A 57,063-nucleotide genomic window follows, 5' to 3' on the forward strand; every position below is an offset into this window, starting at 1 on the left:
AAACAAAACTCGCGGTGCAGCCGTGGGAATGTCAGAGCCCGGACCGCGAGCAGGCCGGGCCTGCCCGCGAATTCGAGCAAACGGAAACTTCCATGCGCAGCAAAGTCCTGAAGTCCTGCCTTGCCCTTGCCATCGCTCTGGCTGCATCCATGGGAACGGTCGAATTCGCCCATGCGCAGGCCGCCAAGGGGCCGAGCGGGCTGCCATTGCCGCGTTTCGTCACACTGAAATCCAAGCGCGTCAACCTGCGCATCGGCCCGGGAACGGATTATGCCGTTTCGTGGATGTACCTGAAATCCGGCCTGCCGGTGGAGATCATCCAGGAATACGACAATTGGCGCCGCATCCGTGATGCCGACGGCACCGAAGGCTGGGTGAACCAGTCGCTGCTGTCAGGCCAGCGCGCGGCGATCGCCGCCCCGTGGATGAAGACGAAGGCCAAGGGCGTTTTCGTCAATCTGCGCCGCGAGGCGCAACCCTCCGCATCGATCGTTGCCAAGCTGGAACCCGGGGTGATGCTGACGATCGGCGAGTGCAACGGCGACTGGTGCCGTGCCGAGACCGACGGCGCCTCCGGTTGGGTGGCGCAGTCGGAAATCTGGGGTGCCTATCCCGGCGAAGCCTTTAAATAAGCCCCGCCTGCCCGGCAGCTTCGGACAGCGAGGTCATCGGGCGCGGACCGATCTGCTGGATGACGATGCCGGCGGCGAGGCAGCCGAGCTTGCCGCAATCCTCGAGAGAGCGGCCCTGCGTGTAGCCGTAGAGGAAGCCGGAGGCGAAGAGATCGCCGGCACCCGTCGTATCCACGACCTCCCTGATCCTGATCGCATCGACGTAATAACGCTCGCGGCCCTTCAGGATGACGGCACCATCCTCGCTCATCGTCACCGCGGCGATCTTGCAATCGGCGGCCATCCTGTTCAGCGCCTCTTCGAAATCGTCGGTTTCGTAGAGCGACAGCGCTTCCTGGCGATTGGCGAAGACGATATCGATCTTGCCGGAGCGCATCAGATCGAGGAATTCACCGCGATAACGGCCGACGCAGAAACTGTCGGACAGCGTCATCGACACTTCTCGGCCGTTTTCATGGGCGATGCGGGCACAATCGAGGATCGCTTCCTTGGCGCGCGGCGGATCCCAGAGGTAACCTTCGAAATAGGTGACCTTGGCGTCTGCCACGACATCGGCCTCGACGTCCTCGGGCCCGAGTTCGACGCAGGCGCCGAGATAGGTGTTCATCGACCGCTCGCCGTCCTCGGTGACGAAGATCATCGAACGCGCCGTTGGCGGAAAGGTGCCCTTGGGCTTCGTCTGGTAGTGAACGCCCTGGGCGCGAATGTCGTGGGTGAAGATGTCGCCGAGCTGATCGGCAGCGACATTGCCGAAATAGGCAGCCTTGCCGCCGAGGTTCGCAACGCCGGCCGCCGTATTGCCGGCGCTGCCGCCGGAGGCTTCGAGCGCCGGCCCCATGCGCGAATACAAGAGTTCGGCCCGTTCGGCATCGATGAGGTTCATCGCCGCCTTGGTGATCTGGTTGTCAATGAGGAACTGGTCGTCGCAACGGGCAATAATGTCCACGATTGCGTTGCCGACTGTCAGAACATCGAATCTTGTCATGAAATGGGGAGTCCCGGATTTGTGATAGCCGGGGTTTGGTCTTAGCGAAATTTCCGCGGTTTGGAAGGATAAATGGTGGATGGCGCGGCTATTTCTTCGCAAAACTGCCGCCCATTCGTCATGCCCCTGTCATTTTCCAAATCTAGAAATGGTCGCAAGAAGACCGGCATGAGCAGCTTTCAGTTGCGGTCGGACGCACGAGGGATGATCCCCTCGATCTTACCGGCGCGATGCTGACCACGGATGAACTGGCAGTTTTGCGATCGGATATCCGGCAAGGCCGGAGCGGAAAAGCGGGCTGTGCCCGCTTTTTTTGTTTCTCGGATGCCGCCGGATCGGCGGCGATTGCCTTTTCAATCCAAGCCGTTTGCTGCTACTGCATAAGGAATTCAAAGTGCTGCTGCGTCCTTACGCGTCTCACGAGAGGCGCGGCGCCGTAGCGGTCTATCCTCCCCACAAAGCAGCCTCCCTCATGTCAGCCATCATTCTCGACGTTCTTCCCATCTTCATCCTGATCCTCATTGGCTGGCTGATCGTCCGCAGCGGCTTGATGGCATCGAATGTCGGCGAAGCGCTCAGCGAATTCGTCTTCAAGATCGCCGTGCCGCTCTTACTCTTCCGCACGATCGCCGAGGCGGATTTCCATGGCGCCTCGCCTTTCCGGCTGTGGATCGTCTATTTCTCAGGCGTTGCCATCACCTGGGCGACCGCACATATCGCCGCCACACGCCTCTTCGGTCGTGACGAACGGATCGGCGTGCTGGCCGGCGTTTCCTCGGCTTTCGCCAATAATATCTTCATCGGCCTGCCGCTCGTCGAGCGCACCGTCGGCGATGAAGGGTTGGTGGCGCTGTCGATCCTGCTTGCCGTGCATCTGCCGGTGATGATGGTCGCCGGCACGGTGCTGATGGAGCATGCCGAGCGCAAGATCGCCGGGAAAAGCGATCGCAGCATGGTGCTGGTGCTTCGCCAGATCGCCGTCAATCTCGTGCGCAATCCGCTGGTGATCGGGCTTGCGGGCGGCATGGCCATGCATCTTTCCGGTCTCACCATGCCGGTAACGCTGGAAACTGTCGTCAAGCAGATCGCCGGCATTGCCGGTCCCGCGGCGCTGATCTCGCTCGGCATGGCACTGGAGAAATACGGCATCTCAGGCAATCTCGGCATTGCCAGCGTCACATCGAGCCTGAAGCTGCTGCTGCTGCCCGGCTGCGTCTGGGCGGCGAGCCATCTCCTCGGCCTCAGCCCCGAATGGACGGCGGCAATCGTGCTGACCTCCTCGGTGCCCACAGGCGTCAACGCCTGGCTGATCGCCAATCGATTCGGCGTCGGCCATAGCATTGCCGCCTCGACGATCACCGTCACGACGGCGCTCGGCGCCATCACGGTCTCGCTCTGGGCCTATTTCCTGGGTGCCTGAAAAACACTCCGCACAGCAAAAGCCCGGCTTCGCGGGCCGGGCTCTGTATGAAATGCGATTATACCGTCCGCGTCACTGCGTCGCGGTCTTCGGGTCCGGCAGCGGCACCGGCGAATCGGCCAGCGTGTGCAGGTAGAGAATGACGTTGGCGCGGTCCTGATCCTTCGCCAGACCGGCAAAGCCCATGGCGGTGCCGGGAACGTCCTTCTTCGGCGCCAGCAGGAACTTGTTGAGGAATTCGAAAGTCCACTTTTCGCTGCTGCCCTTGGAGAAATCCTTCATGGCAGCGGAATAGGCAAAGCCCTCATGCGAGGCGATCGGGCGATCTACGACACCAAAGAGGTTGGGACCGACCTTGTTCGGTCCCCCTTTGGTGCCGTCATGACAGGCCTGACACTTCTTGAAGACCGTTTCACCGGCCTTGGCATCGGCAGAAGCGAGCAATTGCGCGATCGGAACGGCAGCAGCGGCAGGCGCAGCTTCGCCACCGGCGGCGGGCGCCTCTTCGGCAACGATCGCGAAACCTTCCTTTTCCGGCGCTTCGGAATGGAAGATCCCTTCGGACGCGATGGAGACCGACATCAGAACGAAAATCGTTCCGAGCAGCGCCCCCACGGCCGTATTGACGTATGAATTCATCTGCAATGCTCCCCTTGCAGCCGGCAGACCATAACCGGACCATCTTGAAATCGCGCGGAACCTATGTCTTTTGGCTGATCGTTGCAACTGTCTAAATGGTCTTGTGCGTGAGACTTTTTGACACTTTTCAGCCCGGAATAGAAGGCCCGACCAATGAGTGATTCAAATTTAGACGGCGTGCTCGTATTGATCCCGGCGCGCATGGCCTCCACCCGGCTTCCGGGCAAGCCGCTCGCCGATATTTGCGGGCTGCCGATGATCGTTCAGGTGGCGCTGCGCGCCAAAGAAGCAGCCATCGGCCGCGTCGTCGTCGCCGTCGACGACACCCGGGTGTTCGATGCGGTTTCTGCCGCCGGCTTCGAAGTCGTCATGACCAGCAGCGATCATCAATCGGGTTCCGATCGGATCTTCGAGGCGCTGCAGAAAGTCGATCCAGCCGGCAAGGCGAAATTCATCGTCAACGTCCAGGGCGATCTGCCGACGATCGATCCGGAAACCGTTCGCGCGGCTTTGCGCCCTCTCGAGAACGAAGCGGTCGATATCGGCACGCTGACGACCGAAATCGACAATGAAGCGGATAAAACCGCGCCGCACATCGTCAAGGTCGTCGGTTCGCCGGTTTCCGACACGCGCCTGCGCGGGCTCTATTTCACGCGGGCGACCGCACCTTACGGCAAGGGTCCGCTCTATCACCATATCGGCCTTTACGCCTATCGGCGCGCAGCACTCGAGCGGTTCGTATCGCTCGGGCCTTCGACACTCGAAAGGCGCGAATCGCTGGAGCAGTTGCGGGCGCTGGAGGCCGGAATGCGCATCGACGCCGAGATCGTTGACACGGTTCCGCTCGGTGTCGATACTCCCGCCGACCTCGAAATAGCGCGGCGCATTCTCTCCGCAAAGTCGAACTGACGGGACCATCATGAACATCAAGACCAACAGGATCGCCTTCCAGGGCGAATTCGGCGCCAATTCCGACATGGCCAGCCGGGACATGTTTCCGACCATGGAGCCGCTGCCCTGCCAGACTTTCGAGGACGCGTTCACGGCGGTCGACAATGGCGACGCCGATATCGGCATGATCCCGATCGAGAATACGATCGCCGGGCGCGTCGCCGACATCCACCATTTGCTGCCCGAATCGCGCCTGCACATCATCGGCGAGTATTTCATGCCGATCCGCTTCCAGCTGATGGTGCTGCCTGGGGTCACCAAGGACGAGATCCGCACGGTGCACAGCCATATCCACGCGCTCGGCCAGTGCCGCAAGATTGTCCGCGCCAACGGCTGGAAGCCCGTCATCGCCGGCGATACAGCCGGCGCGGCAAAGCTCGTGAAGGAAACCGGCGATCGTTCGATGGCGGCGCTCGCGCCGCGTCTTGCCGCCGATCTCTACGGGCTGGAGATCATCGCCGAAAATGTCGAGGATACCGAAAACAACGTCACCCGCTTCGTCGTGCTGTCGCGGGACGAGGAATGGGCGCAACGGAATTCGGCTGAGGAAAAGGTCGTCACCACCTTCGTCTTCAACGTCCGCAACATTCCGGCCGCGCTCTACAAGGCGCTCGGCGGGTTCGCCACCAACAATATCAACATGACGAAGCTGGAAAGCTATCAGCTCGGCGGACGATTCGTGGCGACACAGTTCTACGCCGATATCGAAGGCCATCCGAACGATCCGAACGTGCGCCGGGCATTGGAAGAGCTGCGGTTCTTCTCCGAGAAGGTGCGCATCCTCGGTGTCTACAAGGGACATCCGATGCGCGGCCTGCTTTAACAAGCCCCGCATCAGTCATATTATCTATCCGGCTCACAGACGCGCAGCCGATGCCCATCCGGATCGAGTACGACGAAGGTCGGGCCGAAATCCAGTTCGGTCAGCTCCTGGGCGATCGGCAGGCCGCGGCCGCGCCAATCGTCATAATGCCGGGCGACGGCATTTTCCCCCGTCACCATGAAGGCCACTTCGCCGCGGTTGCCGATGGCGGAGGGCTGCGGCTCGACCTTGCTGCGCCGCCAGAGGCCGAGGGTGAAGCCGCCGTCGAGCGGAAAGGCAACGAAATTCGGCGCCTCGACGGCTGGTTCGCGGTTCAGGAGGTTGCGATAGAAGCCGGCGCTTTCGCCCGGGTCCTTGACGTAGAGGATAATCAGATTGGGGCTGGTCATTTTGGTTCTCCCGTTTATGTGAAATGGTGAGGGCGAGGCCCCGCTGCTGCCACTGAATGGCAGCAGGACGTGGGAGGCTCGGCGACTGCGGCGCCTCGTTTCCGTCGGGCCGAAGATCAATGGTAATGAAGTAACTTAGAGCGGAAAACGATCCTCGCGGCGCGGGCCGCGCCCGTCCATGAAGCCGAGGTCACGCTTCAAGGAATCCGGTGTCGATTCAAGATCGAGTTTCGGACGGCCTCCCCTGGGATTCCGAAGAAAGCCCATGACCAGTCGCAGCAAGCCGGAGCGCGCCGATTGGCGGGCGTCGGCAAAAGTTTCGGCTGAAATCACATCGGCAAAGGTCTCAGTGGTAAAACGGTCGTTGGCGAAATGGATGGCGGGAGGCGTTGCCATGATCAGTACTCCTTCCCTAGCGCATCGACACGATGCGCGGAACCTTGGATGCTACAGCGACCTTTGCGCGTCCAAAGACGCGCGGCGCTGTAGTGGATTGGTCCTGATCATAACCCCGACTGCTGACAGTTTATGGCAGCAGCGTTTCAGTTCTCGAGCGGCACGTCCTGCTCGCGCCATTCCTTCAGAAGAACCGTGCGGCGGCGCGGATAACGCACCTCATGCAGCGTCATGTCGATGATGCGGTCGGTGCGGAAATGGCGGAAGTCCTGGCGCAACTCGCACCAGGCCATGAGGACGCGGACATGCTCGAAATAGCCGAGTGCGAAAGGCCAGACCCGGCGGCGCGAGATCCGGCCCTGCTCGTCGCCATAATGCAGTTCGAGAATACGCTCCAGGCGGATCGCCCGGCGGATGGCCGAAACGTCGGCCTTGTCCTCGTCCCGGCGTTTCGGGCCGACGAAAAGGGCGGCCGAATCGATCATTTCCCGCATATCGGCCGGCAGCACGGCGGCAATCTTGGCCAGCGCATCGGCGCCGGCGCCGGCCAGGCGCGGCTCGGCGGCGCGCGCGACCCACCGCGAACCGAGGACCAGCGCCTCCAGCTCCTCTTCGGAAAACATCATCGGCGGCAGCATGAAGCCCGGCTTCAGCACATAACCGATGCCGGCTTCGCCTTCGATCATCGCTCCCTGGGCCTGCAGGCTGGCAATGTCGCGATAGAGCGTGCGCAGGCTGACGCCGGTTTCCTCGGCAAGCACGATGCCGGTCACCGGCCGCCGGTAACGCCGAAGCGTCTGGAGCAGCGTCAGCAGCCGTTCCGAGCGCGCCACCGGCATGGTGCTAGCGCTTCCACTCCACCCAGTCGCGCATCAGGCGGTGGGCAATCGCCCCTTTCGGCGGCGAGGCCTTGCCTGTCGCGCTCGGGCGTTCCAGCATTTCGATGGTTTCCTCGCGGGTGAACCAGCGGCAATCTTCCAGCTCCGTCTCGTCGCGGGTGATTTCGGTGGATTTGGCCTCGGCGTAACAGCCGATCATCAGCGAATGCGGCATCGGCCAGGGCTGCGAGGCGTGGTAGCGGATGCGGCCGGTGCGGATGCCCGATTCCTCCAGCGTTTCGCGGCGCACGGCGTTCTCGATGGTCTCGCCGGGTTCGAGGAAGCCGGCCAGACAGGAATACATGCCAGGCGCAAAATGCGGACTGCGGCCGAGCAGGCAGAGGTCGCGGCTTTCGTCGATCGTCAGCATGATGACGACGGGGTCAGTACGGGGGAAGATCATGTGCTCGCAGGCGGCGCAGACCCGCTTGTAGCCGCCGATGTGGATCTCCATCGCCGAGCCGCAGCGGCCGCAGAAGCGGTTGTCGCCATTCCAGCGGATGAGGCTTGCGGCCTGGGCGAATTCACCGAGCAGCACCTCGTCGATCAGCATTTCGCGAAACAAAGTGCGGCCGTCGGCAGGCTTGTAATGACTGGCGAGATCGTCGACGTCGATGCCGACGGGAACGGCAAGCCGCGGCTCGCCTGATTTGCGGTAGCCGAGAAGCACGGTCTCGTCCCAATCCGGCTGCAATTCCTGCAGCTCGTAGCGGGCAAAGAGCGGATCGAGCACCTGGCCGTCATGCTTCAGCACCAGCCTGTCTCTGGCGAAGGCGAAGATATGCGTGCCGTCCCTCGCCAGCGCCTTTTCGACGGAGTGTTCGTCGCGATGCTCGGAATCGCGATTGAGGTCATTGGCGGCAAAAGCCGTGAGATTGCTGGGTTCGGGATGCGGCACATCCGAATCGAAAAGCGAATGACTCATGATGAAAGGGCTTCCCGCAGCTTCGCTATGAATTCGTCTCTCTTTCCGTCCTCGTAGGGTTCCGCGCGCCCGAATCCCCAGACGGGACCCGGCCAATTGGCGTCGCCTTCGAAGCGGGCAATGATATGAACATGAAGCTGGCGGACGATATTGCCAAGAGCCCCGACATTGATTTTTGCAGCACCAGTAATCTCTTTGAGCGCTTTGGCGACGAGGTCCGTCTCGAAGGCGAGCAGCACCTGGTCGAGCGGCGTCAGCTCGAAGATCTCGGTGATGTCGGCCCGGCGCGGCACCAGAATGAGCCAGGGCCAGCGGGCATCCCTCGACAATCTGAGATCACAGAGGCCGGTGACCATGACGCTGGTGCTGTCGTTTTCCAGCCGGGGGTCGAGCACGAAACCGTCCAAAGGGCATTCCTCCCATGTTTTCCAACGACTAGCAGTTTTTTCGCATGTTGGCTTGCTTTTGATGACGATATTGCCGATATGTGCATCCGGGAGGTTGGTGGTGGACGAGCCACTCGCCAACCGGGTCAGGTCCGGAAGGAAGCAGCCCTAACGAGCCCGGCACGGGTCATCGTGCCAGCCTCCCACCTTCTCTCCACGAAGTGCCCGACGATCCGGGCGACAAGCAGGGCGATGAGCGACACCGAGCGACAATCAAAAGATGCCGCCTCGACGGGCACCGGATACCGGGTGCTGGCTCGCAAATACCGCCCCAAGGATTTTACGGACCTGATGGTCGGCCAGGAGCCGATGGTCCGCACCCTGACCAACGCCTTCGAAACCGGCCGCATCGCCCAGGCCTATATGCTGACCGGCGTGCGCGGCGTCGGCAAGACGACGACGGCGCGCATCCTGGCGCGGGCGCTGAATTACAAGACATCCGATATCGACAAGCCGACGATCGACCTTCGCACCCCCGGCGAACATTGCCAGGCGATCATGGAAGGCCGCCATGTCGACGTGATCGAGATGGACGCCGCCTCCCATACCGGCATCGACGATATAAGAGAGATCATCGAGCAGGTGCGCTACCGGCCGGTTTCGGCGCGCTACAAGGTCTATATCATCGACGAAGTGCACATGCTGTCGACGCAGGCCTTCAACGGCCTGTTGAAGACGCTGGAAGAACCGCCGGAGCATGTGAAGTTCATCTTCGCCACCACCGAAATCCGTAAGGTGCCGATCACCGTGCTGTCGCGCTGCCAGCGCTTCGACCTGCGCCGCATCAGCACGTCGGATCTCGTCGGGCTGTTTTCGACGATCGCCGCCAAGGAAGGCATCGAGGCGGAACCGGATGCGCTGGCGATGATCGCACGTGCCGCCGAAGGCTCGGCGCGCGACGGCCTGTCGCTGCTCGACCAGGCGATCGCCCATGGCGCGGGCGCCGTCCAGGCCGAAGCCGTGCGCGGGATGCTCGGCCTTGCCGACCGCGCCCGGATCGTTGATCTCTTCCAGCATGTCGTCAAGGGTGACGTCGCCGCAGCCCTCGGTGAATTCCAGAGCCAGTACGAGGCCGGCGCCAATCCGGTGGTGGTGCTGACCGATCTTGCCGATTTCACCCATCTGGTAACGCGGCTGAAATACGTGCCGGATGCGGCGAACGACCCCTCGCTCAGCGAAGTCGAGCGCACCAAGGCGGCGGAATTCGCCAAGGGCGTCGCGGTCACGACGCTGTCGCGCATCTGGCAGATGCTGCTGAAAGGCATTCCGGAAACGGAAGGCTCGTCGCGGACGGCGGGTGCGGCCGAAATGGTGCTGATCCGGCTCGCGCATGCGGCGCATCTGCCGGCGCCCGAGGATGCGGCGCGGCGGCTTGCCGAATTTTCCGGCGACAATGCCGGCTCGCGGCCCTCCTCCCCGCCTTCCGGCAATGGCGGCGGCAGCGGTACGCGCGTTCCCTATCAAAGCAGTGTCGCGGCACGCGCGCCGGAAATCGCACCCGGCAAACCGCAGGCGTCGGCGCCGGTGGCGATGCTGCGCGCCGTGCCGAGCAGCCAGCCGGAGACGACGCCTGTCGGGCGGATCGAGACGAAACCGGCCGAGGCACCGAAGCCGCTCGTCCCGGTCAATTCGGTCAGTGATATCGTCGATCTCGCCGCCGAGAAGCGGGACGTCAAGCTGAAGGCACTGGTGCGCAACTTCGTGCGGCCTGTCCGCATCGAACCCGGCCGGCTGGATGTGAACCTCACCGAGGGCGCACCGGGCACGCTGCTGAACGAGCTTGCCGTCAAACTGAAGGAATGGACGGGCATCCACTGGATCGTCAGCACCAGCCGCGAAGAAGGCGGCCCGACGTTGGTGGAGGCGGAAGCCAAAGCGCAGCAACAGCGCGTCAGCGATGCCCGCCAGGACCCCGATGTCGCGGCGATCCTGGCGCAGTTTCCGGGCGCCAAGATCATCGACGTGCGCGTCAGGGCGCCGACGCCGGAGGAGGAAGCGGAAGAGGCAACACCGCCTGCCGCCGCCGAATCGGAAGACGGTGATATCCTGCCCGGCGACGACATAGAATTCTGATTTCAAGAAGGAGCGAGACGATGCGCGACATCATGGGCATGATGGGCAAAGTCAAGGAAATGCAGGCCAAGATGGAGCAGATGCAGGCGGAGATCGCCGAGCTTGCCGCCGAGGGCAAAGCGGGCGGCGGCCTCGTCACCGTCGTCATCTCCGGCAAGGGCGAACTGAAGAGCCTGAAGATCGACCCGTCGCTATTCAAGGAAGACGATGTCGAGATCCTCGAGGACCTGATCGTCGCCGCCCACAAGGACGCCAAGGACAAGGCCGAGGCGCTCGCTGCCGAAAAGACCAAGGCACTGACCGCCGGTCTGCCGATCCCACCCGGGTTCAAACTGCCGTTCTGAGAACTGGGCGCTCTCTTCATTTCACCGCTGCTCGGCTGCGATGATCGCGCTCGCGATCCAAGGGTAAAAAAGCGCTCCTAGAACTGCGCTTCCAGCATCGATCGCAGCTTGTAATGAATGGGAGCGGCGAGATAACGCACTCGGTCTGGCTCCGAAAGCCGCCGACCGAAAGTCTCCATCAGTTCCGGCATCTTGACCTTCTCTCCGGCAAAGGGTCGGTGTTCCACCGGCATTCCGGCCTTAGCCACGCCACCCCTGATCACGCGGCAGTAAATGCCGGGACGGGCGGCGGCGGTATAGCGCTTGACGAATTTCGGGTCGGCCATCCTGGCGGCGAAGGTGGCGCAGGGAATGCGGCAGGCGCTGACCTCGAGGACGAGATCACCTGATAGGAACCGGTCGCCGACGGAAACGTCGCGATTGTCGAGGTCCGAGATCACCATGTTTTCGCCGAAGGTGCCGGACTCGTACGGGCGGCCGAGTTGCTGCGCCCACCAGTCGAGCGTCAGCGATCCCTCGATATAGACGGCCTGGTCGACGCCGCCATGGTGTTTGCGGTTGCAGATGGCATCGCCGACCAGCCCTTCGGCATCGATCATCACCGCGCCGTTGACGGCATGTTTGAAGATGCCGGTCTTGTAGCTCTTGCCCGGCAGCCTTTCCGGATTGCCGGTGCACAGCGCCAGGATTTTCATGGGACGGCCGATCCTTCCGCGATTCCGTTTCCGCTCCATATCAGTTAAGAACGGCGCATGGCAAAACGAGTCACCGGCCCCGAAATCGAAAAACTCATCCAGCTTCTGGCGAAGGTGCCGGGCCTCGGGCCGCGCTCGGCGCGCCGGGCGGCACTGCACCTGATCAAGAAGAAGGACCAGTTGCTGGGGCCCCTGTCGAATGCGATGGGCGAGGCCTATGACAAGGTGAAGATCTGCTCGCGCTGCGGCAATGTCGATACCGTCGACCCCTGCACGGTCTGCACCGACACGCAGCGCGATCAATCCATCATCATCGTCGTCGAGGACGTATCCGACCTCTGGGCGCTGGAGCGGGCAGGCGCGATGAACGCCGCCTATCACGTGCTCGGCGGCACGCTGTCGCCGCTCGACGGGATCGGCCCAGACGATCTCAATATTCGCGGACTGATCGACCGGATCGGCGAAGGCGGCATCCGGGAGCTGATCATCGCGGTGAACGCCACCGTCGAGGGACAGACGACCGCGCATTACATCACCGACCAATTGCAGGGGCTTAACGTGAAGATCACCCGGCTGGCGCACGGCGTGCCGGTCGGCGGCGAACTCGACTATCTCGACGAGGGCACGCTGGCGGCGGCCCTTCGGGCAAGGACGGTGATATGAGAGGGTTTTATATGCTGCGGACACTCGCACTCGCGATAACGGCCGCTCTCCTCCCCCTCCCCGCCCTCGCAGCCCCTTCGAAAGCCGATGTCGAGGCGCAGTTCGAGACCTGGGTGCAGAAGGATCTCTGGCCGGAGGCGAAAGCGAACGGTATTTCCGAGAAGACCTTCAAGGCGGCCTTCTCCGGCATTGAGCTGAACTGGAACCTGCCCGATCTCGCCCCGCCTGGTTTCCCGCCGCCGAAGGAGCAGAAGCAGACGCAGGCGGAGTTTTCCTCGCCCGCTCCCTATTTCAACGAGGACCATCTGAAGAGGCTTGCCGCAACCGGCCGCGGCTTTGCCGCGCAATATGGCTCAACGCTGAAGCGGATCGAGAAGACCTATGGCGTGCCGGGCTCGATCGTGCTGGCCATCTGGGGCCGGGAGACCGGCTTCGGCGCGGCGAAGATCCCGAATTCGGCGGTCGAGGTGCTGGCGACCAAGGCCTTCATGTCGACGCGCAAGGAGATGTTCCGCTCCGAGCTGATGGCGGCGCTGCATATTCTCGACGGCGGCGACGTGACGCCCGCCGAGTTCAAAGGTTCGTGGGCCGGCGCGCTCGGCCAGCCGCAATTCATGCCGACGAGCTATCTGAAATATGCGGTCGATTTCGACGGCGACGGTCACCGCAACATCTGGACCTCGGTGCCGGATACGCTTGCCTCGATCGCCAACTATCTGGTCAAGAAGGGCTGGCAGCGCGACCGCGACTGGGGCTTCGAGGTCTCGATCCCGGAGGCGGTCTCCTGCGCCCAGGAGGGACCGGATCTGGCGAAACCGCTGTCGCATTGGGCTTCGCTCGGCATCGAGCGCATCTCCGGCAAGGGCTTTCCCGCGGGCGAGATGAAAGCGCAAAGCATGATGCTGGTGCCGGCCGGCCGGGACGGGCCTGAGTTCATCGTCACGCCGAATTTCTACGTCATCAAGGAATACAACAATTCCGATCTCTACGCGCTCTATATCGGCAATCTCGCCGACCGGATCGCCTCCAATGCCGGCGCCTTTGCAGGCCGATGGGGCGATGTCGGCAAGATGCTGCGCTCAGATGTCGCCGCCATGCAGAAGGCGCTGGAGCGGCAGGGCTACGATGTCGGCGGCTCCGACGGTCTGCCTGGTTACAAAACCCGGCGTTCGATCGGCCAGTGGCAGGCGAAGAACGGCATGACGCCGACCTGCTTTCCCGAAGCGACGATGAAGGGCAAGCTCAAGTAGCCGTTTCAGAGACTGCGCTTCAACCCTTCATGGCTCGCGACGAAGCCGAGCTTCTCGTAGAAACGGATCGAATCCGCCCGCGTCTTGTCCGATGTCAGCTGAACCAAGCCGCAGCCGCGCGCGGCGCATTGGCCGATCGCCCATTCGATGAAGGCGGAGCCGAGGCCCGAACCGCGAATATCGCTTGCGACACGCACGCTTTCGATCTGGCCGCGCCACATGCCCATCCTCGACAGGCCGGGAAGAAAACTCAGCTGCAGACAGCCGACGACCTTATCGGAAGCGTCGATGGCAACGGCCAGCAACTGATTGGCATCCGCCTCGATCGCGGCAAAGGCCGAGAGATAAGCCGCGTCGACGGGATCGGAGACGACCTCCCTGGTAGCGCCGAGATCGTCATCGGCGAGAAGCCGGACGATGGCGGCGAGATCGGACTGACGGGCGAGCCTGAATTGATACATGGCTGCTCTCAATGATGCAGATCGATCGGCGCCTTGTGGAAGACGTCGTCGCCGGGCGGAATGGCCTGACGTTCGATCATGCGGTGGACATGCGGCAGAGTTTCGCCGCGGTGGAGGGCGCGAAGCCTGTCGATGTTTTCGGCGTCGGCATGCGTGCGCCGCTGGTTGTGTCTTAGATATTCGACCCAGGTCGGCGTGTGGTAGGTTTCCGTCCAGAGGCCGGGATTTTCAAGATCGCGCATCAGCGCCCAGTGGCGGGCGCCGTCGCGGATGCGGATACGGCGGCGTTCGCCCATCAGCTGCATGAACTCGGCAAGGTCGTCATCTCCGATCTCGTAATCGATCTGGATGACGATCGGGCCGCTGCGCGGGGTGATGTCGAGACTGAGCGCCGGCTCGGTGAAGCGGTTCAGCGGATCGAGATTGAGCGAGGCGAAGGCCGGCATGGAAAACCGCAGGCCGGTCACGATGCCGAGCAGCATGACGACCGACGACATCAGCAGCGCATCGGCGACGCCGTAGCGATCGGCGGCCACACCCCAGAGCCAGCTGCCGCCGGCGATGCCGCCGAAGGTGACGGTCTGGTAGAGCGACAGCGCGCGACCGACCACCCAGCGCGGCGTCGACAGCTGGACGATGGTGTTGAAGAGCGAGAGCGCGGAGACCCAGCAGGCGCCGGAGACGAGCAGCCCGGCCGAGGTGAGAACGGCGCTCGGGCTGAAGGCGGCGATGACGGCGCTGAGCGCGAAGCCTGTAAAGGCCAGGCGGATGATCATCTCGCTCGACAGCATCTGGCGCAGCCGCGCATTCAGCACCGCGCCGCCTATCGCGCCGATGCCGAAGGCGCCGAGCATGAAACCATAGGTCAGCGGGCCCCCGCCGACGAGATCGAGGGCCACAACCGGCAGCAGCGCCAGGATCGAACTGGCGCCGATGCCGAAGAGCAGCCCCCGGAGAAGCACCTTTTCGAGATTGGGCGACATCGAGACATAACGCAGGCCGGCGAAGATGGCGCTGCCGAGCGCCTCGCGCGGCAGGGTCGAGACCGGCATGCTCGGGCGCCAGCGCAGCAGGGCGTAGATCAAAGCGAGGTAGCTCACGGTGTTCACCGCGAAGGCCGCGGCCGCGCCGGCTGCCGCGACGATGACGCCACCGATCGCCGGGCCGACGCTGCGGGTGATGTTGAAACCCATGCTGTTCAGCGTGACGGCGCCCGGCAGATCGGCGCGCGGCACCATGTCGCCGACCGAGGCCTGCCAGGAGGGATTGTTGAGCGCGGTGCCGCAGCCGATCAGGAAGGTGAAGAACAGCAGCAGCCAGGGCGTGATCCAGCCGAGAAGGGCGGAGATCGTCAGCAGGGCGGAGACCGTCAGCATCATGCACTGCGCCGTCAGCATCACCCGGCGGCGATCATAATTGTCGGCGAGCGCGCCCGAGATCAGCGAAAACAGCATGATCGGTAGCGCCGTCGAGGTCTGCACCAGCGCGACCATGTCCTCCGAGGCGGTGATCGTCGTCATCATCCAGGCGGCACCCACCGCCTGGATCAGGCCGCCGAAATTCGACGACAGGCTGGCAAACCAGATGGTGCGGTAGGTATCGTGCCGCAACGGCGCCAATGTCGACGAAGTGTAGGCCACGATTTCTCCGCTTTTGTTGTTGCGCCCCACGGCAATATATGCGCAAGACCGGCGCTGGCCATAGGTCTCATCACCTCGCCGGAAGCGAAATGGACGAATCGGTCGCAGACCTTGCAATTTCGGAAAAACCGGACTATATGGCTCTCAAATTCTTGATCGCTTGATGAAGAGTGGGCCGCAAGGACCCGCTCTTTTTTATTAGCGCGATCCCTAAACAGCATGAAATTGCGAGGAGCGCACCGCTTGTCGGACATGACAAACGCAGACAACGAACTTGAGCCGCGGCTGATTACCGAAACCGGGCTTGACCAGCGTCTTGCCGATATCATCGAACCCGTCCTCGTCGGCCTGGGCTTTCGGCTGATCCGCGTCCGTATGCTGAACCAGAACGGCGCGACGATGCAGGTCATGGCCGAGCGCAACGACGGGACGATGACGGTTCAGGACTGCGAAGAAATCTCGATGGCGATTTCTCCGGTCCTCGATGTGGAAGATCCGATCGATAAAGAGTATCATCTAGAGGTGTCTTCGCCCGGCATCGACCGTCCGATGGTTCGGAAATCCGATTTCGTACGCTGGCAGGGCCACCTTGTGAAATGCGAGACGTCGATCCTGATCGACAATCGCAAGCGCTTCCGCGGCAAGATCGTCGAAGCAGGCGTCGATGGTTTCACGCTGGAGCGTGACCAGGTCGCTTACGGGGAAGAGCAAAAGGTCACCATTCCCTTCACCGCGCTTAGCGATGCGAAGCTCATTCTGACCGACGACCTGATCCGCGAAGCGTTGCGCGCCGACAAGCTGGCAAAAGCCCAGGCCGCCAACCAGAACGAAGCGGACGACCAGGAATAACCGATCAACAGACCGCTCCAGGGACGGGAACCCGGGGTTAAGACGGAGAAACAAGACAATGGCAGTCAGTGCGAACCGGCTCGAACTTCTGCAGATCGCAGATGCAGTGGCGCGCGAAAAGGTCATCGACCGCGAGATCGTGCTGGCCGCAATGGCCGATGCCATCCAGAAGGCGGCACGCTCCCGTTACGGCACCGAGTCCAACATCCGGGCCGATATCAATCCGAAGACCGGCGAAATCCGTCTGCAGCGCCTGCTCGAAGTCGTCGACAAGGCCGAGGATTATTCGACGCAGATCCCGCTGGAGCTTGCCCGCGACCGCAACCCGGACGCCGCACTCGGCGATTTCATCGCCGACCCGTTGCCGCCGATGGATTTCGGCCGCATCGCCGCACAGTCCGCCAAGCAGGTGATCGTGCAGAAGGTGCGTGAAGCCGAGCGCGACCGCCAGTTCGACGAATTCAAGGACCGCGTCGGCGAAATCGTCAACGGCACCGTCAAGCGCGTCGAATACGGCAATGTCATCGTCGATCTCGGCCGTGGCGAAGGCATCATCCGCCGCGACGAAATGATCCCGCGCGAAAACGTCCGCTATGGCGATCGCGTCCGTGCCTATGTCTATGATGTCCGTCGCGAACAGCGCGGCCCGCAGATCTTCCTGTCGCGCACGCATCCGCAGTTCATGGTGAAGCTGTTCACCATGGAAGTGCCCGAGATCTACGACGGCATCATCCAGGTCAAGTCGGTCGCCCGCGATCCCGGCTCGCGCGCCAAGATCGCCGTGATCTCGAACGACAGTTCGATCGATCCGGTCGGCGCCTGCGTCGGTATGCGCGGTTCGCGCGTTCAGGCCGTCGTCGGCGAACTCCAGGGCGAGAAGATCGACATCATTCCCTGGAGCCAGGACCCGGCGACCTTCGTCGTCAACGCCCTGCAGCCGGCCGAAGTCGCCAAGGTCGTTCTCGACGAGGACGCCGAGCGCATCGAAGTCGTCGTTCCCGACGAGCAGCTGTCGCTTGCGATCGGCCGCCGCGGCCAGAACGTCCGCCTCGCCTCGCAGCTGACCGGCTGGGACATCGACATCATGACGGAGGCCGAGGAATCGGAACGCCGCCAGAAGGAATTCAACGAGCGCACCAACCTGTTCATGGATTCGCTCGACGTCGACGAAATGGTCGGCCAGGTTCTGGCCTCCGAAGGTTTTGCCGCGGTTGAAGAACTGGCCTATGTCGATCTCGACGAGATCTCCTCGATCGACGGTTTCGACGAAGAGACGGCGCAGGAAATCCAGCAGCGCGCCCGCGAATTCCTCGAGCGTCTCGAAGCCGAGATGGACGAGAAGCGCAAGGCGCTCGGCGTTCAGGACGAGCTGCGCGAAATCGACGGCATCACCGCCCAGATGATGGTGGCGCTCGGCGAAGACGGCATCAAGACCATCGAGGACTTTGCCGGTTGCGCCGCTGACGATCTCGTCGGCTGGACGGAACGCAAGAACGGCGAAACGAAGAAGTTCGAAGGCCTGTTCTCGAAGTTCGACGTCTCGCGCGTCGAAGCCGAGCAGATGATCGTCCAGGCCCGCCTGTCGGCCGGCTGGATCACCGAAGAGGATCTGGCGAAGGGGACCGAAGAAGAGGTCGCCGAAGCCGAAGCCGAACAAGAAGCATGATGACCGCGCATGAGCCGGACGCTCTCCCTGACGAGGACGACGATCTTGCAGGTTATGACGTGAACGGACGCATGTGCATCGTGACGCGCGAAAGCGGATCGCCGGAAGAGCTGATCCGCTTCGTTGCCGCTCCCGATGGAACCGTTGTCGCCGACCTGAAGCGGGAGCTTCCGGGACGCGGATGCTGGGTGAAGATCGACCGGTCGCTGGTCGACAGGGCAGTGGCGAAGAAACTCTTCGCCCGCGCTCTGAAAATGGATGTGAAGGCGGCAGACGATCTCGGCGCAAGCGTCGACCGCCTGCTCGCGGCGCAATTGATGCAGATGATGAACATGGCGCGGAAAGCCGGCCAGTTCGTCAGCGGCTCCTCGAAAGTGGATGCCGCGGTCAGAAGCGGGGCAGCCCTTGCGGTGTTCCACGCGACTGACGCAGCGGACGACGGCGTCCGGAAAATCGACCAGGCCCGCAAGGCCTGGCACCTCGGAATGGAGACCGAGGAGGAGATACCTTCCTTCCGTCTCTTCTCGGAGAGCGAAATGGAAGGCCTGATGGGCCAGAATGCTTTTATCCATGCCGCAGTGCTTGCAGGGCAGGCGGGTGAGGGTGTAGTGAAGCGCGCAAAGATGCTCGAACAGTACCGTATTGGCGGTCAGTCCCGGGCAGCGGGCGGCGCTGGCCGGCAAAAACAATGAGGCGGTCACCGGCATCGGCCGGTCGCATTCTCATTGATCGACAAGTATTGAACGACAGGGTCTGATCTAGTCATCGCTCCCTGTCCGAAGGAACGGGAACGAATGACCGATAGTAACGACGACAAGACAATCAGCGTGACGGGCAAAAAGACGCTTACCCTGAAACCATCGGGGATGAGCCAGGGCACCGTTCGCCAGGATATGGGTCGGGGCCGCACCAAGGCGGTCGTCGTCGAGACCCGTAAGCGGCGCCCGATGCGCCCGGAAGACGAAAAGCCGATCACACCTGTGGCTCCGGTGGCTCCCGTGCGTGCTGCTGAACCGGCGCCCGCACCCGTGCAGGCGCGTCCGCAGCAGGCCGCACCGGCACCGCGGATCCAGCAGGGCAACAACAACAGCCAGACGAACCAGCGTCCGCAGCAGTCCCACCAGACGCCGCGCCAGAACGATCGCCCGCGTCCGGTGGTGCTGAACCATCTGTCGCCTGAGGAAATGGACGCCCGCCGCCGGGCGCTTGCCGACGCCCAGGCGCGTGATGCCCAGGATGCGATCCGCCGCGCCGAGGAAGAAAAGCGCCGTGCCGCCGAAGAGGTTATCCGCAAGGCAGCCGAAGCTGAAGAAGCTGCCCGCAGGGCCGCTGAAGAGGCTCTCCGCCAGGCTGAGGCGCCCGTCGCCGTTGCTGAACCGGCAGTAGCAGCACCGGCTCCGGCCGAAGCACGCGCCGACACCCCGCGGCCGCAGCAGCCGGCATCGTCGGCACCTGCCGCGCGCCGGCCCGATGCGGCTGCAGCACCTGGTGCTGCCCGTCCGGCAGCAGGCGCTGCTGCCCCCGGCGCCGCTCGCGGCCGCCGCGACGAAAAGGAAGAGGACGATCGTGGCGGCGCAGCGCGCGGCGGCCCGGTCCGTGGCCGCGTCGTTCGCCCGGAACCGGCAAAGCCGGTCACGACACGCCCGAAGACGGATGAAGAGCGCCGTCGCGGCAAGCTGACGATCTCCACCGCCAACGTCGACGGCGAGGACAATGCCCGCGGCCGTTCGCTCTCGGCGATGCGCCGCCGGCAGGAGAAGTTCCGCCGCGGTCAGATGCAGGAAACCCGCGAGAAGATCTCCCGTGAGGTGATTCTGCCGGAGACCATCACCATTCAGGAACTGTCGCAGCGCATGTCCGAACGCGCCGTCGACGTCATCAAGTACCTGATGAAGGAAGGCCAGATGATGAAGCCGGGCGACGTCATCGACGCCGACCTCGCCGAACTCATTGCCGGCGAATTCGGCCATACGGTCAGGCGCGTGTCTGAATCCGACGTCGAACTCGGCATCTTCAACGTCGCCGACGAGGACGTCGAACTGGTTTCGCGCCCGCCTGTCGTCACCATCATGGGCCATGTCGACCACGGCAAGACCTCGCTGCTCGACGCCATCCGCCATGCCAACGTGGTCTCCGGCGAAGCCGGTGGCATTACGCAGCATATCGGCGCCTATCAGGTGGAGCAGAGCGGTCAGAAGATCACCTTCATCGACACCCCCGGCCACGCCGCCTTCACGGCGATGCGTGCCCGCGGTGCCCAGGCGACCGACATCGCGATCCTGGTCGTCGCGGCCGACGACAGCGTGATGCCGCAGACGATCGAATCGATCAACCACGCCAAGGCGGCCGGTGTTCCGATCATCGTTGCGATCAACAAGGTCGACAAGCACGAGGCCGATCCGCAGAAGGTCCGCAACCAGCTGCTGCAGCACGAAGTCTTCGTGGAATCCATGGGCGGTGAAGTGCTCGACGTCGAAGTTTCGGCCAAAACCGGCAAGAACCTCGACAAGCTGCTCGAGGCGATCCTGCTGCAGGCGGAAATTCTCGATCTCAAGGCCAACCCGAACCGGACTGCCGAAGGTACCGTCATCGAAGCCCAGCTCGATCGTGGCCGTGGTTCGGTCGCGACCGTGCTCGTCCAGAAGGGCACGCTGCGTCCGGGCCAGATCATCGTCGCCGGCGACGTCTGGGGCCGCGTGCGCGCCCTGGTCACCGACAAGGGCGACCATGTGAAGGAAGCCGGCCCCGCGACCCCGGTCGAGGTTCTCGGTCTTTCCGGCACGCCGCAGGCGGGCGACAAGTTCGCCGTCGTCGAAAGCGAAAGCCGCGCCCGCGAGATCTCCGAATATCGTCAGCGTCTGGCCCGCGACAAGGCGGCTGCCCGTCAGTCGGGACAGCGCGGTTCGCTGGAACAGATGATGATGCAGCGCCAGAGCGCCGGCATCAAGGAGTTCCCGCTTGTTATCAAGGGTGACGTGCAGGGCTCGATCGAAGCAATTGCCGGCGCACTTGAGAAGCTCGGCACCGACGAGGTCCGCGCCCGCATCGTTCATTCCGGCGCCGGCGGCATCACCGAGTCGGATATCTCGCTCGCCGAAGCTTCGAACGCGGCCATCATCGGCTTCAACGTTCGTGCAAATACGCAGGCACGCCAGTTCGCTGAGCGCGAAGGCATCGAAATCCGCTACTACAACATCATCTACGACCTGGTAGATGACGTGAAGGCGGCGATGTCGGGCCTGCTCTCTCCTGAACGGCGCGAAACCTTCATCGGCAATGCCGAAATCCTCGAGGTGTTCAACATCACCAAGGTCGGCAAGGTCGCAGGCTGCCGTGTCGTCGAAGGCAAGGTCGAACGTGGTGCGGGCGTCCGCCTCATCCGCAACGACGTCGTCGTTCACGAAGGCAAGCTCAAGACCCTCAAGCGCTTCAAGGACGAAGTCTCCGAAGTGCCGATGGGCCAGGAATGCGGCATGGCCTTCGAAAACTACGAGGATATGCGCGCAGGCGACGTCATCGAGTGCTTCCGCGTCGAGCATATCACGCGCACGCTCTAAGCCGCCGCGCGCCTTAAGCGCAGCATCAGCTTTCCGAAAGCCATTCGCCAGCCCGGCGGATGGCTTTCGGGTATCCGCCGACTTGACCTTTTCAGTCAAAAGAGTCATGGACGCTCTCCTTTGACGGGTTCGATTCCCAGCCGCATCGGCAAATAGAGATAACAATGACCAGAGCAACTTCTTCCGCGCCTTCGCAGCGCATGCTGCGCGTTGGCGAACAGGTCCGCGCCGCGATCACCCAGGTATTGCAGCGCGGCGAAGTGCGCGACGACGTCATCGAAGCGACCGTGATCTCGATCTCGGAAGTGCGCATGTCGCCCGACCTCAAGATCGCCACCGCCTATGTGACGCCACTCGGCGTTTCCGACCACAGCATCGTCATCGAGGCATTGAACCGTCATACCAAGTATATCCGCGGCAGGCTGGGGCAGCAGCTTCGGCAGATGAAATACATGCCGGAGGTGCGCTTCCGCGACGATACCAGCTTCGACAACTACAAAAAAATCGACGAGCTGCTGCGCTCGCCCGAGGTGAGCCGCGATCTCGACGGCGATAATGACGAACAATAAACAGAAGAGACGCATGTCCAAACCACGCAAACCCAAGGGCCGGCCGATCTCCGGCTGGCTGATCCTCGACAAGCCGGTGGATTTCGGCTCGACCGAAGCCGTTTCCAAGATCAAGTGGCTCTACAAGGCGCAGAAGGCCGGACATGCCGGCACGCTCGATCCGCTCGCCTCCGGCATGCTGCCGATCGCGCTCGGCGATGCGACGAAGACCGTTCCCTATGTGATGGACGGCCGCAAGATCTATGAATTCACGGTCAGCTGGGGCGAAGAGCGGGCGACCGACGATCTCGAGGGCGAAGTGACCGCAAGTTCGGACAAACGCCCGAGCGAACAGCAGATCCGCGATATCCTGCCTGGCTATATCGGCACCATCAGCCAGGTGCCGCCGCAGTTTTCGGCGATCAAGATATCGGGTGAACGCGCCTATGATCTGGCGCGCGAAGGCGAAACCGTCGAAATCCCCTCGCGCGAAGTCGATATCTTCCGGCTGACATTGCTCGCCTGCCCGGACGCCAACAGCGCGCATTTCGAAGTCGAATGCGGCAAGGGCACCTATGTCAGGGCGCTCGCCCGCGATTTCGGCCGGGAACTCGGCTGCTACGGCCACGTATCCGGGCTGCGGCGCACCTTCGTCGCGCCCTTCCCGGAAGAGGCCATGGTGCCGCTTGCCACCCTCGTGGCGCTTGAGGCGATCGAAGATATGGACGAGCGGCTCGCCGCCCTCGACGCGCTGCTGATCGACACCTGCGAGGCGCTATCGGCCCTGCCCCATCTCGTCATCAACGACGACCAGGCGCACCGGCTGAAAATGGGCAATCCGATCCTCGTGCGCGGCCGCGATGCGCCGGTTGCCGAAAGCGAAGCCTATGCGACGGCCCGCGGCAGGCTGATCGCGATCGGCGAGATCGGCCAGGGCGAGTTTCGCCCGAAGCGGGTTTTTGGCTGACGCTGTACAGCTGACGATTGTCAGGCGTTAGCGATGCGATATCTTCCTTTCGGGCCATAACGGCCCGAGGGGCGCTGGCCGCCCGAGGGGCCATGGTGGCCCGACAAGGGGGATGATTATGCGCGCAACCGCTATCGGCATACTGACGTTCTTTTCGATGTTCCTGGCCGTTACCGGCGCTCAATCGGCCGAGCGATGGGCCGAGCTCCCGGCCTTTCCTGACATGCCTTTGCCGAAGACCAGCGGCATGGCCGATGTGAACGACATCAAGATGTATTATGCCGAATATGGCGAAGGCGAGCCGATGCTCTTCATCCATGGCGGGCTTGGCAATGCCGAGGTCTGGGGTCACCAGGTCGCCGAATTCGCCAAAGACCACCTGGTCATTGTTGCCGACAGCCGCGGGCATGGGCGCTCGACGCGCAGCCGACAGCCTTTCGGCTACGATCTGATGACATCGGATTATGCCGCGCTTCTCGACCATTTGAAGATCGGCAAGGTGACGCTGGTGGGATGGTCGGACGGCGGCATTATCGGCATCGACATGGCGATGAGATATCCGGAAAAGCTGACCCGCGTCATTGCCCAGGCCGCCAACGTCACGACCGATGGCGTCAAGCCTGACGTCCTGAGCAACAAGACCTTCAACGACTATATCAACGTCGCCGGCGAACAGTACCGGAAGCTGTCGCCGACGCCGAACGAGTACGACGCCTTCGTCACCCAGATCTCCGAGATGTGGGCGACGCAGCCGGCCTGGACGGCGGCGGATCTTGCAAAGATCACGGTGCCTGTCACGCTCGCCATCGGCGATCACGATGAAGCCGTGAAGCTCGACCATACTCAGATGATGGCGACAGAGATTCCGGGCGCAAAGCTCGTCATCCTGAAAGACGCCAGCCATTTCGCCATGCTGCAGGATCCGGAGGGCTACAATGCGATGATCCGGGAGGCCATGGCGGGCCGCTGAAAACCGCTGCGGCAGCTCCCCTCTTTCCATCGCTGCTTATTTGGTTTATAGGCAGCGCCAGCGTCAGGTTCGCCTGCTCGCATTCACGGCCAAAGCTGGACGGCATCCCGGCTTTTGGCGACCTTTATCTCCTCTCTTAGAAAGGATCACTCGATGTCGATCACTGCTGAGCGCAAGTCTGCGCTGATCAAGGAATACGCAACCGCCGAAGGCGACACCGGTTCTCCTGAGGTTCAGGTCGCGATCCTGACCGAACGCATCAACAACCTGACCGAACACTTCAAGGACCACAAGAAGGATAACCATTCCCGCCGTGGCCTGTTGACGATGGTTTCGAGCCGCCGCTCGCTTCTTGATTATCTCAAGAAGAAGGATGAAGGCCGCTATTCCAAGCTGATTTCCAGCCTGGGTATCCGCCGCTAAGATTGTCCGGCGGGCGCTTTCGAGCGCCCGCCGGATCCTGTTTCGGGATATGGTTCCCGATGAAATGTTCCAGCCGCGCCCTATCTCCAAGCGGTGGAACGACCGGCGGACCCGGATGGGCCGGTTCTGCCAAACCAACCGTTGACCTGTCATGGGGCAGGATTGCCGGATGCTTTCGGCCAAGGCTTCTTCAAGGCTTTGGCCTGGTTTTCCCAGGAACCCTCGGATTTCCCGAGGAAACCGCGGATGAAAAGCCTCCCGTTGTCTTGCCCGTGATACGTCACATTGTTTGCGGTCGACTGTGCGCTGCGCTTTGATATCGGCGATGGCGCGTGCTCCCGCATTGAAGGACAAGTCATGTTTGATACACACACAGTCGAAATCGAGTGGGCCGGCCGCCCGCTGAAGCTCGAAACCGGCAAGATCGCCCGTCAGGCCGACGGCGCCGTTCTCGCCACCTATGGTGAAACCGTCGTTCTCGCCACCGTCGTTTCGGCCAAGGCACCGAAGCCCGGCCAGGACTTCTTTCCGCTCACCGTCAACTACCAGGAAAAGACCTATGCGGCCGGCAAAATCCCTGGCGGCTATTTCAAGCGCGAAGGCCGCCCGTCTGAAAAGGAAACGCTGGTTTCCCGCCTGATCGACCGCCCGATCCGCCCGCTGTTCCCGGAAGGCTACAAGAACGACACGCAGGTCGTCGTCACCGTCGTTCAGCACGACCTTGAAAACGATCCCGACGTATTGTCGATGGTTGCTGCGTCGGCAGCGCTGACGCTCTCCGGCGTTCCCTTCATGGGCCCGGTCGGCGGTGCGCGCGTCGGCTACATCAACGGCGAATACGTTCTCAACCCGCATCTCGACGAGATGGACGAATCGAGCCTCGATCTCGTCGTCGCCGGCACCTACGACGCCGTGCTGATGGTTGAATCCGAAGCCAAGGAACTCAACGAAGAAGTCATGCTCGGCGCCGTCATGTTCGGCCACAAGGGCTTCCAGCCGGTTCTCGACGCGATCATCAAGCTCGCCGAAGTGGCCGCCAAGGAGCCGCGCGACTTCCAGCCGGAAGACTATTCCGCTCTCGAAACCGAGATGCTCGGCCTTGCCGAAGGCGAACTTCGCCAGGCCTACAAGATCACCCAGAAGGCTGATCGCTACGCTGCCGTCGACGCCGTAAAGGCGAAGGTGAAGGCACACTTCCTCCCCGAGGAAGGCGAAGCCCGCTACACGGCCGAGGAAGTCGGCGCGATCTTCAAGCACCTGCAGGCGAAAATCGTCCGCTGGAACATCCTCGACACCAAGAGCCGCATCGACGGCCGCGACCTCGAAACCGTTCGTCCGATCGTTTCGGAAGTCGGCCTTCTGCCGCGCACCCATGGTTCGGCGCTGTTCACCCGCGGTGAAACCCAGGCGATCGTCGTTGCCACGCTCGGCACCGGCGAAGACGAACAGTATGTCGACAGCCTGACGGGCATGTACAAGGAGCGCTTCCTGCTCCACTACAACTTCCCTCCCTACTCGGTTGGCGAAACCGGCCGCATGGGCTCCCCGGGCCGTCGTGAAATCGGCCACGGCAAGCTCGCATGGCGCGCGATCCGCCCGATGCTGCCGACACCGGAGCAGTTCCCCTACACGCTGCGCGTCGTCTCCGAGATCACCGAGTCGAACGGCTCCTCCTCGATGGCGACCGTCTGCGGCACCTCGCTCGCTCTGATGGATGCCGGCGTTCCGCTGGCCAAGCCGGTTGCCGGTATCGCCATGGGTCTGATCCTGGAAGGCGACCGCTTCGCCGTCCTCTCCGACATCCTCGGTGACGAAGACCACCTCGGCGACATGGATTTCAAGGTTGCAGGGACCGCCGACGGCATCACCTCGCTGCAGATGGACATCAAGATCGCCGGGATCACCGAAGAGATCATGAAGGTTGCCCTTGGCCAGGCCCAGGGCGGTCGTGCTCACATTCTCGGCGAAATGGCCAAGGCCATCACCGAAAGCCGCGGCCAGCTCGGCGAATTCGCTCCGCGCATCGAAGTCATGAACATCCCGGTCGACAAGATCCGTGAAGTCATCGGCTCGGGCGGCAAGGTCATCCGCGAAATCGTCGAAAAGACCGGCGCGAAGATCAACATCGAAGACGACGGCACCGTCAAGATCGCCTCCTCCTCCGGCAAGGAAATCGAAGCGGCCCGCAAGTGGATCCACTCGATCGTCGCCGAGCCCGAGATCGGCCAGATCTACGAAGGCACGGTCGTCAAGACCGCCGACTTCGGCGCCTTCGTCAACTTCTTCGGCGCCCGCGACGGCCTCGTCCACATCTCGCAGCTCGCCTCCGAGCGTGTTGCCAAGACGCAGGACGTCGTCAAGGAAGGCGACAAGGTCTGGGTCAAGCTGCTCGGCTTCGACGAACGCGGCAAGGTTCGCCTGTCGATGAAGGTCGTCGACCAGGCCACCGGCCAGGAGATCGCGAACGAGAAGAAGAAGGAAGAAGCGGCCGAATAAGCCGCGTCTCCCAGATTGAAATCCGGGCGCGGGAATCTTCCGCGCCCTTTTTGTATCCTGGTTTTGCGCGTGTCGCGGCGGCAAAACCGCTCGACACTTTGCGCGACATGCTTTTAACGAGACGAGACCCATGAGCCGCGAGACGCTGAAGACCCTGTTCCATCCCTTTGCCAGCGGCACAGTCGAGGCGCCCGGCGAGGGCGAGCGCGTGCTATTCCTCGGCGCTGAGGCAGGCTTTGCGCTGCCGGAAGGTTTTGCTGGCTCGCTCAGCGCCGTCCAGGGCTTCCGGCCGCTCTACCGGCAGCTGCTGGCCCAGCGGATCGACGCCAAACCCGAGATCGACGGCGAGGACTACGATGCCGCCCTGGTGCTCTGCACGAAGCACAAGGGCGAGAACGAGGCCAATCTCGCCGCGGCCATCGCCCGCACGCGGATGGGCGGCCTGATCGTCGTTGCCGGCGCCAAGGAAGACGGCATCCAGCCGCTGCGCAAGCGCCTGGAAGGCTTCGGTCTCGCCATCGACCATATGCCGAAATATCACGGTGTCGCCTTCTGGTTCGGCCGCCCTGCCGAGGCTAACGAGATCGTCTCCAAGCTGGCAAAGGCACCGGTGCGCGTCGACGGCCGTTTCAATGCCACCGCCGGCATGTTCTCGCATGACCGGATCGATGCCGGGTCGGAACTGCTCGCCTCGCGGCTGCCGCAGGATTTTACCGGCGACGTGGCGGACTTCGGCGCCGGCTGGGGTTATCTCTCCGTCGAGCTGGCGCAGAGATCGCGTGGACTGACCCGTCTCGACCTCTACGAGGCCGACCACGCGGCGCTGGAGGCCGCCAGGGACAATCTGGCGGAAAACTGCCCGAACGCGCCTGCGCGCTTCTTCTGGCACGATCTGGCGGGCGAGCCGGTCAAGGACAAATACGATCTCATCATCATGAACCCGCCCTTCCACGAAGGGCACGCCGCCGAGCCGGCGCTCGGCCAGGCGATGATCAAGACTGCCGCATCCGCGCTTCGCGGCGGCGGCCGCCTGATGCTGGTCGCCAATCGCGGCCTGCCCTACGAGCCGGTTCTGGCGGCAAATTTCAGGGAAAGTGGCGAAACCTGCCGCAACGCCCGCTTCAAGGTTCTCTGGGCAAAAAAATAGGGCGCACCTCGATACCGAGCATTCCCTCGATAGAAAAAGGCCGTGCGCATCATCTGCGCACGGTCTTTTGAGTTTCAAATCGAGATAACAGCTAGTCCACGTCCGCCCTGCGCAGCGTGTCCAGCGTCGGCATGGAGGTGACGTTGAAGCCGGCGTCGACGAAGTGGATTTCGCCGGTGACGCCGGCGGAAAGGTCCGAAAGCAGGTAGAGCGCCGAATTGCCGACCTGATCGATGGTCACGGTCTTGCGCAGCGGCGCATTGCGCTGGTTCCAGGAGAGGATCGCGCGCGCATCCGAGATGCCGGCGCCGGCGAGCGTGCGGATCGGGCCGGCCGATATGGCGTTGACGCGGATGCCGCGCGGGCCGTAATCGGCGGCGAGATAGCGCACCGAAGCCTCGAGCGCTGCCTTGGCGACGCCCATGACGTTGTAGTTCGGGATGACGCGCGTCGAGCCGTTATAGGTCAAGGTCAGCATCGCACCGCCGTCTTCCATCAACGGCGCGCAGCGCCTGGCGATCTCGGTGAAGGAGAAACAGGAAATGACCATGGTGCGGCTGAAATTCTCGCGCGTCGTATCGGCGTAGAGACCTTTCAGCTCGTTCTTGTCGGAAAAACCGATGGCGTGGACGATGAAATCGAGCTTGCCCCAGCGCCCTTCGATCGCGTCGACCAAGGCATCGACCGAGGCGATGTCCTCGACGTCGCAGGGCAGCACGAAATCCGAGCCGACTTCGGCGGCAAGCGGCTTGACGCGCTTGCCGAGCGCATCGCCCTGATAGGTGAAGGCGAGGTCCGCACCCTGTGCGGCGAGAGCCTTCGAAATTCCCCAGGCGATCGAGTGGTTGTTGGCGACGCCCATGATGAGGCCGCGCTTACCCTGCATGATTCCAGTCATTTTATTATCCGTTATGGCGCTGGAAGACGAGCGTGGCGTTCGTCCCGCCGAAGCCGAAGGAGTTGGAGAGGGCGATATCGATCTTCGCATTGTCGATACGCTTGCGCACGATCGGCACGCCTTCGAATTCGGGATCGAGCTCGGTGATATGGGCGCTCTCGCCGATGAAGCCATTCTGCATCATCAGCAGGGAATAGATCGATTCCTGCACGCCGGCAGCGCCCAGCGAATGGCCTGTCAGCGACTTGGTCGACTGGATATGCGGAATCCTGGCGCCGAATACCTCGCGGATGGCGCCGATTTCCTTGCTGTCACCGACCGGCGTCGAAGTGCCGTGGGTGTTGACGTAGTCGACGTCGCCTTTGACGGTGGAAAGCGCCTGGCGCATGCAGCGGATGGCGCCCTCGCCCGAGGGGGCGACCATGTCGTAACCGTCCGACGTTGCGCCGTAGCCGACGATTTCGGCGTAGATCTTGGCGCCGCGGGCCTTGGCGTGCTCCAGTTCCTCGAGCACCAGCACGCCGGCGCCGCCGGCGATGACGAAGCCGTCGCGGTTGACGTCATAGGCGCGCGAGGCGCTGTCGGGCGTATCGTTGTACTTGGAGGACATGGCGCCCATGGCGTCGAAGAGGTTGGACATCGTCCAGTCGAGATCTTCGTGGCCGCCGGCAAACATCACGTCCTGCTTGCCCCACTGGATCATCTCGGCGGCGTTGCCGATGCAATGCGCCGAGGTCGAGCAGGCCGACGAGATCGAATAATTGACGCCGTGGATCTTGAACCAGGTAGCGAGTGTGGCCGATGCGGTCGAGGACATTGCCTTCGGCACGGCAAAGGGGCCAATGCGCTTCGGGCTGTTGTTCTTGACGGTGATGTCGGCCGCCTCGATCAGGGTGCGGGTGGACGGGCCGCCCGAGCCCATGATGATGCCGGTGCGCTCGTTCTGAGCGTAGTCCTTCTCTTCCAGCCCGGAATCGGCAAGCGCCTGCTTCATGGCGACATGGTTCCAGGCGCCGCCCTGCGACAGGAAGCGCATGGCGCGGCGATCGACCAGCTCGGCGAGCTCCGCGGCGCCGAGCTTGGGGCTGCCCCAAACCTGGCATTTGAAGCCGTGTTCGGCGAAATCGCTGGAGAAAGAGATACCCGACTTTGCCTGCCGCAAGGATTCGGTGACTTCGGCGGCGTCGTTTCCGATCGAGGACACGATACCCAGACCCGTGACAACTACCCGTCTCATCTGATCAAACCTTTTTTGTTTCGTGAGCCGCTTAAGATGCGGTTCAGGCCGTCTTGTCTTTCGAGAGACCAACACGAAGGTCGGCCGCCTGGTATATGGTCTCGCCGTCGGCCTTCAGCCAGCCGTCGGCCGTGCCGAGGACCAGACGGCCGCGCATGACACGCTTGAAGTCGATGCCATATTCGATCAGCTTCGTATGCGGGCGGACCATGCCCTTGAATTTCACCTCGCCTGTCGACAGCGCCATGCCGCGGCCTTCCTCGCCGAGCCAGCCCAGGAAAAAGCCGGTCAGCTGCCACATGCCGTCAAGGCCGAGGCAGCCCGGCATGATCGGGTTGCCTTCGAAATGGCAGGGAAAATACCAATCGTCGGGGCGCACGTCGTATTCGGCCCTGAGGTAACCCTTGTCGAAGGTCCCGCCGGTTTCGGAAATATCGGTGATGCGGTGAACCATCAGCATGGGCGGCAGGGGAAGCTGCGCATTGCCGGGGCCGAACAGCTCGCCATGTGCGCAGGCGATGAGTTCGTCATACGAGAAGCTGGACTGTCTGGTCGTCATAAAGTTTCTTTTTCCCCCCGCGTGAGCCCGTGGATGTGAACATGTAGTCCAAGTTCTGCAGAAAATGAAGCATGAGCAAGGCAGCTTCATTCACGGTCCCGGACCAAGCTTGCGCTATTATTTGGTGGTCGCATACAGGAAGGCCAGGGCTGCGACCAGACCTATTTGCGTTAAAAGCCGGTTTTCGCCGCGTTTATCAGGCTCTTGTCCCCATTGAACTATTGAAAGGCTCCCGTGCAAAAGTTATACCGCTTGAAGAAACATGATTGCTTTATGCAGGAATAACCGGAGTTGGTTTTGATGACGGGTGCACTCCCGATCGCCATAGAGGTCAGGCTGCGCGGTGCGGGCCTGCGTCCCACCCGCCAGCGTGTCGCGCTCGGCGACCTCCTGTTTGCCAAGGGCGACCGGCATTTGACCGTCGAGGAACTGCATGAGGAGGCGGTTGCCGCCGGTGTGCCGGTGTCGCTGGCAACCGTCTACAACACGCTGCACCAGTTCACCGAAGCCGGTCTTATCCGCGTTCTCGCCGTCGAGAGCGCCAAGACCTATTTCGACACCAATGTTTCCGACCACCACCATTTCTTCGTCGAAGGCGAAAACGAGGTGCTCGACATTCCGGTCAGCAACCTGACGATCGCCAATCTGCCCGAGCCGCCCGAGGGCATGGAGATCGCCCATGTCGACGTGGTGATCCGGCTGCGGGCGAAGCAGAGCTGACGACGCGGCGTCACATGACATCGTCGGGGTGCCGGCCGGGCTTGTGCCTGTAAATCGGAAAAGTCCAGCCGAACCACAGGGCGCCGCCGCGCACCGCAAAGGCCGCGACGACGCCGCAGGCAGACGCCAGATAAAGCGGCATTTCCAGCGCATTGACGAGCGTGAACACACCGGCGCCGATAAGGGCCGCGGTCACGTAGATTTCCGGCCTGAGCAGCACCGAAGGCTCGTTTGCCATCAGATCGCGCAGAATGCCGCCGAAGGTCGCCGTCAGCGTGCCGGTGACGATCGCGATGGTCGGCGAGCCGGTGGCCGCCAGCCCCTTGGCAGCACCCAGCACGCAATAGGCGGCAAGGCCGATCGCATCCAGCCAGATCAGCAGGCGATAGCGCGATTCCAAGAGGTGGGCGGTGAAGAAAACCACGACGCCCATGACGCAGCAGATAAGGATATAGGCGGGGTTCAGCACCCAGAAGACCGGCACGCGGCCGAGCACGATATCACGCACCGTGCCGCCGCCCGTTCCCGTCACCATGGCGAAAAACAGAAAGCCGATCAGGTCCAGCTGCTTGCGCGAGGCGGCGAGCGCGCCTGTGGCGGCAAACAGCGCAATGCCGGCATAATCGAGATAGACGAGCAGAGACATGCGAGCCCCGGAACCGTAGAATATTTCACCAAAAACCACGGCGGCAAGGGCGGCGCAAGGCGGCGCGGCCATAAAGCCAGCCGATAGCGCTTTATCCAAAAGAGGAAAGCCGTGAAAACGCTGGTGCTCGCCGTTCTGAACATTCTCCTGCTGGTGATCATGCCGGCTGCGGCCTTCGGCCAGCAATCGCTGATCTCCGATCCGGAGATCTACGAGAAGAAACATTTCCAGGAGCAGTGCAAGGTGGCCGAATTCGCCGACGGCTTTATCACCCGGCAGGACATCAACAATGACGGGCTGATCGATGCGGTGGTCAACGAAGGCCAGCTCAGCTGCGACGGGCAGAAGGGGCCGCAATGCAACGACGACGGCTGCACCTATAATTTCTATCTGCAGGTGGCCGAAGGCGGTTATTTCATGATCGCGACGGCGCAGATCTACGGCTACGACTTCGTCCAGCGCTTCGGCAACATGGTGCTGGCAATGAAGATGCACCCGCGTTTCTGCGACCGCACCGAGGGTGATCCCTGCATCGTGACGGCCCGCGTGCGCGGCACGAAATTCGTCACCATTTCAAAAAAGTAACTCAGCGCGGATAGAGTTCCGACGTCCGGCCGGCGAGATAATAGCCGACCAGGCCGTACCATTCGCGAATCGCCGTCGCCATGTTCTGGGCATTGAGGTTCGGCTGGGTGAAATCCAGACCCGCCTTCACCTGACCGTCGGTGCGATAATCGGTCGGCCAGGGCACGATCTCGATGCCGAGCTTGCGGAAGATGCCGACGGAGCGCGGCATATGAAAGCCCGAGGTGATCAGCAGGCAATTGGAAAGCCCCTGGCTTGCCAGGAATTCCCTCGTGTTGATGGCGTTTTCGAAGGTGGTACGCGACTGCCTCTCCTCGATCAGGCGATCCCTGCCGACGCCGAAGAGCGGGAAGAAGCGCTCGGATGCCGCCGCATCGCCTTCGTAGATGCCCGAAAGCGAGCCGTCACCGCCCGACACCAGGATGCGCGACTGCGGAAATTTCTGCGCAAGCCGCAGGGCTTCGACGAAGCGGTCGGCGCCGCCATTGAATTCGATGCCGTGGCGGACCGTGTTCACCTCGTTTTCGAAGGCGCCGCCGAGCACGATCATGCATTGCAGGTTCTCCGGATCGGCGGCGGGCTTGGCGAAACGCTGCTCGAGCCCCTGCATCATGAGGTTGCCGGCCGTGGTGTAGAGCGTGACGAAAAGGATCAAGGCCGAAGCCGCTGCGCCGAGGATACTCAAGGCGCGCCAGCGCAGCAGGCCGGCAATGAGGGCAAGGAAGACAAGGAAGAATGCCAGCGACAGCGGCTGCGCGAAAATCCAGACAAGCTTCGAAATCAGGAACAAGACGCTACTCCTTGAGGACGGACGGCGATCCTTCCTATCCGATTCGGGGGTAACAGGAATGCGACGGTTCTATTTGCCGCGCGCAACGGCCGAGTGGTGCGGCGCAAGCTTCTGGTTGAAGCGCCGCTGAAGCGGCCGGGGAATGAACATGGCGGCAAGCGCCAGCGCCATGGCAAAGATGGCGACCAGCCACAAGGCATAAGCGCCGGTCAGCCGCGTCAGAATGGCGCCGGCGATCGCGCCGAGCACCATGCCGCCCCAGGGCACGATCTGGATCGTCCATTCGATCCGACGATCGCCGATGATCCAGCGGCCGATGCCGCGGCCGAAGCGCGACAGCGCGCCTGTGACGTAAGTCAGCCCGATCGGCAGGCCTTCGATGTGTTCGACGGCGGCATTCACCATGCCCATGGAAAAAACGATCATGTAAAAGCGCGCGAGCAGCAGCCCCTGCACCGTCGTCGCCGAGGCGAGCGCCAGGACGAGACCGACGCAGCCGAGCACGACGAATATCCGACGCTCGGAGACATGGGCGATGACGATGCCTGCCGCATTGCCGAGCACGAAAACGAGAATGGCGGAGATCAGCACCGCCGCGTGGTAAAGATTGCCATCGCTCAGGGCGAGGGCCGCCCGCGTCGTGTTGCCGGTCATGAACGAGACAAAATCGCCGGTCAGCAGCAGGCCGGTCGCATCGGTCAAGCCGGCCAGAAACGAGATCGCGCCGACAAGGGCAACCCCCGTCAGGGTTCGTCGGGTACGGATAAGACGGCGGCGTCTTGCTCTGGTCATGGCGGGTCCTGAAGCCGAATCGCTGAGATTGCCACAGCAAAGATACATCCTCTTCATTGAGGAATTGGCAAAGAGGATCGGAAAGGATTTCACCGAGGCGGGAGCGGTTCGCTCGGGCGGGATCGGACCTTGATGACCGGCGATCCCGATCGCTTTGAAAGCCATAGATATTACGTGATGCTACAGGCGCCGCTATAGCGCGGCTGCTAGTATCCAGGCTCGGAAAGCTCCTCCTGAGCGATTGCTGGATGCGTGAATGGCAAGACGTAGCGTGGCTCTTTTTCTTCTTCTGGCAAGTTGCGGGCATCCGGGCGGCGTGATGACGCCGGTTTCGACTTCATCGCCGATACCGCCGTCATCCAGGGTCGACATGCTGGTTGCGACCACGCGCGAGCCTTCCGGGAGCCCGGCCACGCTCTTCAACGGCGAGCGCAGTTCCAAGCCGCATCTGACGCAGATCTCGATTTCGATCCCGGCAAAGCGCGAAGCCGGCACCGTGCAATGGCCGAAGCGTCTTCCGCCCGATCCGGCCACCGACTTTGCCGTGACCCATGTTCAGCAGATCGACACGGTGGCACAGGGCCGCGTCTGGTTCCGGCAGCATGTGAACGGCGGACATGCGCTCGTCTTCGTTCACGGCTTCAACAACACCTATGAGGATTCGGTCTTCCGGCTGGCGCAGATCGTCCACGACAGCAAGATGCAGGCGACGCCGGTCCTGTTCACCTGGCCGTCGCGAGCAGAGATCACCGCCTACGAATACGACAAGGAAAGCACGAACTATTCGCGTACGGCGCTGGAGCAGGCACTGCGCACGCTGGCAGCCGACCCCAACGTCAAGGACATCACCATCATGGCCCACTCGATGGGGACCTGGCTTGCAATGGAATCTCTGCGGCAGATGGGGATACGCGACGGCCACGTCAATTCGAAGATCCACAATGTCATCCTGGCCTCGCCCGACATCGACATCCAGGTCTTCGCCAAACAATATGTGGAGATGGGCGAGCCGCGTCCGAAATTCACGATCTTCGTCTCTCAGGATGACAAGGCTCTTGCGATCTCCAGCTTCATCACCGGGCGGGTCTCCCGTCTCGGTGCCATCAATCCGGCGGAAGAGCCCTATCGTTCCAAGCTGGAAAAAGCCGGCATCACCGCCATCGACCTGACGAAGGTGAAGAGCAACGACAGTCTCAACCACGGCAAGTTCGCCGAAAGCCCGGAGATCGTCCAACTGATCGGCCAGCGCCTGATGACCGGCCAGACGCTCACCGATTCCAATGTCACGCTGGGCCAGGGCATTACCGCGGTGGTCGGCGGAACGGTAACGAATATCGGCACCGTTGCCGCTACCGCCGTGGCGGCACCGGTTGCGATCATCGAGCAGCCCGTCACCCATAAGAGGCCGCCACGACCCGCCGACGGGACGCTCGAGGGCGACCTGAAGCAACAGACGCTGACGCAGTGAGGAGTTCCAGGTTGAAATGGCTTCTTTCCTTCACCGCCGCTTTTTTCGTCGCGTTGAGCGCTTTGGCGCAGGTGCCGCCGGCGGCTCCGCAGCAGAAGATCGACGAACTCGTGCGCCTGCTGCAGGATCCCGAGGTGAAAGCCTGGCTTGACAGCCGCAAGCAGGAGAGCGGGGCCGCGACACCCGCCTCGCCGGCGGGCAATTCGACCTTAGCCAACTGGGAGGCGGGCGCACGGGCGCGCGTGCACGCACTTCTGGCGGCGATCCCGGCAATCCCGACTGAGGTGACGGCAGCGGCGACAAGAGCCAGGAGCGAAGCCGCCAGCAGAGGCTACGCGCCTGTTTTCCTGATATTCGGCGGCCTCGTCGCTTTCGGTCTCGCCGCCGAGGCGGTGTATCGCCGGTTTGCCGCGCGCCGCGAGTCATTGCTCGGCCGGCTTATCCCGGTCGGTATTTTCGCAGGCGCGATGGGCATCGTCTTTTTCGCCGTGGAATGGCCGCCGCTCGCGCGCGTGACGCTGCTTGCCTATCTCTCGGCATTCATCCTGTTTCGATTGGCGGCAGCACTGCTGTCCGCGGCGGCGATGGGGTCATCCCTGCGGCGAAGGCTGTTGATCCTGTTCGGCGTCGTTTGCTTTGCCGTCGCCACCTCGGCCGTGGGCGAGCCGCTTGGCGTGTCCCCTGATGTCCGCAAGGCCATCAGCTACTGCTTTTCCGTGGTCGGGCTGCTGCTTGCCATCGAGGCGGTGTGGTCGGTCTGGGAGGGAAGCCGCGCCAGGAAAGCTGTGATAACGGCCCTCCTCGTCGCCCTGTGGTTCATCTGGTGCCTCAATATGAGGGGCCTGTTCTGGATCGGCATCTATGCGCTGGTGCTGCCTGGGATCCTGAATGCCGTCGGCCGGGCCGCGCTGTCCTTCACCAGCGATGCCGGCAGCCTGCGCGGTATCCTCATCGCCCGAGGCGCACGCGCCGCGGTTATCGCGCTTGCGGTGGGATGGCTGGCGCTCGTCTGGCAGCTCAATCCCGATACTTTGGGTCAGCGCGACCCGATGATCGCCGCCTTGTTCTACGGCGGTCTGAAGAGCGTCCTGATCCTCGTGGTCGCCGACCTTCTCTGGCAGGTGGCGCGGGGCTGGATCGATAGAACCTTGCGGGTATCCACAAGCACGACATCGCTTGCGCCGGCCGACGCCGCCCGCCGCGCCCGGTTCCGCACGCTTCTGCCGATCTTCCGCAATGCGCTGGCCGTCGTTGTCGCGGTGATGGCAGGGCTGATCGTGCTGGCGCAGCTGGGCGTGCAGATCGGCCCGCTGATCGCGGGAGCGGGCATTTTCGGCGTGGCGATCGGTTTCGGCTCGCAGACCCTGGTCAAGGACGTTATCAACGGGGTGTTCTACATGCTCGACGATGCCTTCCGGGTGGGCGAATACATCCAGGCCAAGGACTATAAGGGAACGGTGGAGAGCTTCAGCCTGCGCTCCGTTCGCCTCCGCCATCATCGCGGCCCGGTGTTCACGGTGCCGTTCAGCGAGCTCGGCGCCGTCGAGAACATGAGCCGAGACTGGGTGATCGACAAATTCAGGATCACCGTCGGCTTCGATACCGACATAGACAAGGCGCGCAAGCTGACCAAGAAGATCGGGGTCGAGCTTATGGAAGATCCGGAACTCGGCCAGCACTTCCTCGAACCACTGAAAATGAAGGGTGTCGAGCAGTTCGGCGACTATGGCATCGTGCTGAGCTTCGCCATGACCACGGTTCCCGGCATGCAGACCTATATCCGCCGCAAGGCCTATGCGAGGATTCGCGAGGTGTTCCTGGCCAACGGCATCGCATTCGCGCAGCCAACGGTGCAGGTCGGAGGCGACGACAAGGGCGGCGGCGGCGCGGCGGCGGCGGCTCAAGCGATCCGCGCGCAACAGGCAAACGAGGCGACAGCGGCAAAGTGACACCGCCGGCAAAGCAGATCAAAGTCGCTACGGTTTCAAATCATACGCCTGCTGCGATGCACGAAGCTCCACCAGCGTCTTGCCGACACAGCTGCCGCCGCCTGCACCGCCGATCGCCTTTGCCTGTCCATCGAGCGTGATCGTGCCGGCGATCCGATCGGATGCAACATAGGTCGCGACACCGTCTTGCGAGACACGCGATATGTAAAAGGCATGATAGGTTTCGTTGTATTTGCAATGGATGACCAACGGAAACTGGGAAAAGGGGTCGTCCTGCGCATCGGCGGCAGCCAGTGGAAAAACTGCCAGCAGAGCCTGGGCGCCGACCAGGCCGGCAAAAACTCTTTTGGTCAATCCGATCGATCTTCGGCGGGACGCATGGGCCATGATTCAATCCCTCTAATGACATTAAACCGTCAGGGCGACGAGCGCGTCGCGATCCAGAAGCCGAACAATTCGCTGCGATTTTCCGGCAAGACGAAGGATGCGCTTTTCCCGAAGCTTCGTGAAAGAGCGGGCAACCGTTTCGACCGTCAGCCCAAGATAGTCGGCGATATCGCTGCGAGACATCATCATATCGAATTCCGGATCTTCGGGATGCCGGTCGGCCATCTCCTGAACGAAGGCCGCAAGGCGCTTCAAGGCGCTCTGCTCGCTGATGATGAGCTGTTTGCATTGCGCCTTTGCCAGGTTCGTCAGGGCAATGTGCAAAAGATCTATCGAAACGACGGCGTCCTGATTGGCGCGAACCGGCCTTACGCGGGTTTCGCAGATGGCTTCTGCAAAATCGGTCCGCACATTGCCGTTTTCGAGCCCGAACCACTCGCCCTTGCCGCAGAAGGACAAGATGTGCCGCTGGCCGTTCGATGTCAGGCGGTAGATCCGCACGGCGCCATCTTCGACCTGGTAGATCGCAAAAGCGTGTTCGCCTTCGCTGTAGATCGTTTCGTCGGCGCTGAGTTTGATCGATTGATCCCTTGATGTCGCCGAGGCCGTTCCATGGTGGCGGCCGGGAACCGTGGCGTATTTTCCGATCGCTTGATCCTGAAACATGTGCGTCGCCCCCCATCCACCTCCAGCATAAGCAATCGTCGCACGGCTCGGTATTCGAGAAACCCCTTACGTATTGCTACGGAAGCACGCGATTGCCGGCAGGTGGTATAAAAGCTATCACCCCTTGAGGGCGATATGGCGGTATCGCGGGAGGTCTAGATGGTACCGGAAGAGGGAGGGACCGACCCGACACGTCAAGAACCCGAAAACGTGCGGGCGCAGCTTGATCGTATCCTTGCAAGTCCGGAATTTCTTGCGCCTGAACGCGGGCGCCGCTTTCTGCAATATATTGTCGAAGAGGCGCTTGAAGGCCATGGCGACCAACTCAAGGCCTTTACGATTGCACAAGCTGTCTTCGGACGCGATGCCTCCTTCGATGCACAGAACGATCCGGTTGTCCGTATCGAAGCGGGGCGTATCCGCCGTGCCCTCGAACGATATTATCTCGTATGCGGAAGCAGCGATCCGATAGAGATCACCATTCCCAAAGGGGGCTATGCCCCGCATTTTTCGAGCGGAGAAGGCAGCTCGAACACCGAGGTCGCTGCTGCGCCAAATCGCGTGGCCAAGCCGGGTCAGCTCGGGCATGAGGCACCTCAGCCCGGGCATGAGCGGCCGATGCGCTATCGCGATCTCCTGCTGCCGATCGGCATTCCCGCCCTCTTCGGCACAATGGCGGTGCTCGCCCTCATCCGTCCGCTCGAATCCTACCTCTCGCCATCGAAACCGCCGCCGGCTCCTGTCGCCTCGACATCGAAGAGCAAGACCAGGATCGTCGTCGAACCCTTCGCTGCCCTCGGCGGCGCCGCGCGAGGCTCGGATTTTGCCAAGGGACTGGCCGATCAGCTGATCGCCAAACTGATGAAAATGGACAGCATCGTCGTGCTTGCGCCCGGCCGATTCGACATGGAGACGATCGGCTCGCTGCTCAGCCTGCAGGGAAGCACCCTTGTCGAGGGCACGGTCCTGCACCTGCATGTCCGCCTGATCAACGGCGCCGACGGCACGGTCGTCTGGGCAAATCAATATGATCGCGATCTCAGCAATCAAACCATCCTCGATGTCGAGGACGAAATCGCCGCCAAGATCACCATGGAAATTTCAAACAGCCGCAAACTGAGCGGCGCAGGCCCTGCCCCATAGCCGCACGACCCGGGACCCGCGTTTCCGATCGCCCGCCCATCCGGCTCGTTGGTTCCATCATCCTCCCGGGGGCAGCTCAACGGCCACGCCTGCGGCGCGCAGGCCGTCGAAGAACCTTTCCTGATCCTCCGGGCGCTGCAGGCGCAGGGAAATCTCCTGGCGGATGTTCGTCATCAATGCCGGCGCGTGGGTATGGAGCCAATCCCGCTCCAGCTTGGCCTCGTCCATCTTGCCTGCGGCTCCGAGAATCGACAGCAAGGCAAGATGGCGCATAGGGTTACCGTCGAGATCGGATATTCGCGACCATTGTTCCGCCGCTTCGATATCGCCCCTCATCAATGCGCACATCGCCATGCCGCCCTCATAATAGCCTGTGGGACCAGCATTTTTGTCGAGCGCGATCGATATCAGCTCGCAACCCGATTGCCATTTTCCGGACATCGCCAATCTCAGGCCATACTCGCCCGCAACCTCCACATCGCCGGGATTTGCGGCATAGGCTGCCGTCCCGGCCGCAAGTGCCTTGTCGATATCTCCCCGGAAGAAACTCACCAGCATAACGGCGCGAAGCACCCGGGGATTGTCCGGCGCCAGCGATGCGGCCCGCTGCGCCGAATCGGCTGCCAATGCAAGCGCCGCGGTTGAAGATGGCGTACCGAGCCTGTAGCGAAATCTCACTTCATCAAGATAGACCAGAGACAAGAGCGCCCAGGACGTCGCGTTGTCCGGGATATGCCGGGTTGCCTGTAGCAGGCACTCGCGCACCGCGCTGTGGCTTTGCGTGGTCATCGTCTGGAGATAGCCATAATAGGCAAGGGTACAGGCCTGGACATCTTGATCCGCCTTCTGCGCAATCAAAGCCGTTTCTGTTTGAAAGATGGCGCCATTGGGTTGCGCGATCGCGCCGGCGATTTGCCGGGCTACACCCGTTTGAAGCTCGAGCTTGTTTTGAGCGCGAAGGTCGGCATCGAAACTATTGGCCCAGATGACGGCGCCGTCCGTCTGGCGCACCAGCATGGCAACGGAGCGCCATCTGCTTCCGTCCGTCTGGATATTGCCCTGAAGCGCATAGTCGGCAGCAGCGCCGTGATCACCTGTCGAGGGATCGGCGACCACGACGATGTCATCGAACTGGGCAAGTTGACCGATAACGTCGTCCCTGAGGCCGCGGGCTATATCCGCGCTGGGATCGGCGGAGCTGTTCTGTGCAAACAGCTCGACAGCGACCGTGGGCGCGGAGACTGTTGACGGCGGCGTGCTCGGGGCGCCTCGCGCAACAAAAAGTGCAGAGGCAAGAGCGAGGAGAGGAAGAATGAGGACGGCCAGCAGGCCGGTTGAGCGGCCGCGGGCGCTCGGCAGCGCCGGGCGGTGCGTCTCCCCACGCGATTGGCCTTGATGCGCAAGTTCCGCGATCTCAGCGTTTTCGGGCTCGGTTTGAGGCGGCGGCGACGCCTCCCTGATATATTCGAAATGCGGCACGTATCCGCCTTTCGGCACCGTAATAACGACCTCGTCCGCCTGGCCGGCGACGAGATAATAACGTTCCAGCGCCTTTCGTATGCGGCCGGCCTCGATCCGGACGACCGGATCATTCTGCGGATCGAATGACGCTTCCCGACCAAAAACCACATTTGCGATGGTAAAGGCCTTCAGGAAACCTGATCGGCCGGCAAGCGTCTCGTTGACAACAAATTCCAAAAAATTCCGGCCGCGCTGCGGCGCGTGAAATTCTTCGCTTGCGAGAATTCGCTCGACTTGCTGGCAGATTTCCTCAGCCGTCGGTCCAAGACTGCTGAATATATTGAACTGTGTTGCGTTTCTCATGATCGCCCCTACGACTAGATCACGCAATTATGTAAGCATATTCTAAATCATCATATCGCACGAGCTTAAAGTTGCAAGCATCGCTTCTCCAAATTATCGGGCGCAGGCTGGCCAGGCGTCGGCCGATGAGATCCACCCGGGTTCGGTTGACTGCCCAACTGCGTCGATGGCGATGGCCATACGCATGAGCTCTGCAAGATTGCGCGCTCCCATCTTGACCATCACATTGGCGCGATGGACCTCGACTGTACGCGAGCTGATGCCGAGATGATAAGCGATCATCTTGTTCTGCAAACCATCGAGAACGCCGATCAGAACCTGATGTTCGCGGTCTGTAAGCTGACGAACGCGCGCCGCGACGCTTTCGGAGTCGGCAATTGCCCGGCCTGCCCGCCTTTGCCCCATGGCCAGATTGATCGCCGCGATCAATGTTTCCTCCCCGAGGGGCTTTTCCAGGAAATCCGACGCTCCCGCCTTCATCGCCTGAACGGCCGCGGCGACATCGCCCTGGCCGGTGATGACGATCGCCGGAACGTCCATATTGAATCGTCGCAGACGGTGGAGCAATTCGATGCCGTCGACGTCAGGCATGCGCAGATCCGTCACCAGGCAGTTTCGGCCCGAAAGGGGCAGAAGATCCAGAAATGCTTTGGCGCAGCTATGCGCCCGCACGGCAAAACCGGCCGACACCAGCAGGAATGTCAAAGATCGTCTCAACGCCTCCTCGTCATCGACGAGATGGATGGTCAGGTCGTTCGTCATTGATTTCGGTCTCCACCAGCGGAAGCGAGAACGAGAAGACTGAGCCGCTGTCAGTTCTGTTACGCGCGCTTATGCGGCCTCCATGCGCCTCGACAATGCGCTTGGACAATGCCAAGCCCATCCCAAGGCCGTGCGGCTTGCCGGTTACGAAGGGACGAAACAACGACTCTTCGATCTCGGCTGCAATCCCACTGCCGTTGTCGGACACCTCGACAACGAGATACGAGGAACTGTCTACCATTGTGCAGATCGCAATCGACGGCTGTTCGACACACTCGGTCGCCTCCAAGGCGTTGCGAACGAGGTTCGTCAGCACCTGCACGATCTGAACGCGATTTCCAAGAACGGTGTCCTGCACCGCTTCGAGCCGAAAGTCGGTGTGAAGGTCTTTTCGCCGCGACCCGATGAGCGTAAGCGTTGTCGCCCGATGGATCAGCTCGTGCATCGCCTCCGGTTTCCTCTCGGAAGCGCCGCGTTCTGCGAATTCTCTGACGTTCTGGACGATACTTCCTGCCCATAGCGCGTGCTGCGTAATTTCCAACAGCGCTTCGCGAAGCTCCTCGCCGCGCTGCGGGCGGCTGCTCGCGACAAGACGCCCGCACCCTTCGGAATAGGCTGCGATAGACGACAGCGGCTGGGAAAGTTCATGGGCAAGAACGGATGCCATTTCTCCCAGTTCAGTCATTCTTGCAAGGCGGGCAATCTCGTGCTGCAGCTCCTGAACTTGCTGCAAAATCTCGCGCTCGGCACGAAAGTCCTCGAAAACCGCCGCAGTGAAAACGCCTTCTTCGTCATGCTTGCGGATAATGGTGAGGGCTGTCGGAAATTGAACTCCGCTCTTGGTGATCGCCAGGCCGGCTCGCACCGCCCCTTGGTCTGCCCAGCGTCCATTCAATCGAACATTCGGTGTCGGACGCCAGACAAAGCCGATTTTTCGGCCAATCAATTCGCGCTCCTCATAACCGAACAAGGCGACCGCGGCCTTGTTGCAGGCTGAGATTCTATGGCTGTCGCTGATAAAAAACACCGCGTCCGGCATGTGTTCGTGGAGTTGCCGGATCCAATCCATCCGCAGCCCGCCGTTTCCTTCGCACATGGCTGGCGGCGATGTCATAGGGGGGACTTGTCGTGCAACGCCGGGGCCGGCTTCGGCGACGGCATCCGGCGCCTCCATCTTGATGGACATGATGGTCTCCTCCGCCCCTTGAGAAGTATTGGCCCAGGGACCGTCTTTCCTCCATAACCGCACCACAATATCACCTCTGGGCGGGTAATCCGTGTAGTATCGCGTAGCCTCTATTGTTCTTGTCTCGCGAACTTTTGGCGCAAACCCCGTCGCCGGCGTCCCACTTCGTCGCCATTGATCCGGCTCAATGCCGCCGCCGCACCGTTCCGCTATCGTGAGGGGCCATTTGAGGGAGTTGGAAGATAGGGACGCCCTTGCCATCGCAATCGCAACCGCCGCGGCAATGATGACGCCGGTCGGCGGCGAGCCGCAAGGAATATCGGCGAATGAGCGACCCGTCGGATCTATTTCCGCAGACAAGACCCGCAACGCAATTGCGGCTCGTCACCGTCGGGCCAGAACATGCCGGTTGGGTGATTGGCGTGCCGGAACAACAACCCCGTGTCCGGTTGGCGCTGATGGATCGTCGGGAGGGTTCGGTGATGTGGCGGGTGCCCGTCGAAGCTCCGTTCGAACAGGATATAGAACTCGCCGTCATCGACGACGAAGGCGTCCATGCCCTGGTTTTCCCCTGTCAGCGTCTGGCTGATGGCTGGATCAACGCGGTGACCGGCGAGGTGCTCGACATTCACCCCACCCATTGGCGCCCGTGGCAAATCGATCAATGCGACGTTTCGGGTCTCCAGTGACCTCCCGGCCTCGGGCCGGCGAAGAGGACCGCACATACCGCGCGGCGGATTGTCTGCGATCAATGACACGACCGTGCAGGCCGAAATAATCTGGTTTTTGAAGAAGGGGCGGCATGGCCGCGATCCGAATGCGAAGGAGGACCACATGCGTGGTTTCGGGGTTCACTCGGAGGTGGGGAAATTAAGAACCGTCATGGTTTGCAGACCGTCTCTGGCGCATCAGCGCCTGACGCCTGCGAATTGCCATGACCTGCTTTTTGACGATGTCCTATGGGTTCACGAGGCCCAGAAGGATCATTTTGATTTTGTGCTGAAGATGCAGGAACGGGGCGTTGAAGTTCTCGAGCTTCACGACTTGCTCGGTCAGACCCTTGCCAACAAGCAGGCGCGTGATTTCATCTTGGACCGGCGCATTACCCCGAATGTGCTTGGCTCGCAAATCGCCGAGGCGATGCGGCCATGGCTTGATGAAATGCCCGCCGCCCAACTCGCCGCATTCATGATCGGCGGCATCGCAATCTCCGACCTGCCCGAAGTCAAGGCGAAGTCGCTGATGCTCAGCGCCTTGCCGGAGACGGATTTCGTCATCCCGCCGATCCCGAACACCTTGTTTCAGCGCGACCCCTCCTGCTGGATCTACGGCGGCGTGACCTGCAACCCGATGTTCTGGCCGGCAAGACGCGCCGAGACGCTGATTCAGCGCGCGATCTACAAGTTTCATCCAATTTTTCTTGGCAGCGATTTCCAGATCTGGTGGGGCGATTCGGACCAGCCGTTCGCCAACGCCTCGATGGAGGGAGGCGACGTCATGCCGATCGGCAACGGCACCGTTCTGATCGGCATGGGCGAGCGCACGACCTATCAGGCCGTCGGCCAGGTGGCGCAGGCCCTGTTCAGGAGCAAGGCCGCAAAGCGGGTGATCGGCTGCCTGATGCCGAAGAGCCGTGCGGCAATGCACCTCGACACCGTTTTCAGCTTTTGCGATCGCGATGTCGTCACCCTGTTTGCCGAGGTCGTCGATCAGGTCCGCTGCTACAGCATGCACCCCAGAGACGACGACGGCACATTCGAGATTCATCCCGAAAACCGGCCAATGCTCGATGTCGTCGCCGAGGCGCTCGACCTGCCGCGATTGCGCACCGTCGAAACCGGCGGCAATTCCTACCAGGCCGAGCGGGAACAATGGGACGACGGCAACAATGTCGTCGCCCTCGAGCCCGGCGTCGTCGTCGCCTACGACCGCAACACCTATACGAACACGCTTCTGCGTAAGGCGGGGATCGAGGTCATCACCATTCGCGGTTCCGAACTCGGCCGTGGCCGTGGCGGCGGGCATTGCATGACATGCCCCATCTGGCGCGACCCTGCTTACTGACGTTTCACACCCACGAACCAGACCGACGGAGCAAGATCATGAGCTTCAATCTGCGCAATCGCTCGCTACTGACCGTGCAGGATTATACCCCGCGGGAATTCCGCTATCTCCTCGACCTCGCCCGCGATCTGAAGCGGGCCAAATACGCCCGCACCGAACAGGAGCACCTGAAGGGCAAGGAGATCTGCCTGATTTTCGAGAAGACCTCGACGCGAACGCGGTGCGCCTTCGAAGTCGCATGCTCGGACCAGGGCGCCAATGTGACCTATCTCGATCCGTCAGGTTCGCAGATCGGCCACAAGGAATCCTTCAAGGATACGGCGCGGGTGCTGGGGCGCATGTATGATGCGATCGAATATCGCGGCTCTGCGCAGAAAGGCGTGGAAACGCTGGCAAAATACGCCGGTGTGCCGGTCTATAACGGACTGACGGACGAGTATCATCCGACGCAGATGATCGCCGACGTCATGACGATGCGCGAACATAGCGACAAGCCGATCGCCCAGATCAAATATGCCTATGTCGGCGACACGCGCTCGAATATGGGACATTCGCTGCTGATCGTCGGCTGCCTGCTCGGCATGGATGTACGCATCTGCGGCCCGAGATCGCTGTGGCCCTCCGAAGAATATATGACGATCGCCAAGGAGCTTCAGCAAAACTCCGGCGCGCGCCTGCTGGTCACCGACGATCCCAAGGAGGCCGTCAAGGATGTCGATTTCATCCACACCGATGTCTGGGTCTCGATGGGCGAACCGAAGGATGTCTGGCGCGAGCGCATCAAGTTGCTCACCCCCTATCAGGTCAATAAGAGCCTGATGAAGGCCACCGGCAATCCGCAGGCCAAGTTCATGCATTGCCTGCCGGCATTCCACGACACCGAAACAACGCTCGGCAAACAGATCGCCGAAGATTACGGCATGGAGAACGGCCTTGAAGTGACCAATGAGGTCTTCGAGTCCGAGGCCAATGTCGCCTTCGAGCAGGCGGAAAACCGCCTCCACACGATCAAGGCCCTGCTCGTCGCGACCCTGGGAGATTGACATGCGTGTGGTCATTGCGCTTGGCGGCAATGCGCTTCTCCGGCGCGGGGAAGCCATGACCGCCGATACCCAGAGACGGAATGCGCGCGTCGCGGCTCAGGCGATCGCGCCCTTGGCAGCCGAACATGAGATCGTGGTGACGCACGGAAATGGGCCGCAGGTCGGCCTGCTTGCCCTTCAGGGGGCAGCCTACAAACCCGAGGAAGCCTATCCGCTCGACGTTCTCGGCGCCGAGACCGAGGGCATGATCGGCTATATGCTGGAACAGGAACTCGGCAATCTCCTGCCGTTCGAACAGCCTTTGGCCACGCTGCTGACCATGGTCGAAGTCGATGCCGCCGATCCGGGCTTCCAGAACCCCACCAAGTTCGTCGGTCCGGTCTACGAACAGGCGGAGGCGGAGCGGATCCGCGCGGAAAAAGGCTGGGTGTTCAAGCAGGACGGCGAAAAGTGGCGGCGTGTCGTCGCCTCGCCGGCGCCCAAACGTATCTTCGAGATCCGTCCGGTCCGCTGGCTGCTGGAGCAGCGCACGATCGTCATCTGTGCGGGCGGCGGCGGCATTCCGACGATGTACGAAAAGGGCGCCGACCGGAAGCTGATCGGTGTCGAAGCCGTGATCGACAAGGATCTCTGCTCGGAGCTTCTGGCGCGCGAGCTTTCCGCCGATCTGCTGATCATGGCGACGGATGCCGAGGCCGTCTGCACCGATTGGGGCAAGCCGTCGCAGAAGGCGATCCATCGCGCCCGTCCCGCTGATTTCAAGCAGTTTGCCTTCCCGGCCGGATCGATGGGCCCCAAGGTCGATGCCGCCTGCCATTTTGCCCGCACGGGCGGCAGGACCGCAGCGATCGGATCGCTCGCCGACATTTCGGGAATGGTGCGCGGCGAACGCGGAACCATCATCAGTGAAAACTTTGCCGGCCTGAGTTGGCATACCTGAACACTCGTCCGACCCTTATCCCGACACGGCCGGGTGCCGCGTTGCAGCACCGCCCGCCGTCTCCTGGCGTTCGATCGCCGGCGCGGCGTTCCGCCTTTGCCAGACATAGACGGGGATCCCGAGCATCAGCAGCACCAGCCCATAGAGCACCGGCTCCGCGCCCGAGCCATAGAGGGTGAAGATCGCAAAAACGAAGGCGATCAGTTCGATGACGCTTACGCGCGGCATTCGCCCGAGCGTCGCGCCCGCGACGAGCGTTCCGGCCAGCGAACAGAAGGCATAGGGGACGACGGCGGCCATCGTGCTCAGCCCGACCATCAGCCGATAGACTGCGGCGAATCCTTCGGCCCCGAAGGCCTGAACGAGAACCAGCAGGGTTGCGAACAGGGCCGAGACGATCATGCCCAGAGCCGGTACGCCGCGGGACGAGAGCCGCGCGAAAAGCGGAGGAAACAGCCCGTCCCGGGCGGCGGCCATCGGCACTTGTCCCATCAGCAGGGTCCAGCCGTTCAAGGCGCCGATCGAAGAGACCAGGACGGCGATCGAGATCGCCAGTTCGCCGCCGCGCCCCCACATGATGCCCGCGGCTTGCGAGAACGGCGCCACCGAGTGAACGAGCTGCTCGCGCGGCACGAGGCCCATCACCACGATGGTGCCGAGCACATAAAGCGCTGCAGCGATCGAGATCCCCAGGACGGTGGAGCGCGGGATGGTCCGCTCCGCATCCTCAACATCGCCTGCGGGCACGGTCGCCGATTCCAACCCGAGATAGGCAAACATCGTCAGCGGCGCCAGCGTCGCGACCGATTGCAGCAGCGGCTGGCCGCTTGGATTGAATTCGGAGAAATGCGACGTGTCGATGAAGAGAAGACCGATGATGGCGACTGCGCCGAAGGGGAGCAGCTTGGCGTAGGTGGTGACCTGCGCAAAGAGGCCGGCCGCGTGAACGCCGCGAAGATTGACGAGCACGATCGCCCAGATCACACCAAGCGTCAGCACCGTCGCGGTGAAGCGGTTGCCGAGGGCTGGAAAGAGATCGATCATCACGCCGGCAAAGGCAATGGCGATGACCGGAAGCGATGTCCAGATGGAAATCCAGTAGCCCCAGGCGATCAGGAAACCGGCGAAGTCGCCATAGGCAAGCCTTGTATAGGCGTAGGGACCGCCGACGGCAGGCACCAGGCGCGCCAGCCGCGCGAAGGTCAGGCCGAGGCAGATTGCTCCCGCACCCATGACGATCCAGACGAGGATCGCGAGATTGCCATAGGGTGCTACTGCGGCCGGGGAAAGATAAAAGCCCGACCCCACCATGTTTCCGACGACGATAGCGGTGCAGGCGGCAAGTCCCAGACTCTTGCCATTTGGCGACGTTGTCATGGTGCCCTCCCCAGAGACGTCCTTTCCGATGCCGATATCGCCGCGGACATCTGCTGCCGGATGCAATCTTCCTCCCAAAGAATAGACGCTGCAATCCGGTTCAATGCGTAGTGGGCGGGGCGTAGTGGATGGGACCGTCTCCAGCATCATACAATCCAGTGGTTATCGGCCATCTGCTTGTTTGAACACCATTGATCCTACGCAATGCCTGGCGCCGGCGCATGAGCTATCTTGCGCAACCGAACATCATTCGGTTCTCGGGAGCTAGAGCGATGAAGATGGCCGTGATCATTGGACTTGCCGTATTGACTGCCGCCGCCGGAATTGCCCCGGTCGAGGCCCAGCAGACTAGACGCGAATATCGGAGAATGAACTGGAGCGAGAATCTGCCCGAGGCGGTGCGAACCTATCACGACAGACGGTTTACCATCGTCAGCTACAGGATGGCCGATTTTTCCGAGACCGGCTCACACCCTCAACAGGGAAGCGATGAGCACGTCAAAGCCATCCGGGATGCAATTCGCGCCAACAAGTGGCTTACGGCTCAACTCAAAACCAAGAAGCTTACCGCCAATGACATCGAATGGGTGTCGCGGGCGCGCAACGGCAATATGACCTTCTACACAAAATGACCGGCTACACAAAATGACCGGCACCTGCGCCGGGCAGATTTCAGGCTGAGCCGCATGCGGCGTCTTCCCTGGATCATCGCCCGCCTGCCGCAGGACGGCTGCGACCGGCAGGAGAAAAAAGCAAACCCACCTCGTCTCGCCTTCACGATCAGCATAAAACGATTGGAATGAAGGGTGTCGGAGGTGGGGCAATGATGCTGGGCGAGCAGGGATTTCTCAGGATCTCGATCGCGGCGACGGTCGTGGTCGCGACGCTCGGTGTGGTTTTCGGCATTCTTTCCGGATCGTTCTCCATCGCTTTCGACGGCGTTTATTCGCTGGCCGATGCGGCGATGACCGGGCTGGCGCTCTGGGTTTCCAGCCTGATCATAAAATCCACGCAGAGCGACGCGCAGTCGGGCAGGATCCGAAACCGCTTTACCATGGGCTTCTGGCATCTGGAGCCGATCGTGCTGATGCTCAATGGCTGCCTGCTGATAACCGTCGCCATCTATGCGCTGATCAGCGCGATCATCAGCATCCTGAACGGCGGCCACGAATTGCAGTTCGGCATGGCGGTCGCTTATTCCGCGGCGACCCTGCTTGTCTGCGCCGCCATGACTTTCCTTGGCATCCGGCTGAACGCCCGGATCAAATCCGATTTCGTCTCGCTCGACATCAAGGCCTGGATCATGTCCGGCGGCATCGCTTTCGCCCTGCTGATTGCATTTCTGATCGGCATGGCCGTGCAGGCGACGCCGGCCGCATGGGTTGCCAGCTATATGGACCCCGCGGTTCTGGCACTGGTCTGCCTCGTCATGATTCCACTTCCGATCGGCACCGTCTGGAAGGCCCTGAGCGAAATCCTGCTGATTGCGCCCGTCGACCTCCAGGAGCATGTCGACCGCATTGCCTCTGAGACGGTTCACCGCCTCGGTTTCCTCTCGCATCGCGCCTATGTTGCCCGGGTCGGCCGGGCAATGCAGATCGAACTCTATTTCATCGTGCCTGAAGGCCTTCCTCCAAAGACCGTGGAGGAATGGGACGCACTCAGGGACGAGATAGGCGATGCGATCGGAGACGAAAGCGCCAATCGCTGGCTGACGATTGCCTTCACGGCCGATGCGGAATGGGCCGAGTAGGCCGCCGTCGACATTCCCACTGATACCGAAATGCTTGACCTCGCGTTGATTGCAATCAACGACGGTGCGCCACCCGTCCTGTACGATCCCTCCAGCTGAGACGCGCGTCGCTGCAGAGCGCCACGGCCTTTGACTCTCGGTTTCTGGAGGAACGCATGGAATTCCAGATGGCATTTCCGATAGCCGTTATCGACGAGGATTTTGATGGCAAAAGCGCTGCCGGCCGCGGCATGCGCGATCTGGCTGATGCAATCGAAAAGGAAGGCTTCCGGATCGTCTCCGGCGTTTCCTACGAGGATGCGCGGCGCCTCGTGCATATCTTCAACACCGAATCCTGTTGGTTGGTGTCCGTCGATGGAGCCGAGGACAAGACCACGCGCTGGCAGGTGCTCGGAGAGGTTCTGGCAGCGAAGCGGCAGAGGAACGACCGCCTGCCGATTTTCCTGTTCGGCGACGACACGACTGCCGCAGACGTCCCGGCCACGGTGCTGCGCCACGCCAATGCCTTCTTCCGGCTGTTCGAAGATACGGCGGAATTCATGGCGCGCGCCATAGCGCAGGCCGCACGCAACTATCTCGACCGGCTGCCGCCGCCGATGTTCAAGGCGCTGATGGACTACACGCTCGAGGGCGCCTATTCCTGGCACACGCCCGGCCACGGGGGCGGTGTCGCGTTCCGCAAGAGCCCGGTCGGTCAGCTCTTTTATACTTTCTTCGGCGAAAACACGCTGCGATCCGACATTTCCGTGTCGGTCGGCAGCGTCGGTTCGCTGCTGGATCATGTCGGGCCGATCGCCGAGGGCGAGCGCAATGCCGCGCGCATCTTCGGCACGGACGAGACGCTGTTTGTCGTCGGCGGCACGTCGACGGCAAACAAGATCGTATGGCACGGCATGGTGGGGCGCGGCGATCTCGTACTCTGCGACCGCAACTGCCACAAATCGATCCTGCACTCGCTGATCATGACGGGCGCAACACCGATCTATCTGACGCCGTCGCGCAATGGGCTCGGCATCATCGGTCCGATCTCGAAGGACCAGTTCACGCCGGAGGCAATCGCACGCAAAATTGCCGCAAGCCCCTTTGCCGGGCAGACGAGCGGCAAGGTCCGGCTGATGGTCATCACCAACTCGACCTATGACGGGCTCTGCTACAATGTCGACGCCATCAAGCAGTCGCTGGGTGAGGCGGTCGAGGTGCTGCACTTCGACGAGGCCTGGTACGCCTATGCCAATTTCCATGAATTCTACGATGGGTTCCACGGAATCTCCTCGACGAAACCGGCGCGTTCGAAAAACGCCATCACCTTTGCCACGCATTCGACCCACAAGCTTCTGGCCGCGCTCTCGCAGGCATCGATGATCCATATCCAGCACGCCGAGAACAAGCGTCTCGACGTCACGCGATTCAACGAAGCCTTCATGATGCACACCTCGACCTCGCCGCAATACGGCATCATCGCCTCCTGCGATGTCGCCGCCGCGATGATGGAGCAGCCGGCGGGACGCGCGCTCGTGCAGGAGACGATCGATGAGGCTATCAGCTTCCGCCGGGCGATGAACGCGGTGAGAAAACAGACGGAAGCAAGCTGGTGGTTCGACGTCTGGGAACCGGCGGTTGCCGAACAGACGCCGAGCGACACCCATGCCGACTGGGTGCTGAAGCCGGATGATGCCTGGCATGGTTTTGCAGGCCTTGCCGAAAATCATGTCATGGTCGATCCGATAAAGGTCACCATCCTTTCGCCGGGCCTGTCGGCGGGTGGCATCATGCAGGAACAGGGGATTCCGGCGGCGGTCATCACGAAATTCCTCTCCTCCCGGCGGATCGAGATCGAAAAGACCGGGCTCTATTCCTTCCTGGTTCTCTTCTCGATGGGCATTACCCGCGGCAAGTGGAGCACGCTCGTCACCGAGCTCATCAATTTCAAGGATCTCTATGACGCCAATGCGCCGCTGACCCGGGCGCTGCCGGCGCTGGCGGCCGCGCATCCGGAAGCCTATGCCGGCATGGGACTGAAAGATCTCTGCGAAAAGATCCATGCGATCTATCGCAAGGACGAGGTGCCGAAGGCGCAGCGCGAGATGTACACGCTCCTGCCCGAGATAGCGCTGCGTCCCGCCGATGCCTATGACCGGTTGGTCAAGGGCAAGATCGAGAGCATCGAGATCGACAAGCTGATGAACCGCATCCTCGCCGTGATGATCGTTCCCTATCCGCCAGGGATCCCGCTGATCATGCCGGGCGAACGGATCACCCAGTCGACGAAGTCCATTCAGGACTACCTGCTTTACGCCAGGGATTTCGACCGCAAATTTCCCGGTTTCGAGACCGATATTCACGGCCTTCGTTTTGCCCCCGGCGATAGCGGTCGCCGCTACCTCGTCGACTGCATTGCAGAGGAGGCGCAAAAATGATCCCGCGCGATGTGAAGTCTCCAACGGTCGCCATACCCTTCCACAAGATGCTGAAAATCGTGGCGGTCATCGACCGCGACAATTCTCAGGCTCAGGAACTGGTGTCACAGATCGTCGACCAGGGCTTCGAGGTGGAACTGCGTGGCGACTATTCCGCCGATGTCTCAGAGGATGCCGATGTCGGCGCCTATATCGGCTCGGTCGAAGGCGGCCAGCTGTCGGCCGCGCGCAGCTTCCTTCGCTCGGTCAGGGATATCGGCTTCCGTACACCGATCTGGGCAATGGCCGATACGCTGACCATCAAGGATATGGACGTCGTCGAAATGGCCGGCGAGGTCGACGGCTTCGTTTACCTCGGTCAGCAGACACCGACCTTCTATGCCAAGCAGATCGTCTCCAGCGCGGTCAACTACGGCAAGTCACTGCTGCCGCCGTTCTTCGGCGGCATGATGGCCTATGACGGCGAGGCGAATATCGCCTTCGATTGCCCCGGACATCAGGGCGGCCAGTTCTATCGGAAATCGCCGGCCGGCCAGCTGTTCTTCAAATATTTCGGCGAGAGCATTTTCCGCAACGACCTCTGCAACGCGGATGTCGATCTCGGTGACCTGCTGATCCACGAAGGTCCAGCCGTCGAAGCGCAGAAACAGGCGGCGCGCATCTTCGGCGCAGACCGCACCTATTTCATTCTCAATGGAACAAGCACCTCCAACAAGGTGGTTGCCAATGCAGTGCTGCACAGCGGCGACCTCGTGCTCTTCGACCGCAACAATCATAAATCCCTGCATCAGGGCGCTCTTGTTCAGGCGGGCGCCATCCCGATCTATCTGCCGACGGCCCGCAATTCTTTCGGCATGATCGGGGCGGTGGACTGGGCGGCGTGGGATGAAAGCTGGCTGCGGCGAAGGATCGAGGAACATCCCCTTGTCGCCGACAAGAGCCGTGCGAAGGCAGACCGGCCCTTCCGTCTCGCCTGCATCCAGCTCGCAACCTATGACGGCACGATCTACAATGTGCGCCAGGTGATGGAGAAGATCGGCCATCTCTGCGACTACGTGCTCTGGGACGAGGCCTGGATCGGCTACAATGCCTTCCACCCGCTCTTCGAGGGCCACAGCCCGATGCGTCTCAAGGACCTGCGGGCCGACATGCCGGGCCTGTTTTCAACCCAGTCGGTGCACAAACAGGGCGCCGGTTTCTCGCAGGCCTCGCAAATCCACAAGCGGGACGAACATATCAGCGGCCAGCGTCGGTTCGTCGAACACAAGCGCTTCAATGAATCGCTGCTGATGCATGTCTCGACCTCTCCCTTCTATCCGCTGTTCGCCTCGCTCGATGTCAATGCCAAGGTGCATGAGGGCAAGGCCGGCGAGATGCTCTGGGACCGCTGCATCGAACTCGGGATCGAGGTGCGCAAGAAGTTGCGCGGTTTCGTCCGGCACTATGAGTCCAAGGCCGCAAGCGCCGAAGAGCAATGGTTCTTCGATCCCTTCGTGCCGGAGACCGTCACCGTTTCAGGGTCCAAACATACCGACGACCTCGAGGGCATGCGGTGGGAGGATATTCCGACGGATGTGCTCAAGCGCGAGCAGCAATGCTGGCGGTTCGATCCGCAGGCAAAGTGGCACGGCTATGCCGGGTATGCGCCGGGTTACACCATGGTCGATCCGAACAAGCTTGCGCTGCTGACACCCGGCATCGACCGCAAGACCGGCGGCTATCGCGAGTTCGGCATTCCGGCGACGGTTGTCGCCAACTATCTGCGGGAGCAGCGGGTCGTGCCGGAAAAATGCGATCTCAACAGCCTTCTCTTCCTGCTGACGCCGGCGGAAGATGAGAGCAAGCTGAATACGCTCGTCGCCAAGCTGGTCAAATTCAAGAACCTCTGGGATCGCGACGCGCCGCTGCAGGAAGTGCTGCCGACCGTATTTGCGGCCAACCGCGAGCGCTATGCCGGCTATACGGTGCGCCAGGTCTGCAACGAAATGCATTCCTTCTATCGCGATGCCGGCGTCAAGGAACTCCAGCGCCTCTGCTTCCGTTCCGAGAGCTTCCCGGAGCCGGCCATTGCTCCCAAGCAGGCCTATGAAGCGCTGGTCGCCAACAATGTCGACTATATACAGCTGACGCAGGTTGCCGGCCGCATTTCGGCAACGCTGGCGCTGATCTATCCGCCGGGTATCGGCGTGATCGTTCCCGGCGAACGCTGGGACGAGAGGGCGCGCCCGATGCGGGATTACTTCCTGGCCTTCGAAGAGTCTTTCAACCGGTTCCCGGGCTTCAACTACGAGGTCCAGGGTGTGTTCCAGGAAAGGATCGAGGGGCGGATTAAATTCCACACATATGTCGTGCGCGAGTAGACGCAGGGAGGGTTCGTCATGACCGATAACACGATGCATCTCGCGGCCGAGGCCACGGCCAAGAAAAAGATGAACCTGGTGCAGCTCACCTTCATCGTCGCCGTCAACATGATGGGGTCTGGTATCATCATGTTGCCCGCCAATATGGCCCAGGTCGGGGCGATCTCGCTGCTGTCATGGCTTGTGACGGCCATCGGTTCGATGGCGATCGCCTATGGCTTCGCCCAGGCCGGGCTGTTCAATCAGCGCCCCGGCGGCATGTCCGCCTATGCGGAGGATGCCTACGGCAAGGACGGCTACTTCATGGTATTCTTCCTGTATTTCCTGTCGCTTGCCGTCGGCAATGTCGCCATCGGCATCTCCGCCGTCGGCTACCTCGCCGGATTTTTCCCGGTGCTGACATCCACGCCCATCATGACCTGCATAGCGCTGATCATTCTGCTCTGGCTGACCACGGCCGCCAATTTCGGCGGTCCGCGCATTACCGGGCGCATCGGTTCGGTTACGGTCTGGGGCGTCATCCTTCCTGTCGGCCTGCTGTCGATCATCGGCTGGCTCTGGTTCAGCTCAAGCACTTTCGGCGATGCCTGGAATCCGAAAGGACTAACGCTCGCGCAGGGCATGGGATCGAGCATTTCGCTGACGCTTTGGGCTTTCCTCGGCATGGAGTCAGCGGCACAGAATTCGGATGCCGTCGAAAACCCCAAGCGTGACGTGCCGCTTGCCTGCATGTTCGGCACGCTCGGAGCGGCCGTCATCTACATCCTGTCGACGACGGTCATTCAGGGCATCGTGCCGAATGCCGATCTCGCCACCTCCACAGGGCCTTTCGCCTTGGCCTATGCCACGATGTTCAATCCGGCGATCGGTTCGATCGTCATGGCGCTGGCGGTGCTGGCCTGCCTCGGGTCGTTGCTGGGCTGGCAGTTCACCATCGCCCAGACGGCAAAGACTGCAGCTGAGGAGAAGATGTTTCCGTCGATATTTTCCCGGGTCAACGAGATGGGAGCACCGGTCAGCGGCATGATCATCCTCGGCATCGTGCAGACTGGGCTTGCCCTGATGACCATATCGCCGACCTTGAGCGAGCAGTTTTCCGCTCTCGTCAATCTCGCCGTGGTGACGAACGTGTTGCCCTATATCATCGCGCTCTCTTCCCTGTTCGTCATGATGAAGGCTGCCCGCGTGCCCCAGGCGAAATACCGGCTGAACGCCACTATCGCCTTGGTCGGCATGGCCTACAGCGTTTTCGCCATCTACGCCT

The 57,063-nt window shown here is 61.9% G+C and carries 54 protein-coding genes and 1 other RNA gene (1 of these 55 cut by a window edge); 33 read left to right on the forward strand and 22 right to left on the reverse strand.

Annotated elements, in window-relative coordinates:
- The first annotated feature begins 92 nt into the window (after positions 1-92).
- The gene (locus tag AF337_RS05020; RefSeq protein WP_049731252.1) at positions 93-632 is read left to right on the forward strand and encodes an SH3 domain-containing protein; all 540 of its coding nucleotides are present in this window, start codon (positions 93-95) and stop codon (positions 630-632) included.
- On the opposite strand, the gene AF337_RS05025 is transcribed toward AF337_RS05020, so the two are convergent.
- Positions 625-1,617 carry an adenosine kinase gene (locus tag AF337_RS05025; protein WP_049731253.1) on the reverse strand — a complete coding sequence of 331 codons (993 nt, stop codon included), beginning with the start codon at positions 1,615-1,617 and terminating at the stop codon, positions 625-627. The genes AF337_RS05020 and AF337_RS05025 overlap by 8 nt on opposite strands.
- A gap of 472 nt (positions 1,618-2,089) precedes the next feature.
- Between AF337_RS05025 and AF337_RS05030 the strand changes: the two genes are divergently transcribed.
- Positions 2,090-3,037: an AEC family transporter gene (locus tag AF337_RS05030; protein WP_049731346.1), complete on the forward strand. Its 948-nt coding sequence runs from the start codon at positions 2,090-2,092 to the stop codon at positions 3,035-3,037.
- Positions 3,038-3,109: 72 nt separating this feature from the next.
- Here AF337_RS05030 and AF337_RS05035 read toward each other — a convergent pair whose 3' ends face one another.
- Positions 3,110-3,676, reverse strand: coding sequence for a c-type cytochrome (locus AF337_RS05035; protein ID WP_049731254.1), 567 nt, complete (start codon positions 3,674-3,676; stop codon positions 3,110-3,112).
- 153 nt (positions 3,677-3,829) lie between these two features.
- Here AF337_RS05035 and AF337_RS05040 point away from each other — a divergent pair, with 153 nt between their 5' ends.
- Positions 3,830-4,585 carry a 3-deoxy-manno-octulosonate cytidylyltransferase gene (locus AF337_RS05040; protein ID WP_049731255.1) on the forward strand — a complete coding sequence of 252 codons (756 nt, stop codon included), beginning with the start codon at positions 3,830-3,832 and terminating at the stop codon, positions 4,583-4,585.
- A 10-nt stretch (positions 4,586-4,595) separates the two neighbouring features.
- Positions 4,596-5,450, forward strand: coding sequence for a prephenate dehydratase (locus tag AF337_RS05045; protein ID WP_049731256.1), 855 nt, complete (start codon positions 4,596-4,598; stop codon positions 5,448-5,450).
- 20 nt (positions 5,451-5,470) lie between these two features.
- Here AF337_RS05045 and AF337_RS05050 read toward each other — a convergent pair whose 3' ends face one another.
- The 5 genes from AF337_RS05050 to AF337_RS05070 all read right to left on the reverse strand — a co-directional run bounded on the left by AF337_RS05050 (position 5,471) and on the right by AF337_RS05070 (position 8,445).
- Positions 5,471-5,839, reverse strand: coding sequence for a VOC family protein (locus tag AF337_RS05050; RefSeq protein WP_049731257.1), 369 nt, complete (start codon positions 5,837-5,839; stop codon positions 5,471-5,473).
- Between the two features lie 135 nt (positions 5,840-5,974).
- Positions 5,975-6,235 (reverse strand): hypothetical protein, encoded by a 261-nt coding sequence (locus AF337_RS05055; RefSeq protein WP_049731258.1) that lies wholly within the window; start codon positions 6,233-6,235, stop codon positions 5,975-5,977.
- Between the two features lie 146 nt (positions 6,236-6,381).
- Positions 6,382-7,074 (reverse strand): helix-turn-helix transcriptional regulator, encoded by a 693-nt coding sequence (locus AF337_RS05060; RefSeq protein ID WP_049731259.1) that lies wholly within the window; start codon positions 7,072-7,074, stop codon positions 6,382-6,384.
- A 4-nt stretch (positions 7,075-7,078) separates the two neighbouring features.
- Positions 7,079-8,038 carry an NAD(+) diphosphatase gene (nudC, locus tag AF337_RS05065; protein ID WP_049731260.1) on the reverse strand — a complete coding sequence of 320 codons (960 nt, stop codon included), beginning with the start codon at positions 8,036-8,038 and terminating at the stop codon, positions 7,079-7,081.
- Positions 8,035-8,445, reverse strand: coding sequence for an HIT domain-containing protein (locus AF337_RS05070; protein ID WP_049731261.1), 411 nt, complete (start codon positions 8,443-8,445; stop codon positions 8,035-8,037). Before AF337_RS05070 ends, nudC begins: the two co-directional genes overlap by 4 nt.
- Positions 8,446-8,534: 89 nt before the next feature.
- On the opposite strand from AF337_RS05070, the gene ffs reads away from it, so the two are divergent.
- The 3 genes from ffs (at position 8,535) to AF337_RS05080 (ending at position 10,901) form a co-directional block, all read left to right on the forward strand.
- Positions 8,535-8,631: signal recognition particle sRNA small type (gene ffs / locus AF337_RS39280), an RNA gene on the forward strand.
- A 45-nt stretch (positions 8,632-8,676) separates the two neighbouring features.
- Positions 8,677-10,557, forward strand: coding sequence for a DNA polymerase III subunit gamma/tau (locus AF337_RS05075; protein WP_049731262.1), 1,881 nt, complete (start codon positions 8,677-8,679; stop codon positions 10,555-10,557).
- Positions 10,558-10,577: 20 nt separating this feature from the next.
- Positions 10,578-10,901 carry a YbaB/EbfC family nucleoid-associated protein gene (locus tag AF337_RS05080; RefSeq protein WP_049731263.1) on the forward strand — a complete coding sequence of 108 codons (324 nt, stop codon included), beginning with the start codon at positions 10,578-10,580 and terminating at the stop codon, positions 10,899-10,901.
- Between the two features lie 77 nt (positions 10,902-10,978).
- Here the strand turns inward: AF337_RS05080 and AF337_RS05085 are convergent, their stop codons facing one another.
- Positions 10,979-11,596: an MOSC domain-containing protein gene (locus AF337_RS05085; protein WP_184342660.1), complete on the reverse strand. Its 618-nt coding sequence runs from the start codon at positions 11,594-11,596 to the stop codon at positions 10,979-10,981.
- Positions 11,597-11,653: 57 nt separating this feature from the next.
- Here AF337_RS05085 and recR point away from each other — a divergent pair, with 57 nt between their 5' ends.
- Positions 11,654-12,259 carry a recombination mediator RecR gene (recR, locus tag AF337_RS05090; RefSeq protein ID WP_012559493.1) on the forward strand — a complete coding sequence of 202 codons (606 nt, stop codon included), beginning with the start codon at positions 11,654-11,656 and terminating at the stop codon, positions 12,257-12,259.
- Positions 12,256-13,509: a lytic murein transglycosylase gene (locus AF337_RS05095; protein ID WP_425287878.1), complete on the forward strand. Its 1,254-nt coding sequence runs from the start codon at positions 12,256-12,258 to the stop codon at positions 13,507-13,509. Before recR ends, AF337_RS05095 begins: the two co-directional genes overlap by 4 nt.
- Positions 13,510-13,514: 5 nt before the next feature.
- On the opposite strand, the gene AF337_RS05100 is transcribed toward AF337_RS05095, so the two are convergent.
- On the reverse strand, positions 13,515-13,970 hold the full coding sequence (locus tag AF337_RS05100) for a GNAT family N-acetyltransferase (protein ID WP_049731266.1): 456 nt from the start codon (positions 13,968-13,970) through the stop codon (positions 13,515-13,517).
- Positions 13,971-13,978: 8 nt separating this feature from the next.
- Positions 13,979-15,610, reverse strand: a complete 1,632-nt coding sequence (locus AF337_RS05105) for an MFS transporter (RefSeq protein ID WP_049731267.1) — start codon at positions 15,608-15,610, stop codon at positions 13,979-13,981.
- A gap of 243 nt (positions 15,611-15,853) precedes the next feature.
- On the opposite strand from AF337_RS05105, the gene rimP reads away from it, so the two are divergent.
- The 10 genes from rimP to AF337_RS05155 all read left to right on the forward strand — a co-directional run bounded on the left by rimP (position 15,854) and on the right by AF337_RS05155 (position 28,233).
- Positions 15,854-16,459 (forward strand): ribosome maturation factor RimP, encoded by a 606-nt coding sequence (rimP, locus tag AF337_RS05110; protein ID WP_049731268.1) that lies wholly within the window; start codon positions 15,854-15,856, stop codon positions 16,457-16,459.
- Between the two features lie 58 nt (positions 16,460-16,517).
- On the forward strand, positions 16,518-18,125 hold the full coding sequence (nusA, locus tag AF337_RS05115) for a transcription termination factor NusA (RefSeq protein WP_049731269.1): 1,608 nt from the start codon (positions 16,518-16,520) through the stop codon (positions 18,123-18,125).
- On the forward strand, positions 18,122-18,817 hold the full coding sequence (locus tag AF337_RS05120) for an RNA-binding protein (protein ID WP_184342664.1): 696 nt from the start codon (positions 18,122-18,124) through the stop codon (positions 18,815-18,817). The genes nusA and AF337_RS05120 overlap by 4 nt, the downstream gene beginning before the upstream one ends.
- Positions 18,818-18,919: 102 nt before the next feature.
- Complete coding sequence (gene infB, locus AF337_RS05125; RefSeq protein ID WP_049731270.1) at positions 18,920-21,682, forward strand: translation initiation factor IF-2; 2,763 nt, start codon at positions 18,920-18,922, stop codon at positions 21,680-21,682.
- Positions 21,683-21,846: 164 nt separating this feature from the next.
- On the forward strand, positions 21,847-22,251 hold the full coding sequence (gene rbfA, locus AF337_RS05130) for a 30S ribosome-binding factor RbfA (RefSeq protein ID WP_049731271.1): 405 nt from the start codon (positions 21,847-21,849) through the stop codon (positions 22,249-22,251).
- 13 nt (positions 22,252-22,264) lie between these two features.
- The gene (truB, locus tag AF337_RS05135; protein ID WP_049731272.1) at positions 22,265-23,197 is read left to right on the forward strand and encodes a tRNA pseudouridine(55) synthase TruB; all 933 of its coding nucleotides are present in this window, start codon (positions 22,265-22,267) and stop codon (positions 23,195-23,197) included.
- A 118-nt stretch (positions 23,198-23,315) separates the two neighbouring features.
- Positions 23,316-24,167, forward strand: a complete 852-nt coding sequence (locus AF337_RS05140) for an alpha/beta fold hydrolase (RefSeq protein ID WP_049731273.1) — start codon at positions 23,316-23,318, stop codon at positions 24,165-24,167.
- 153 nt (positions 24,168-24,320) lie between these two features.
- Positions 24,321-24,590: a 30S ribosomal protein S15 gene (rpsO, locus tag AF337_RS05145; protein WP_025417456.1), complete on the forward strand. Its 270-nt coding sequence runs from the start codon at positions 24,321-24,323 to the stop codon at positions 24,588-24,590.
- 357 nt (positions 24,591-24,947) lie between these two features.
- Positions 24,948-27,086 carry a polyribonucleotide nucleotidyltransferase gene (gene pnp, locus AF337_RS05150; protein ID WP_049731348.1) on the forward strand — a complete coding sequence of 713 codons (2,139 nt, stop codon included), beginning with the start codon at positions 24,948-24,950 and terminating at the stop codon, positions 27,084-27,086.
- Positions 27,087-27,216: 130 nt separating this feature from the next.
- Positions 27,217-28,233, forward strand: coding sequence for a class I SAM-dependent methyltransferase (locus tag AF337_RS05155; protein WP_049731274.1), 1,017 nt, complete (start codon positions 27,217-27,219; stop codon positions 28,231-28,233).
- A gap of 91 nt (positions 28,234-28,324) precedes the next feature.
- Here the strand turns inward: AF337_RS05155 and fabI are convergent, their stop codons facing one another.
- The 3 genes from fabI to fabA are packed head-to-tail and all read right to left on the reverse strand — an operon-like array spanning position 28,325 to position 30,927.
- Complete coding sequence (fabI, locus tag AF337_RS05160; RefSeq protein ID WP_049731275.1) at positions 28,325-29,131, reverse strand: enoyl-ACP reductase FabI; 807 nt, start codon at positions 29,129-29,131, stop codon at positions 28,325-28,327.
- 4 nt (positions 29,132-29,135) lie between these two features.
- A complete protein-coding gene (gene fabB, locus AF337_RS05165) occupies positions 29,136-30,368 on the reverse strand; it encodes a beta-ketoacyl-ACP synthase I (protein WP_049731276.1) in 1,233 nt (410 codons plus the stop codon).
- Between the two features lie 43 nt (positions 30,369-30,411).
- A complete protein-coding gene (gene fabA / locus AF337_RS05170) occupies positions 30,412-30,927 on the reverse strand; it encodes a 3-hydroxyacyl-[acyl-carrier-protein] dehydratase FabA (protein ID WP_003589358.1) in 516 nt (171 codons plus the stop codon).
- 300 nt (positions 30,928-31,227) lie between these two features.
- Here fabA and irrA point away from each other — a divergent pair, with 300 nt between their 5' ends.
- The gene (gene irrA, locus AF337_RS05175; RefSeq protein ID WP_049731277.1) at positions 31,228-31,647 is read left to right on the forward strand and encodes an iron response transcriptional regulator IrrA; all 420 of its coding nucleotides are present in this window, start codon (positions 31,228-31,230) and stop codon (positions 31,645-31,647) included.
- 10 nt (positions 31,648-31,657) lie between these two features.
- Here irrA and AF337_RS05180 read toward each other — a convergent pair whose 3' ends face one another.
- Entirely contained in the window at positions 31,658-32,293 is a 636-nt protein-coding gene (locus tag AF337_RS05180; protein WP_049731349.1) for a trimeric intracellular cation channel family protein, read from the reverse strand.
- Between the two features lie 111 nt (positions 32,294-32,404).
- Between AF337_RS05180 and AF337_RS05185 the strand changes: the two genes are divergently transcribed.
- Positions 32,405-32,878 carry a hypothetical protein gene (locus AF337_RS05185; RefSeq protein ID WP_049731278.1) on the forward strand — a complete coding sequence of 158 codons (474 nt, stop codon included), beginning with the start codon at positions 32,405-32,407 and terminating at the stop codon, positions 32,876-32,878.
- A gap of 1 nt (position 32,879) precedes the next feature.
- On the opposite strand, the gene AF337_RS05190 is transcribed toward AF337_RS05185, so the two are convergent.
- Entirely contained in the window at positions 32,880-33,668 is a 789-nt protein-coding gene (locus tag AF337_RS05190) for a YdcF family protein (protein WP_049731279.1), read from the reverse strand.
- A 69-nt stretch (positions 33,669-33,737) separates the two neighbouring features.
- Entirely contained in the window at positions 33,738-34,460 is a 723-nt protein-coding gene (locus tag AF337_RS05195; protein WP_049731350.1) for a YoaK family protein, read from the reverse strand.
- A gap of 256 nt (positions 34,461-34,716) precedes the next feature.
- Between AF337_RS05195 and AF337_RS05200 the strand changes: the two genes are divergently transcribed.
- Both AF337_RS05200 and AF337_RS05205 read left to right on the forward strand, forming a co-directional pair.
- Positions 34,717-35,928 (forward strand): alpha/beta hydrolase, encoded by a 1,212-nt coding sequence (locus tag AF337_RS05200; RefSeq protein ID WP_049731280.1) that lies wholly within the window; start codon positions 34,717-34,719, stop codon positions 35,926-35,928.
- Positions 35,929-35,939: 11 nt separating this feature from the next.
- Positions 35,940-37,877, forward strand: coding sequence for a mechanosensitive ion channel family protein (locus tag AF337_RS05205; protein WP_049731281.1), 1,938 nt, complete (start codon positions 35,940-35,942; stop codon positions 37,875-37,877).
- Between the two features lie 27 nt (positions 37,878-37,904).
- On the opposite strand, the gene AF337_RS05210 is transcribed toward AF337_RS05205, so the two are convergent.
- Positions 37,905-38,264 (reverse strand): hypothetical protein, encoded by a 360-nt coding sequence (locus AF337_RS05210; protein ID WP_049731282.1) that lies wholly within the window; start codon positions 38,262-38,264, stop codon positions 37,905-37,907.
- Positions 38,265-38,285: 21 nt separating this feature from the next.
- Complete coding sequence (locus AF337_RS05215; protein WP_049731283.1) at positions 38,286-38,930, reverse strand: helix-turn-helix domain-containing protein; 645 nt, start codon at positions 38,928-38,930, stop codon at positions 38,286-38,288.
- A gap of 159 nt (positions 38,931-39,089) precedes the next feature.
- On the opposite strand from AF337_RS05215, the gene AF337_RS05220 reads away from it, so the two are divergent.
- Positions 39,090-40,073 carry a hypothetical protein gene (locus AF337_RS05220; RefSeq protein ID WP_049731284.1) on the forward strand — a complete coding sequence of 328 codons (984 nt, stop codon included), beginning with the start codon at positions 39,090-39,092 and terminating at the stop codon, positions 40,071-40,073.
- Between the two features lie 57 nt (positions 40,074-40,130).
- Here the strand turns inward: AF337_RS05220 and AF337_RS05225 are convergent, their stop codons facing one another.
- The 3 genes from AF337_RS05225 to AF337_RS05235 all read right to left on the reverse strand — a co-directional run bounded on the left by AF337_RS05225 (position 40,131) and on the right by AF337_RS05235 (position 43,845).
- Entirely contained in the window at positions 40,131-41,897 is a 1,767-nt protein-coding gene (locus tag AF337_RS05225) for a hypothetical protein (RefSeq protein WP_193393573.1), read from the reverse strand.
- A 93-nt stretch (positions 41,898-41,990) separates the two neighbouring features.
- Positions 41,991-42,659, reverse strand: coding sequence for a response regulator transcription factor (locus AF337_RS05230; RefSeq protein WP_049731286.1), 669 nt, complete (start codon positions 42,657-42,659; stop codon positions 41,991-41,993).
- On the reverse strand, positions 42,625-43,845 hold the full coding sequence (locus AF337_RS05235) for a sensor histidine kinase (RefSeq protein ID WP_049731287.1): 1,221 nt from the start codon (positions 43,843-43,845) through the stop codon (positions 42,625-42,627). The genes AF337_RS05230 and AF337_RS05235 overlap by 35 nt, the downstream gene beginning before the upstream one ends.
- 326 nt (positions 43,846-44,171) lie before the next feature.
- Here AF337_RS05235 and AF337_RS46205 point away from each other — a divergent pair, with 326 nt between their 5' ends.
- The 4 genes from AF337_RS46205 (at position 44,172) to arcC (ending at position 47,892) form a co-directional block, all read left to right on the forward strand.
- Positions 44,172-44,534: a hypothetical protein gene (locus AF337_RS46205; protein WP_167347729.1), complete on the forward strand. Its 363-nt coding sequence runs from the start codon at positions 44,172-44,174 to the stop codon at positions 44,532-44,534.
- A 145-nt stretch (positions 44,535-44,679) separates the two neighbouring features.
- Positions 44,680-45,909 carry an arginine deiminase gene (arcA, locus tag AF337_RS05245; RefSeq protein ID WP_049731352.1) on the forward strand — a complete coding sequence of 410 codons (1,230 nt, stop codon included), beginning with the start codon at positions 44,680-44,682 and terminating at the stop codon, positions 45,907-45,909.
- A gap of 38 nt (positions 45,910-45,947) precedes the next feature.
- Positions 45,948-46,952 (forward strand): ornithine carbamoyltransferase, encoded by a 1,005-nt coding sequence (locus tag AF337_RS05250; protein ID WP_049731288.1) that lies wholly within the window; start codon positions 45,948-45,950, stop codon positions 46,950-46,952.
- 1 nt (position 46,953) lies between these two features.
- Positions 46,954-47,892 (forward strand): carbamate kinase, encoded by a 939-nt coding sequence (arcC, locus tag AF337_RS05255; protein WP_049731289.1) that lies wholly within the window; start codon positions 46,954-46,956, stop codon positions 47,890-47,892.
- Positions 47,893-47,907: 15 nt separating this feature from the next.
- Here the strand turns inward: arcC and AF337_RS05260 are convergent, their stop codons facing one another.
- Positions 47,908-49,269 carry an amino acid permease gene (locus AF337_RS05260; RefSeq protein WP_049731353.1) on the reverse strand — a complete coding sequence of 454 codons (1,362 nt, stop codon included), beginning with the start codon at positions 49,267-49,269 and terminating at the stop codon, positions 47,908-47,910.
- A 272-nt stretch (positions 49,270-49,541) separates the two neighbouring features.
- On the opposite strand from AF337_RS05260, the gene AF337_RS05265 reads away from it, so the two are divergent.
- The 5 genes from AF337_RS05265 to potE all read left to right on the forward strand — a co-directional run.
- The gene (locus tag AF337_RS05265; protein ID WP_184342753.1) at positions 49,542-49,901 is read left to right on the forward strand and encodes a hypothetical protein; all 360 of its coding nucleotides are present in this window, start codon (positions 49,542-49,544) and stop codon (positions 49,899-49,901) included.
- 194 nt (positions 49,902-50,095) lie between these two features.
- Positions 50,096-51,022 (forward strand): cation diffusion facilitator family transporter, encoded by a 927-nt coding sequence (locus tag AF337_RS05270; RefSeq protein ID WP_049731355.1) that lies wholly within the window; start codon positions 50,096-50,098, stop codon positions 51,020-51,022.
- Between the two features lie 155 nt (positions 51,023-51,177).
- Entirely contained in the window at positions 51,178-53,439 is a 2,262-nt protein-coding gene (locus AF337_RS05275; RefSeq protein ID WP_049731290.1) for an Orn/Lys/Arg family decarboxylase, read from the forward strand.
- Positions 53,436-55,799, forward strand: coding sequence for an ornithine decarboxylase (speC, locus tag AF337_RS05280; RefSeq protein ID WP_049731291.1), 2,364 nt, complete (start codon positions 53,436-53,438; stop codon positions 55,797-55,799). Before AF337_RS05275 ends, speC begins: the two co-directional genes overlap by 4 nt.
- A gap of 18 nt (positions 55,800-55,817) precedes the next feature.
- Positions 55,818-57,063, forward strand: the 5' portion of a protein-coding gene (potE, locus tag AF337_RS05285; protein ID WP_049731292.1) for a putrescine-ornithine antiporter. 113 nt of this gene lie beyond the right edge of the window; only the first 1,246 of its 1,359 coding nucleotides appear in the window; it begins with the start codon at positions 55,818-55,820; the stop codon falls past the right edge of the window.

It is taken from the genome of Rhizobium ecuadorense (assembly GCF_001187535.1).
In the GTDB taxonomy this organism is placed as follows: Bacteria; Pseudomonadota; Alphaproteobacteria; order Rhizobiales; family Rhizobiaceae; genus Rhizobium; species Rhizobium ecuadorense.

Coding starts and splice junctions, on each gene's coding strand:
- AF337_RS05020 (WP_049731252.1), top strand. CDS start 93: ATGCGCAGCAAAGTCCTGAAGTCCTGCCTTGCCCTTGCCATCGCTCTG.
- AF337_RS05025 (WP_049731253.1), bottom strand. CDS start 1,617: ATGACAAGATTCGATGTTCTGACAGTCGGCAACGCAATCGTGGACATT.
- AF337_RS05030 (WP_049731346.1), top strand. CDS start 2,090: ATGTCAGCCATCATTCTCGACGTTCTTCCCATCTTCATCCTGATCCTC.
- AF337_RS05035 (WP_049731254.1), bottom strand. CDS start 3,676: ATGAATTCATACGTCAATACGGCCGTGGGGGCGCTGCTCGGAACGATT.
- AF337_RS05040 (WP_049731255.1), top strand. CDS start 3,830: ATGAGTGATTCAAATTTAGACGGCGTGCTCGTATTGATCCCGGCGCGC.
- AF337_RS05045 (WP_049731256.1), top strand. CDS start 4,596: ATGAACATCAAGACCAACAGGATCGCCTTCCAGGGCGAATTCGGCGCC.
- AF337_RS05050 (WP_049731257.1), bottom strand. CDS start 5,839: ATGACCAGCCCCAATCTGATTATCCTCTACGTCAAGGACCCGGGCGAA.
- AF337_RS05055 (WP_049731258.1), bottom strand. CDS start 6,235: ATGGCAACGCCTCCCGCCATCCATTTCGCCAACGACCGTTTTACCACT.
- AF337_RS05060 (WP_049731259.1), bottom strand. CDS start 7,074: ATGCCGGTGGCGCGCTCGGAACGGCTGCTGACGCTGCTCCAGACGCTT.
- nudC (WP_049731260.1), bottom strand. CDS start 8,038: ATGAGTCATTCGCTTTTCGATTCGGATGTGCCGCATCCCGAACCCAGC.
- AF337_RS05075 (WP_049731262.1), top strand. CDS start 8,677: ATGAGCGACACCGAGCGACAATCAAAAGATGCCGCCTCGACGGGCACC.
- AF337_RS05080 (WP_049731263.1), top strand. CDS start 10,578: ATGCGCGACATCATGGGCATGATGGGCAAAGTCAAGGAAATGCAGGCC.
- AF337_RS05085 (WP_184342660.1), bottom strand. CDS start 11,596: ATGAAAATCCTGGCGCTGTGCACCGGCAATCCGGAAAGGCTGCCGGGC.
- recR (WP_012559493.1), top strand. CDS start 11,654: ATGGCAAAACGAGTCACCGGCCCCGAAATCGAAAAACTCATCCAGCTT.
- AF337_RS05095 (WP_425287878.1), top strand. CDS start 12,256: ATGAGAGGGTTTTATATGCTGCGGACACTCGCACTCGCGATAACGGCC.
- AF337_RS05100 (WP_049731266.1), bottom strand. CDS start 13,970: ATGTATCAATTCAGGCTCGCCCGTCAGTCCGATCTCGCCGCCATCGTC.
- nusA (WP_049731269.1), top strand. CDS start 16,518: ATGGCAGTCAGTGCGAACCGGCTCGAACTTCTGCAGATCGCAGATGCA.
- AF337_RS05120 (WP_184342664.1), top strand. CDS start 18,122: ATGATGACCGCGCATGAGCCGGACGCTCTCCCTGACGAGGACGACGAT.
- infB (WP_049731270.1), top strand. CDS start 18,920: ATGACCGATAGTAACGACGACAAGACAATCAGCGTGACGGGCAAAAAG.
- rbfA (WP_049731271.1), top strand. CDS start 21,847: ATGACCAGAGCAACTTCTTCCGCGCCTTCGCAGCGCATGCTGCGCGTT.
- truB (WP_049731272.1), top strand. CDS start 22,265: ATGTCCAAACCACGCAAACCCAAGGGCCGGCCGATCTCCGGCTGGCTG.
- AF337_RS05140 (WP_049731273.1), top strand. CDS start 23,316: ATGCGCGCAACCGCTATCGGCATACTGACGTTCTTTTCGATGTTCCTG.
- rpsO (WP_025417456.1), top strand. CDS start 24,321: ATGTCGATCACTGCTGAGCGCAAGTCTGCGCTGATCAAGGAATACGCA.
- pnp (WP_049731348.1), top strand. CDS start 24,948: ATGTTTGATACACACACAGTCGAAATCGAGTGGGCCGGCCGCCCGCTG.
- AF337_RS05155 (WP_049731274.1), top strand. CDS start 27,217: ATGAGCCGCGAGACGCTGAAGACCCTGTTCCATCCCTTTGCCAGCGGC.
- fabI (WP_049731275.1), bottom strand. CDS start 29,131: ATGACTGGAATCATGCAGGGTAAGCGCGGCCTCATCATGGGCGTCGCC.
- fabB (WP_049731276.1), bottom strand. CDS start 30,368: ATGAGACGGGTAGTTGTCACGGGTCTGGGTATCGTGTCCTCGATCGGA.
- fabA (WP_003589358.1), bottom strand. CDS start 30,927: ATGACGACCAGACAGTCCAGCTTCTCGTATGACGAACTCATCGCCTGC.
- irrA (WP_049731277.1), top strand. CDS start 31,228: ATGACGGGTGCACTCCCGATCGCCATAGAGGTCAGGCTGCGCGGTGCG.
- AF337_RS05180 (WP_049731349.1), bottom strand. CDS start 32,293: ATGTCTCTGCTCGTCTATCTCGATTATGCCGGCATTGCGCTGTTTGCC.
- AF337_RS05195 (WP_049731350.1), bottom strand. CDS start 34,460: ATGACCAGAGCAAGACGCCGCCGTCTTATCCGTACCCGACGAACCCTG.
- AF337_RS05200 (WP_049731280.1), top strand. CDS start 34,717: ATGGCAAGACGTAGCGTGGCTCTTTTTCTTCTTCTGGCAAGTTGCGGG.
- AF337_RS05210 (WP_049731282.1), bottom strand. CDS start 38,264: ATGGCCCATGCGTCCCGCCGAAGATCGATCGGATTGACCAAAAGAGTT.
- AF337_RS05215 (WP_049731283.1), bottom strand. CDS start 38,930: ATGTTTCAGGATCAAGCGATCGGAAAATACGCCACGGTTCCCGGCCGC.
- AF337_RS05220 (WP_049731284.1), top strand. CDS start 39,090: ATGGTACCGGAAGAGGGAGGGACCGACCCGACACGTCAAGAACCCGAA.
- AF337_RS05225 (WP_193393573.1), bottom strand. CDS start 41,897: ATGAGAAACGCAACACAGTTCAATATATTCAGCAGTCTTGGACCGACG.
- AF337_RS05230 (WP_049731286.1), bottom strand. CDS start 42,659: ATGACGAACGACCTGACCATCCATCTCGTCGATGACGAGGAGGCGTTG.
- AF337_RS05235 (WP_049731287.1), bottom strand. CDS start 43,845: ATGTCCATCAAGATGGAGGCGCCGGATGCCGTCGCCGAAGCCGGCCCC.
- AF337_RS46205 (WP_167347729.1), top strand. CDS start 44,172: ATGAGCGACCCGTCGGATCTATTTCCGCAGACAAGACCCGCAACGCAA.
- arcA (WP_049731352.1), top strand. CDS start 44,680: ATGCGTGGTTTCGGGGTTCACTCGGAGGTGGGGAAATTAAGAACCGTC.
- AF337_RS05250 (WP_049731288.1), top strand. CDS start 45,948: ATGAGCTTCAATCTGCGCAATCGCTCGCTACTGACCGTGCAGGATTAT.
- arcC (WP_049731289.1), top strand. CDS start 46,954: ATGCGTGTGGTCATTGCGCTTGGCGGCAATGCGCTTCTCCGGCGCGGG.
- AF337_RS05260 (WP_049731353.1), bottom strand. CDS start 49,269: ATGACAACGTCGCCAAATGGCAAGAGTCTGGGACTTGCCGCCTGCACC.
- AF337_RS05265 (WP_184342753.1), top strand. CDS start 49,542: ATGAAGATGGCCGTGATCATTGGACTTGCCGTATTGACTGCCGCCGCC.
- AF337_RS05270 (WP_049731355.1), top strand. CDS start 50,096: ATGCTGGGCGAGCAGGGATTTCTCAGGATCTCGATCGCGGCGACGGTC.
- AF337_RS05275 (WP_049731290.1), top strand. CDS start 51,178: ATGGAATTCCAGATGGCATTTCCGATAGCCGTTATCGACGAGGATTTT.
- speC (WP_049731291.1), top strand. CDS start 53,436: ATGATCCCGCGCGATGTGAAGTCTCCAACGGTCGCCATACCCTTCCAC.